This is a genomic window from Sorangium sp. So ce362, assembly GCF_051519845.1.
Taxonomy (GTDB): Bacteria; Myxococcota_A; Polyangia; order Polyangiales; family Polyangiaceae; genus Sorangium.
Map to the genome: position 1 here is coordinate 11,269,289 of NZ_CP150332.1, position 57,435 is coordinate 11,326,723.

General features: G+C 73.3%; 43 protein-coding genes (2 of these 43 only partly in view). 27 read left to right on the forward strand and 16 right to left on the reverse strand.

Going from position 1 to position 57,435, the window contains the following annotated elements:
- Positions 1 to 579, reverse strand: the start of a protein-coding gene (locus WMF17_RS43185) for an ABC transporter ATP-binding protein (protein WP_437599387.1). Its footprint begins 783 nt before the window's first position; 579 of the gene's 1,362 nt are visible here — the first part of the coding sequence; its start codon is at positions 577 to 579; its stop codon lies beyond the left edge, outside the window.
- Positions 576 to 1,265: a DNRLRE domain-containing protein gene (locus WMF17_RS43190; protein ID WP_437599388.1), complete on the reverse strand. Its 690-nt coding sequence runs from the start codon at positions 1,263 to 1,265 to the stop codon at positions 576 to 578. The genes WMF17_RS43185 and WMF17_RS43190 overlap by 4 nt, the downstream gene beginning before the upstream one ends.
- A gap of 240 nt (positions 1,266 to 1,505) precedes the next feature.
- On the opposite strand from WMF17_RS43190, the gene WMF17_RS43195 reads away from it, so the two are divergent.
- From WMF17_RS43195 to WMF17_RS43205, 3 genes are all read left to right on the forward strand, one after another.
- Positions 1,506 to 1,943, forward strand: a complete 438-nt coding sequence (locus WMF17_RS43195) for a hypothetical protein (RefSeq protein WP_437599389.1) — start codon at positions 1,506 to 1,508, stop codon at positions 1,941 to 1,943.
- A gap of 553 nt (positions 1,944 to 2,496) precedes the next feature.
- Positions 2,497 to 4,176 (forward strand): DUF1592 domain-containing protein, encoded by a 1,680-nt coding sequence (locus WMF17_RS43200; RefSeq protein WP_437599390.1) that lies wholly within the window; start codon positions 2,497 to 2,499, stop codon positions 4,174 to 4,176.
- 46 nt (positions 4,177 to 4,222) lie between these two features.
- On the forward strand, positions 4,223 to 5,569 hold the full coding sequence (locus WMF17_RS43205) for a DUF1552 domain-containing protein (RefSeq protein WP_437599391.1): 1,347 nt from the start codon (positions 4,223 to 4,225) through the stop codon (positions 5,567 to 5,569).
- Positions 5,570 to 5,665: 96 nt separating this feature from the next.
- On the opposite strand, the gene WMF17_RS43210 is transcribed toward WMF17_RS43205, so the two are convergent.
- Positions 5,666 to 6,502 (reverse strand): hypothetical protein, encoded by an 837-nt coding sequence (locus tag WMF17_RS43210; protein WP_437599392.1) that lies wholly within the window; start codon positions 6,500 to 6,502, stop codon positions 5,666 to 5,668.
- A 243-nt stretch (positions 6,503 to 6,745) separates the two neighbouring features.
- On the opposite strand from WMF17_RS43210, the gene WMF17_RS43215 reads away from it, so the two are divergent.
- From WMF17_RS43215 to polA, 6 genes are all read left to right on the forward strand, one after another.
- A complete protein-coding gene (locus tag WMF17_RS43215) occupies positions 6,746 to 7,486 on the forward strand; it encodes an SDR family oxidoreductase (protein WP_437599393.1) in 741 nt (246 codons plus the stop codon).
- 94 nt (positions 7,487 to 7,580) lie between these two features.
- Complete coding sequence (locus WMF17_RS43220; RefSeq protein WP_437599394.1) at positions 7,581 to 9,119, forward strand: aminopeptidase P family protein; 1,539 nt, start codon at positions 7,581 to 7,583, stop codon at positions 9,117 to 9,119.
- Between the two features lie 332 nt (positions 9,120 to 9,451).
- On the forward strand, positions 9,452 to 11,380 hold the full coding sequence (locus tag WMF17_RS43225) for a S8 family peptidase (RefSeq protein ID WP_437599395.1): 1,929 nt from the start codon (positions 9,452 to 9,454) through the stop codon (positions 11,378 to 11,380).
- 85 nt (positions 11,381 to 11,465) lie between these two features.
- Positions 11,466 to 11,669, forward strand: a complete 204-nt coding sequence (locus WMF17_RS43230; RefSeq protein WP_437599396.1) for a hypothetical protein — start codon at positions 11,466 to 11,468, stop codon at positions 11,667 to 11,669.
- An 18-nt stretch (positions 11,670 to 11,687) separates the two neighbouring features.
- On the forward strand, positions 11,688 to 13,025 hold the full coding sequence (locus WMF17_RS43235; protein ID WP_437599397.1) for a carboxypeptidase regulatory-like domain-containing protein: 1,338 nt from the start codon (positions 11,688 to 11,690) through the stop codon (positions 13,023 to 13,025).
- A 33-nt stretch (positions 13,026 to 13,058) separates the two neighbouring features.
- The gene (gene polA / locus WMF17_RS43240; RefSeq protein WP_437646730.1) at positions 13,059 to 15,761 is read left to right on the forward strand and encodes a DNA polymerase I; all 2,703 of its coding nucleotides are present in this window, start codon (positions 13,059 to 13,061) and stop codon (positions 15,759 to 15,761) included.
- A gap of 161 nt (positions 15,762 to 15,922) precedes the next feature.
- Here polA and rpsT read toward each other — a convergent pair whose 3' ends face one another.
- From rpsT to WMF17_RS43260, 4 genes are all read right to left on the reverse strand, one after another.
- Positions 15,923 to 16,207 carry a 30S ribosomal protein S20 gene (gene rpsT, locus WMF17_RS43245; RefSeq protein WP_437484028.1) on the reverse strand — a complete coding sequence of 95 codons (285 nt, stop codon included), beginning with the start codon at positions 16,205 to 16,207 and terminating at the stop codon, positions 15,923 to 15,925.
- Positions 16,208 to 16,220: 13 nt separating this feature from the next.
- Positions 16,221 to 16,409, reverse strand: coding sequence for a hypothetical protein (locus WMF17_RS43250; RefSeq protein WP_437599399.1), 189 nt, complete (start codon positions 16,407 to 16,409; stop codon positions 16,221 to 16,223).
- 61 nt (positions 16,410 to 16,470) lie between these two features.
- A complete protein-coding gene (locus tag WMF17_RS43255; RefSeq protein ID WP_437646731.1) occupies positions 16,471 to 17,994 on the reverse strand; it encodes a hypothetical protein in 1,524 nt (507 codons plus the stop codon).
- On the reverse strand, positions 17,991 to 18,578 hold the full coding sequence (locus WMF17_RS43260; protein ID WP_437599401.1) for an RNA polymerase sigma factor: 588 nt from the start codon (positions 18,576 to 18,578) through the stop codon (positions 17,991 to 17,993). Before WMF17_RS43260 ends, WMF17_RS43255 begins: the two co-directional genes overlap by 4 nt.
- Positions 18,579 to 18,959: 381 nt before the next feature.
- Between WMF17_RS43260 and WMF17_RS43265 the strand changes: the two genes are divergently transcribed.
- Positions 18,960 to 20,288 carry a S41 family peptidase gene (locus WMF17_RS43265; protein ID WP_437599402.1) on the forward strand — a complete coding sequence of 443 codons (1,329 nt, stop codon included), beginning with the start codon at positions 18,960 to 18,962 and terminating at the stop codon, positions 20,286 to 20,288.
- A gap of 49 nt (positions 20,289 to 20,337) precedes the next feature.
- Here the strand turns inward: WMF17_RS43265 and WMF17_RS43270 are convergent, their stop codons facing one another.
- The 4 genes from WMF17_RS43270 to WMF17_RS43285 form a co-directional block, all read right to left on the reverse strand.
- Entirely contained in the window at positions 20,338 to 21,585 is a 1,248-nt protein-coding gene (locus WMF17_RS43270) for an FAD-dependent oxidoreductase (RefSeq protein WP_437646733.1), read from the reverse strand.
- Complete coding sequence (locus tag WMF17_RS43275) at positions 21,564 to 23,348, reverse strand: glycerol-3-phosphate dehydrogenase/oxidase (protein ID WP_437646735.1); 1,785 nt, start codon at positions 23,346 to 23,348, stop codon at positions 21,564 to 21,566. The genes WMF17_RS43270 and WMF17_RS43275 overlap by 22 nt, the downstream gene beginning before the upstream one ends.
- Before the next feature lie 84 nt (positions 23,349 to 23,432).
- Positions 23,433 to 24,176 (reverse strand): glycosyltransferase, encoded by a 744-nt coding sequence (locus tag WMF17_RS43280; protein ID WP_437599405.1) that lies wholly within the window; start codon positions 24,174 to 24,176, stop codon positions 23,433 to 23,435.
- A complete protein-coding gene (locus WMF17_RS43285) occupies positions 24,173 to 25,522 on the reverse strand; it encodes a protoporphyrinogen/coproporphyrinogen oxidase (RefSeq protein ID WP_437646737.1) in 1,350 nt (449 codons plus the stop codon). The genes WMF17_RS43280 and WMF17_RS43285 overlap by 4 nt, the downstream gene beginning before the upstream one ends.
- Before the next feature lie 180 nt (positions 25,523 to 25,702).
- On the opposite strand from WMF17_RS43285, the gene WMF17_RS43290 reads away from it, so the two are divergent.
- The 5 genes from WMF17_RS43290 (at position 25,703) to WMF17_RS43310 (ending at position 30,903) form a co-directional block, all read left to right on the forward strand.
- Positions 25,703 to 27,736, forward strand: a complete 2,034-nt coding sequence (locus tag WMF17_RS43290) for an aconitase family protein (RefSeq protein ID WP_437599407.1) — start codon at positions 25,703 to 25,705, stop codon at positions 27,734 to 27,736.
- A 134-nt stretch (positions 27,737 to 27,870) separates the two neighbouring features.
- Positions 27,871 to 28,101, forward strand: a complete 231-nt coding sequence (locus WMF17_RS43295; protein WP_012241296.1) for a TIGR04563 family protein — start codon at positions 27,871 to 27,873, stop codon at positions 28,099 to 28,101.
- Positions 28,102 to 28,143: 42 nt separating this feature from the next.
- Complete coding sequence (locus tag WMF17_RS43300) at positions 28,144 to 29,064, forward strand: alpha/beta fold hydrolase (RefSeq protein ID WP_437599408.1); 921 nt, start codon at positions 28,144 to 28,146, stop codon at positions 29,062 to 29,064.
- On the forward strand, positions 29,061 to 30,263 hold the full coding sequence (locus WMF17_RS43305) for a hypothetical protein (protein WP_437646739.1): 1,203 nt from the start codon (positions 29,061 to 29,063) through the stop codon (positions 30,261 to 30,263). The genes WMF17_RS43300 and WMF17_RS43305 overlap by 4 nt, the downstream gene beginning before the upstream one ends.
- Positions 30,264 to 30,453: 190 nt before the next feature.
- On the forward strand, positions 30,454 to 30,903 hold the full coding sequence (locus WMF17_RS43310; RefSeq protein ID WP_437599410.1) for a YbjN domain-containing protein: 450 nt from the start codon (positions 30,454 to 30,456) through the stop codon (positions 30,901 to 30,903).
- A 31-nt stretch (positions 30,904 to 30,934) separates the two neighbouring features.
- Here WMF17_RS43310 and WMF17_RS43315 read toward each other — a convergent pair whose 3' ends face one another.
- The gene (locus WMF17_RS43315) at positions 30,935 to 32,230 is read right to left on the reverse strand and encodes a formylglycine-generating enzyme family protein (protein ID WP_437599411.1); all 1,296 of its coding nucleotides are present in this window, start codon (positions 32,228 to 32,230) and stop codon (positions 30,935 to 30,937) included.
- Positions 32,231 to 32,292: 62 nt separating this feature from the next.
- On the opposite strand from WMF17_RS43315, the gene WMF17_RS43320 reads away from it, so the two are divergent.
- From WMF17_RS43320 to WMF17_RS43335, 4 genes are all read left to right on the forward strand, one after another.
- Complete coding sequence (locus WMF17_RS43320; RefSeq protein WP_437646741.1) at positions 32,293 to 32,580, forward strand: hypothetical protein; 288 nt, start codon at positions 32,293 to 32,295, stop codon at positions 32,578 to 32,580.
- A gap of 10 nt (positions 32,581 to 32,590) precedes the next feature.
- On the forward strand, positions 32,591 to 33,553 hold the full coding sequence (locus WMF17_RS43325; protein WP_437604370.1) for a prepilin peptidase: 963 nt from the start codon (positions 32,591 to 32,593) through the stop codon (positions 33,551 to 33,553).
- Entirely contained in the window at positions 33,535 to 33,906 is a 372-nt protein-coding gene (locus WMF17_RS43330) for a YXWGXW repeat-containing protein (protein ID WP_437646742.1), read from the forward strand. The genes WMF17_RS43325 and WMF17_RS43330 overlap by 19 nt, the downstream gene beginning before the upstream one ends.
- Positions 33,907 to 34,044: 138 nt before the next feature.
- Positions 34,045 to 34,740, forward strand: coding sequence for a hypothetical protein (locus WMF17_RS43335; RefSeq protein WP_437646744.1), 696 nt, complete (start codon positions 34,045 to 34,047; stop codon positions 34,738 to 34,740).
- Between the two features lie 14 nt (positions 34,741 to 34,754).
- On the opposite strand, the gene WMF17_RS43340 is transcribed toward WMF17_RS43335, so the two are convergent.
- Positions 34,755 to 36,794, reverse strand: coding sequence for a serine/threonine protein kinase (locus WMF17_RS43340; RefSeq protein WP_437646746.1), 2,040 nt, complete (start codon positions 36,792 to 36,794; stop codon positions 34,755 to 34,757).
- Positions 36,795 to 37,048: 254 nt separating this feature from the next.
- On the opposite strand from WMF17_RS43340, the gene WMF17_RS43345 reads away from it, so the two are divergent.
- The 4 genes from WMF17_RS43345 (at position 37,049) to WMF17_RS43360 (ending at position 40,390) form a co-directional block, all read left to right on the forward strand.
- The gene (locus WMF17_RS43345) at positions 37,049 to 38,827 is read left to right on the forward strand and encodes an AMP-dependent synthetase/ligase (RefSeq protein WP_437646748.1); all 1,779 of its coding nucleotides are present in this window, start codon (positions 37,049 to 37,051) and stop codon (positions 38,825 to 38,827) included.
- A 2-nt stretch (positions 38,828 to 38,829) separates the two neighbouring features.
- Positions 38,830 to 39,543: an HAD family hydrolase gene (locus WMF17_RS43350; protein ID WP_437646750.1), complete on the forward strand. Its 714-nt coding sequence runs from the start codon at positions 38,830 to 38,832 to the stop codon at positions 39,541 to 39,543.
- Positions 39,544 to 39,858: 315 nt separating this feature from the next.
- Entirely contained in the window at positions 39,859 to 40,068 is a 210-nt protein-coding gene (locus WMF17_RS43355) for a hypothetical protein (protein ID WP_437646752.1), read from the forward strand.
- A 10-nt stretch (positions 40,069 to 40,078) separates the two neighbouring features.
- A complete protein-coding gene (locus WMF17_RS43360; protein WP_437576972.1) occupies positions 40,079 to 40,390 on the forward strand; it encodes a hypothetical protein in 312 nt (103 codons plus the stop codon).
- 256 nt (positions 40,391 to 40,646) lie between these two features.
- Here WMF17_RS43360 and WMF17_RS43365 read toward each other — a convergent pair whose 3' ends face one another.
- The 3 genes from WMF17_RS43365 to WMF17_RS43375 all read right to left on the reverse strand — a co-directional run bounded on the left by WMF17_RS43365 (position 40,647) and on the right by WMF17_RS43375 (position 43,011).
- Positions 40,647 to 41,165 (reverse strand): hypothetical protein, encoded by a 519-nt coding sequence (locus WMF17_RS43365; RefSeq protein WP_437646754.1) that lies wholly within the window; start codon positions 41,163 to 41,165, stop codon positions 40,647 to 40,649.
- 192 nt (positions 41,166 to 41,357) lie between these two features.
- Positions 41,358 to 41,681: a YtxH domain-containing protein gene (locus tag WMF17_RS43370; RefSeq protein ID WP_437646756.1), complete on the reverse strand. Its 324-nt coding sequence runs from the start codon at positions 41,679 to 41,681 to the stop codon at positions 41,358 to 41,360.
- Between the two features lie 193 nt (positions 41,682 to 41,874).
- Positions 41,875 to 43,011: a hypothetical protein gene (locus WMF17_RS43375; RefSeq protein ID WP_437599421.1), complete on the reverse strand. Its 1,137-nt coding sequence runs from the start codon at positions 43,009 to 43,011 to the stop codon at positions 41,875 to 41,877.
- Between the two features lie 400 nt (positions 43,012 to 43,411).
- On the opposite strand from WMF17_RS43375, the gene WMF17_RS43380 reads away from it, so the two are divergent.
- The 4 genes from WMF17_RS43380 to WMF17_RS43395 form a co-directional block, all read left to right on the forward strand.
- The gene (locus tag WMF17_RS43380) at positions 43,412 to 45,523 is read left to right on the forward strand and encodes a zinc-ribbon domain-containing protein (protein ID WP_437599422.1); all 2,112 of its coding nucleotides are present in this window, start codon (positions 43,412 to 43,414) and stop codon (positions 45,521 to 45,523) included.
- 58 nt (positions 45,524 to 45,581) lie between these two features.
- Entirely contained in the window at positions 45,582 to 47,375 is a 1,794-nt protein-coding gene (locus WMF17_RS43385; protein ID WP_437646758.1) for a S49 family peptidase, read from the forward strand.
- A gap of 278 nt (positions 47,376 to 47,653) precedes the next feature.
- Entirely contained in the window at positions 47,654 to 55,396 is a 7,743-nt protein-coding gene (locus WMF17_RS43390) for a hypothetical protein (RefSeq protein WP_437646760.1), read from the forward strand.
- Positions 55,397 to 55,962: 566 nt separating this feature from the next.
- Positions 55,963 to 57,435, forward strand: partial view of a carboxypeptidase-like regulatory domain-containing protein gene (locus WMF17_RS43395; protein ID WP_437646762.1) — the 5' portion only. The gene runs 204 nt beyond the window's last position; 1,473 of the gene's 1,677 nt are visible here — the first part of the coding sequence; the start codon lies at positions 55,963 to 55,965; its stop codon lies beyond the right edge, outside the window.

Sequence of the window (57,435 nt, forward strand, 5' to 3'; positions counted from 1 at the left end):
GCGCTCGCTCAGCGCGAGGAGGTCCTGGCCCTCGAGCTCGATCGCGCCGCCGTCGACGGCCGCGTAGGGCGCGGGCAGCAGCCGCAGGATGCTGAGCGCGGTCACCGTCTTGCCGCACCCCGACTCGCCGACGAGCGCGACGCTGCTCCCGCGCGGCACCGTGAACGACACGCCGTCGAGGGCGCGGGTGACGCGGCCGTCGGCGGTGAACGAGACGCGCAGGTCGCTCACCCGGAGCAGCGCGGGCGGCGGGGCCTCCCCGGGCGCCGGCGGCGGCGCGGCGCGGCGGAGCGGGAGTGGGCGCACGCTCGCCGTCGAGCGCTGGGTGACGGCGGGCTCGTCGTCGTCATCGTGGGGGCCGCGCGCGAGGGGCGGCGCGCCGGGGGTGAGCGGCGCGCCGGACGCGGGCGGCGCGCCGGGGGTGAGCGGCGCGCCGGACGCGGGCGGTGCGGCGGGCGGGGTGCTGGGCGTGGAGGGCCTGCGCCAGCCGCCGTCGTGGCGGATGAGGGGAAGGGGGAGCGAGTTCCGCGCGCCGAGGTCGTCGTCCTCGTCGCCCTCGTCGTCCTGGCCGGTGCTCACCGTACGTACACCTCGAGGAGGGGGCCGGCGCCCTGGGAGGTGCCCATCGAGTAGGCCGCCCCGACGGCGTCTTTGCCCGGCGCGAGGATGGCGATGCCGTGGTCGTCCTTGCGCCGCCTGGCCCAGTCGCGCACGAGCGAGGTGACGTCGATCCGCAGCGGCGTCGCCGGGCGGCGCCGCGCGATGGCGGCGGCTTCCGGGATCGACAGGCGCGGCTGCCGGCCCCACGTGGCCGTCTCGGAGCGCCACGGCTCGAGGATGCGCGCCACCTCCAGGGTGACCGCGCGCTCGGCGGGCGGCGCCAGCGGGGCTGGCTCCAGCAGGACGAAGGCGCTCGCGATGTCGGCGTCGACGCCGAAGGTCGGCGTGAACCGGAGCAGCAGCACGATGTCGCCGGTCCCGGCGCGCCCGAGCGCGATCGCGTCGGGGACGCCGGGCGTGGCCGCGGCGTCGCCGTTCTCCGCGATCACGGCCAGGTCTGCCGGCCGGAGCAGCAAGCGGCGCGCATCGATGGGCGAGGGGAGGGCGCTCGGCGGCCGGCAGCGCCCCGCGACGCAGTAGTGGGCGCCGCAGACGCCCGCGCCCGCGCAGACGCCCGCGTCCGTCGCGGGCGCGGCGCCGCAGCCCAGGAGCGGCGCCGCCGCGACGAGCAGGGCCACGGGCGCGAGGGCGGCGAGCAGACGCACGGCGGGGGCGACCATAGCAGAGGGCGGCCCCGCTGACAGGGGCGCGGCTCGCCGGGGGAGGCGAAGGCGCGGGGCGGCGCGGGTGGGGCTGCGGCGTGCCCGGGGCAGCGATCCGAGGCCCGGGAGAGGCTGCGGTGTGCGCCCGGGGCGCTGGGGGCCGGGCGGAGGGGAGGCGATGCCCCTCACGGGCGTTGCGATCCCTGTTGTCGGGCAGCGGCCGCTCTGCTGGGATGCCGTGTCGTGCGCGTTCGAGCCGTTACCTTCCTGAGGGCGCTCGTGATCGTGGCCTCCTTGCCCGCGGCGCTCGCTGCCTGCGGGAAGAATGCGCCGCTCGGGTCTCCGTGCCGCGCTGACGACGACTGCGCCTCCGGCCTCGCCTGCCACCGCGAGCAGTGTCTGCACGAGGGGAGCGCCCGGCGCCTCCGCGAGGAGGAGCAGCGCGCCTCCGCCGACGCCGGCGCGCGGAAGGTCGGCGACCGCATCGAGGTCGAGTGGAAGGGGTCGTACAAGCCGGCGATCGTCACCGGCGTCGTCGCCCGTGGCTCCTACCGGGTCCACTTCGAGGGCTACGACGCGCAGTGGGACGAGGTCGTGACCGAGGCGCGCATCAAGGGAGGCGCGCGATCGGGCCCGGGGCCGAGGACGGCCATCCCGGCGGCGAGCAGCTCGTCGCGCTGAGCGGCGGAAGGCCGGTTTCAGAGCACGCGCAGCTCGCCGGCGGGGACCGGAGACGGTGCCTCGAAAGCAGCTGAGCTGGTGGTGGCCGGATTTGAACATGAAGGCGGGGAGGCGGGAAGAAAAGATCAATGCCCTTCCCGCCTTCATGTGCATCACTCCGGAGCAAATAGGGCCACCACGTGCCGTGGAGCCGACGTCATCGAGTCCTCGCCGAGGCAAGGAGTGATCTTCGATATCGGGTAAGCCAGGTGAGCTGATTTATACAGCGACGGTACGATTCGGTCGCCATGCCGACGTGCTGTTCTCAGCCGGGCTCCCCGTGCTCCGTCGCGCGTCGCTGGCTCGACGCGAGCCAGCGGCGTGGCAGCCAGCGATCCGCGCCATGCGGTGATCAGAAGAGCGTGCTATGGGAATGTAGCCCCTGCCCCGAGCTGACGCCGGGGCGCGCACGTTCCGCCTTGCTTCGAAAGTTCGCCTCAGACCACGACGTGGCGCATCGCCGGAATGCCTCGGCGTGCGTCAGGTGCGCTCCACCTGAATGGCTGGTCACTCCATGAGCAAGACAATGCCGCCCGACACCGATCGATCGGTACCGTTCCACCGGCGTTCCCTCGCGGCGGGCGTGTCCGCGATGGCGCTCTTCTGTCTGACGGCGGTTGCCTGTACCGGGCAGCTCGGCGACGGCAGCTCTGACGACGGCACGCTGATCGACCCCGTCACGGGGCAGCCCACAGCGCAAGACTGCAGTGTCGCTCGAACGAGCCCCAGCGTCCTGCGCCGCCTGTCGCGGCTCGAGTACCAGCTGACGCTCCAGGACCTGTTCGAGCTCGCCGAGCCGCCCGTCGTCGACAGTATCCCGGAAGATACCGGTCAGGGCGGATTCCGGACGATCGCCGCCCTCCAGAACGTGTCGGATCAGCACCTTCGGGCCTACCTGGGGACGGCGGAGGCGCTCGGGCAGGAGCTCATGGCCGACGAGGCGCGCCGGGCCTCGGTGCTCGGCTGCGAGCCGGAGGCCTCCGATTGCCTCGAGCGCTTCGTGCAGCGCTTCGGCAAGCTCGCGTATCGGAGGCCGCTGTCCTCCGAGGAGGTGAGCGATCTGGTCGGGCGGGCGAGCGAGGTCGCGCAGGACAGGGCGGACGCGTTTCGCTTCGTCATCGAGGCGCTGCTCACCTCGCCCAGCTTCCTGTTCCGGATCGAGGTCGGCGCGACCGGCGCGGAGACGTCGCCCCTGTCGCCGCTCGAGCTCGCCTCCCGGCTGTCGTTCACGCTGTGGGGCCGGTCCCCGAGCGCAGCGCTCCTGTCGCGCGCAGAGGCCGGCGAGCTCGACACCCCGAAGGGGCTCCTCGCGGTCGCGGAGGAGATGGTCGAAGACGAGCGGACCCCGCGCTTCTACAACGCCTTCTTCAAGCAGTGGCTGACGTTCGAGCAGCTCCGCCCGCCGGCCAACCCGGACGCGTCGACGCCCGCCCTCCTGGGGGACATGATCACCGAGAGCGAGCTCCTGCTCGACGAGCACGCCTTCACCCCGGACGTCGACTTCTTCGACGCGCTCACCGCGAATCACACGTACATCAGCCCGGCGCTCGCGAAGTTCTATGGCATGGAGGCGCCGGACGACGGAATGACGCGCGTGGAGTTTCCGGACGACCACCACCGGGCGAACACCGGGCTGCTCACGCACGCCAGCCTGATCAGCGCCAAGAACGACGGCGACCTCATCTCCGTGCGCGGCCAGTGGCTCCGGCAGGCCTTTCTCTGCGAGAAGATCCATATCCCCGCCGGGCTCCTCGAGGAGCTGGAGAGCGAGCTCGCCGGGCTGAGCTACCTCGACGTCGTCAAGAAGCGCAACACGCAGGCCGGGTGCGCCGGCTGCCATGCGCGCATCGATCCGATCGGCGTCGGGTTCGCCCAGTACGACAAGCAGGGGCGGTACGACGGGAGCATCGCTATCGACGAGTTCGGGATCGAGCCGCGCCTCCAGGGCGCAGCCAACGAGTCGTTCGACTCGCTCGCCGCCCTGGCGGCGGAGCTCCGGCAGAGCCCGAAGCTGGCCGCGTGCGTCGCGGAGAAGCTGTTCACGTACACCCAGGGACGCGAGCCGGCGGTCGAGGATCGCTGCGCCATCGACGCCGCCGCGGAGAGCTTCGCGCAGGACGGCAACCGGTTCCGCTCCTTCCTGACCGCCATCGTGCAGTCTCCGGCGTTCCGGCTGCGAAGGGCGCCAGAGTGATGTGCTCGCAACCCGTCCGACCGATGATGGAAGAGGAGTGTCGCCAGTGAAGATCTCGAGAAGAGCTCTGCTCCGCGGCGCCGGCGTCGCGGTCGCCTTGCCGTTCCTCGACGCGATGCGACCGCAGCGCGCCAGCGCCGCGCCGGCGGATCCGAAGCGCTTCGTGGCCTTCTTCGTTCCCAACGGCACCGACCCCGGCGCGTGGCACCCGCGCACGGCGGGGCCGCTCTCGGCCGAGGGGCTGACGCCGGCCCTCGTGGACATGAAGGGCTTCGCCGCCGAGCGCGAGTGGCCGGCGGGCGATCCGATCTGGCGCGATGTCACGATGGTGTCCGACGTCGACCACCAGGTCATCTGCTCCGAGATCCACAGCCCGGCGATGGCGCTCTGCGCCCACACCGACGGCGGCGGACAGTCCGTCCCGCGCAAGGCCACGCTCGACCAGTACCTGGCCGATCACATCGCGGCCGAGACCCCTTACCGCAGCATCAACGTGTCGCCCACGGGCGACACGGCGGTCACACAGGGCTTCACCTCGTTCCGGGAGGGCGGTCAGGTCGAGGACGCCTTCCGCGACCCGTCCCGCCTGTTCGACACGCTCTTCAGCAACCTGGGCGAGCCGAGCGAGGGGATGGACGACATCCGGCGGCGCCGCGCCAGCGTCCTCGACTGGGTGAGAGAGGACGCAAGGCGGCTGAACCAGCGCCTCGGCGCGGCGGACCGGGCGCGCGTGGAGCAGCACCTCGAGTCGGTGTTCGAGCTGGAGAAGCAGATCCAGTCCACGACCCAGTCGAGCTGCACCGTCCCCGGCGAGCCCCCGCGGGGGCTCGACCTGCACGGCAAGTTCAAGCAGATGATCGATCTCGGGCTGCTCGCGCTCACCTGCGACCTGACGCGGGTGCTCGTCCTGCAGTACTCGAACAGCTGGGGCCTCGATTTCGCCGGTTACGACCTGCCCGACGGCGTGGGGGACTGGAGCGACCACTTCATCTCGCACAAGCTCGGCGACCGCGATCGCGCGACCGATCTCGACGGCCTGCCGCAAGCGGAGGCGATGCGCATCGCCAACGCCCGCGTCGTCCAGACCTCGCGGTTCAAGGTGCGCCGCTTCGCCTACCTGCTCAACGCGATGAAGGCCGCCACCACGGCGACAGGTAACCTCCTCGACGAGTCGCTCGTGCTCTACACGTCCGAGAACGGCGATGGCGACTCCCACGGTCGGAAGAACATGCCCATCATGCTGGCCGGACACGTGGGGGGCTTCCAGACAGGCCGCGCCGTCCGCGCGAACAACGCGCCTACCGGCGGGCTCCATTGCTCGATCATCAACTACTTCGGCGTCGAGCTGTCGAAGTACGGCGACCCGGCGAGCGGCCCGATCGCCGGTCTGTGAGCCCCGCGGCCGGCCGATCGACGAGGCGAGCGCAGGCTCGGCGCCGCCGCGCGCCTGCGCTCAGGTGATCTCGAATGCTCGTCGTGAATCCGCCCGTCAGTCGATCTGCAGGTGGTAGTGCGCGGGCGTCGTCTCCTCGATGACCAGGACGCCCCCGACCTCCGCGGTGCTCTCGAGGAACGCGCGCTTCTCCTTCGGCGACATGGTCCTGTTGCGCACGTCCACGGCGCCTCGGCGCAGGTGCGCAGAGACGTAGATCCCCCGGTCGATCTGGTCCTGGATGACGGCCTCCATGGCGGCGACCACCTGCTCCGGCGGCTTGCCCGAGCGCGCCTTGTATGCCTTCTTGATCTCCTGGATCGCCGCCTTGTTCCGGTAGAGCTTGAGGAGATCCTCGCCGAGCCTGAGCTTCGTGAACATCGCCCTGGCCTGTCGGTTCGCGTCGCGTGTCCCGCTCGTGATCACGAGGTGCTCGCGCGTGCGCCGCGCGTACTCCCGGTCGATCTGCTCGAGCTTCGCGGCGATCTTCGCGGGGAGCATCACGCCCGGCAGCACCTCGTACGGCGGCGGGGTCCACGGCTCCACGGGCACGGCCTTCCCGAGCGCCGTCAGGGGCGGCAGCTGCGCGCGCCGCTCCTCCTCCTCCGACGGCAGCTCGTCGCAGTCGAGCGACGGCGCGCCCGCCGGGGCGGCGCTTTTGGCGGCGACAGCGCGCGGGGGGCTCTGGGCTCGCGGGGCGGCGCTCGCCGGCGCGGCGGCAGTGCCGGTGTCAGGCCCATGGAGGCCGGGCAGATCGAGGCCGGGCAGATCGATGGAGTCGAGCTTCTCCCTGCATCCCGCGGCGCACAGCAGCGCGGCGGCGAGGGCGCACAGGCGCCACGTCGGCTCCCTGGAGCGCTCCGGGGCGGAGCTTCGGCGTGTCGGGGGGGGCATCGTCAAAGCCGGCGCAGCGTGCCACGGGGCGCGTCACGGGAGAAAAAAACGGCGACAGCGGGCGCGCGCGTCGGAGCACCGAGGCAGGAGCCTGCGAGGCGGGCGGGGCAGGAGGGCGCCATGGACGCCGAGCTCGAGAGACCGCGACGTGACCCTCGCCCTCGGGCCGTCCGCTCGCGGCCCTGACCGCCATCGATGCTGTCCCTTCGACGCACGCGGCGCCACATCGGCTAAACGGCGTCCATGCCCCACGTTCCCTTGACCGGCCGTGTCGCCCTCGTGACCGGCGCCGGTACGCGCCTCGGCGCTGCGACCGCCCGAGCGCTCGCAGCCGCGGGGGCCGACCTGGCCGTCCACTACGCCACGAGCGGCGCCGGCGCGGACGCCGTCGTCGACGAGGCGCGCTCGCTCGGCCGGCGCGCCGTCGCGCTCCAGGCGGACCTCTACGATCGCGAGGCGGTCGCCGCGCTGGCCCGTGCGGTGCTCGACTGGTCGTCCGGTCGGCTCGACCTGCTCGTCCACAACGCGGCGAACTTCGAGCGGGTCCCGCCGGCCGAGCTCTCCGCCGACGCCTGGGACCGCGCCATGGCGCTCAACGCCACCGCGCCGTACCTGCTCACGCTCGAGCTCGCTCCTGCGCTCCGCGCCTGCCACGGAAGCGTCGTCGCGGTCGTCTGTGTGAGCGCCGAGCGCCCGTGGAGGAACTACATCCCTTATTCGGTCTCCAAGGCCGCGCTCGCCCACCTCGTCCGCGGCCTCGCGGTGGGGCTTTCGCCTGACGTGCGCGTCAACGGCATCGCACCCGGGACAGTCCTGCCGCCCTCTTCCTACGACGAGGCCACGCTCGCTCGCCTTCGCGAGCGCATCCCGCTCCGGCGCCTCGGCGAGGCCGAAGACATCGCGCGCGCCGTGGTGTTCCTTGCTGAAAACGACTTCATCACCGGCCAGATCCTCGCGGTCGACGGCGGCGCTTCGGTCGCCTGAGGCGCCGCCGCCCGTAGGGGACGATCCGCGCGGCGGGTCGGGCGCGCGCTTTGGCTTGAACGACCCTGCCCGATCGACCCATAGTTTGAGCCCCATGAGCCATACGCCCGAGACCAGCGCCGCCCCTCTCCAGGCAGAGCCTGCCCCCAGCGCGCCCACCGGCAGCGGCCCGGCCGAGGCGCCCGTCGCTGCGGTCGCCGGTGCCGAGGCCAAGCCGGCCAGCCACGACTCGACGCTGCCGGAGGCCCTGATCGCGTTCATGCTGGACCGCTGGGCGCCGGCTCCCAGCGAGCTCCCCGAGCCGATCGCGCACGCCGAGGTGTTCGCTGCCCGCCGCCGCGCCCTCTCGAAGCTCTTCCCGGCGGAGACGCTCGTCCTCTCGACGGGGCACGAGAAGGTGCGCGCCAACGACACGCACTACCGCTTTCGCCCGGGCTCGGACTTCTTCTATCTGACGGGCAACCTCGAGCCTGACTGCGTGCTCGTCCTGCAGCCGCAGGAGGGGGGCGGGCACCGGGACATCCTCTTCGTCGAGCCGAACCCCGGGCGCAGCGACAAGACGTTCTTCACCGATCGCGCGAAGGGAGAGCTGTGGGTCGGCCCCCGCCTGGGCGTCGAGCAGAGCCGCGCGCGTTTCGGCGTCGACGAGTGCCGCGGGCTCCCCGAGCTGGACGCGTACCTGAGCGGCCTCGTCGGCACGGTGACGCGTCCGCACCGCGTGCTCCGCGGCATGTCCGAGCGCGTCGACAAGCTCCTCGCCCGGCACGATCGCGACAAGCAGCTCGGCGAGGCGCTCTCGGAGATGCGCCTCCTCAAGGACGCCCTCGAGGTCGAGGAGCTCGAGGCGGTCGTCGCGTCGACGAAGCGGGGCTTCGAGGACGTCATCCGTGCGCTCCCGCGGGGGCGGAGCGAGCGAGAGCTCGAGGGCGTCTTCAACCTGCGCGCCCGGGTGGAGGGCAACGACGTCGGCTACGGGACCATCGCCGCGTCGGGCCACCACGCCTGCATCCTGCACTGGACGAGGAACGACGGCGCGCTCGAGCCGGGCAAGCTCCTTCTGCTCGACGCCGGCGTCGAGGGGAACGCGCTCTACACCGCCGACATCACCCGGACGTTGCCGATCAACGGGAAGTTTTCCCCGGAGCAGCGCGAGATCTACGAGCTCGTGCTCGAGGCGCAGGAGGCGGCGATCAACGAGGTGAAGCCGGGCAACGATTTCATGGAGCCGAACCGCGCGGCGATGCGGGCGCTCGCCCGGGGGCTCGAGCGGCTCGGCATCCTGAGCGTCTCGGCCGAGGAGGCGCTCAGGGAAGACAAGCAGTTCTACCGCCGGTACTCGCTCCACAACGTGAGCCACATGCTGGGCCTCGACGTGCACGACTGCGCGCAGGCGCGGCAGCAGGTCTACAAGTTCGGCAAGCTCAAGCCGGGGATGGTGCTCACGGTGGAGCCTGGCCTGTACTTCCAGATCGATGACGAGACGGTCCCGGCCCGCTATCGCGGCATCGGCGTGCGCATCGAGGACGATATCCTCGTCACGGAGACCGGATATCGGAACCTGTCGATCGATATCCCGCGGACCGTGAGCGACGTGGAAGCGTGGATGGCCGGCCTGTGGGCGGCGGCGAGGTGATGTGAGCCGCGGGCCGGACGGCGCCGGGCGGGGATTCCGCTGACGCAGAGAGCCGCAGGGGAGGGCGCTGGAGACAGAGCGCGCGGGCAATCGGGCTCGTCAGAGAGCGTGCGGTACGGCGGCGGTGTGGGAGGTTGTCTGCGGGATGTCCTGAGGTCCAGGAACTCCGCGATCGCGAGGGGCCCTGCACCGCTGGAGACACGGCGGCCGCGTTCCGCAGCGGGCATGCGGGCGCGACGAGCGCGATCCGTCGGCGCCAGGCGCGGTACGTCGACGCCAGAGCGATGGCTGCTCGGGGATAGCGGCGCTACGCTGCCGAAGAGGAGACCCCTATGCACAAGTCTCGCCTTCAGCGTGGGTCAGGGACCGCCATTCACCCAGGCGGACGCGCGCTCGCGACGTCGCTGCTCGCGGCAGCGGCGCTGGTCGCCGTTGCCGGCGCGGCCAGGGCCGACGGAACGGACGGCCGAGGCGCCGGGGTCGCGCTCGCGGCGCGCTCTCCGGGGATGCTCGAGCCCCGTCTCCCTGGGTACGCCAACCCCGCGCTGCCCGTCGATGTCGATCGCTCGAACCGCTTCGATCTCCTGAGCGAGCCGGTCGCGACCGCGGGCGAGCCGCTGCACGGCCTGGCCTCCGAGCTCGACGAGACAAGCTACGACATCCCGGGGCAGATCGTCGTCGACGCGCGCGACGATCTCGACGACAGCGCGCTCGCGGCGCTCGCGCGCGACTTCTCGCTGAGCGTCGTGCCGACCGCGCTCGCCTCGGAGACCCGGATCCAGATCGCCACCGTGGACGGCCCGGTCAGCGCGGCCCTGCAGCGGCTCGCACAGGATCCGCGCGTGGAGGTGGCCGAGCCGCTCGCCTGGGTGCGCGCCTCGTTCGTCGCGAACGATCCGCTGCTGAAGGACCAGTGGCACATGGCGCGCGTGGGCGCCGAGCGCGCATGGGACTTCGCCACCGGCCGCGGGGTCACCGTCGCCGTGGTCGACACCGGCATCGCGTGTGAGACGCACGGGCCGTTCACCAAGGGCACCGACCTGGCCTCGACCGAGTGCGTGGAGGGGTGGAACTTCGTCAACAAGACGACCCACGCGAACGACGACCAGGGCCACGGCACGCACGTGGCGGGCACGATCGCGCAGTCGACCCACAACGGCCTCGGGGCCGTGGGGCTCGCGTTCCACGCGCGGCTCATGCCGGTCAAGGTGCTGAACGAGAGCGGCTGGGGCACGACCGCCGACGTGGCCGACGGCATCCGGTGGGCGGCCGAGCACGGCGCCGACGTCATCAACCTGAGCCTCGGCGGGCCGCGCAACTCCAAGGTCCTCCAGAGCGCGATCGACTACGCGATCTCGCGCGGCACGGTCGTCGTCGCGGCGGCCGGCAACACCGGCGGGCGCGTGCAGTACCCCGGCGCCTCCGACGGCGTCATCGGCGTGAGCGCCACCGACGCGAACGACAAGATCGCGAGGTTCTCCTCGCGCGGCCAGGGCGTCGACGTCGCGGCGCCCGGGGTGAACGTCACCCAGCAGACCATCTGCAACCGCGGGCGCGACAAGTGCGAGGGCTACCCGGTGTACAGCGGCACCTCGATGGCCGCGCCCCACGTGGCCGGCGCGGCGGCGCTGCTCGTGAGCCTCGGCGTGTCGGACCCGCGCGCGGTCGAGGACGCGCTCCGCTCAGGCGCGCGCAGGGTCGACGACTCCGACAGCGGCAGGCTCCTCTACGGGGCCGGCATCCTCGACGCCGCGAGCTCGGTCGTGCGCGTCACGCAGAGCCACATCGTCGTGCGGCTGCTCGCGCTGCTCGTGCTCGCGATGTGGGTCGGCCGCCGCGCCCGCAAGAAGGAGGCGAACGCCACGAGCCCGTGGCAGGCGAGCTTCCTCCTCCCGGCGCTCGCGGCGGGGCCGGGGCTGTTCTTCTTCGCGCCGTGGCTCCTGCCGCGCGTGGACCTCGTCGTCGACGTGCTGGCCCGGCCGATCGCCGACCTCGACCTGCTGATCGGCGCCTCGGTCCACCGCTGGCTGCCGCTCGCCAACGCGCTCATCCCGCTCGGCCTCACCTCGATCTTCTTCGGCGTGAAGAAGCTCCGGCCGGCGATCGCGGGCATCGCCGTCGGTACGGCGGCCTACCTCACGTCGGTCGTCGTGCTCGGTGAGGTCGCCGGCCCCCTCGGCCGGATGGCCCTCGTCGTCTGGTGCGCGGCCAACGCCGCAGCCTGCCTCTGGATCGCCCGGACGAACCTCTCCGCGCGCTGAGCCGGCGCGCGCCGCGCTCGCTCGTGGCCGGGCCAGGAGCCCAGCCGTTATGACCTCCCCGGCAAAACGAGCTAGGATGCCGGCCATGCGGCCCGGCACCTTGCTCCTACCCTTTGCGCTGCTCCTCGGGGCGTGCGGCGGCTCCTCCAGCGAGACGCCGTGGCCCGCCGAGCCGGAAAGCCCCGCGCTCGGCCCCACCGACGAGGCGGCGATCGCGCCGGTCGACGGGCGCGAGCGCCCCGAAGGCGTGGATGAGGGCTCGGCCGGCCAGGCCGACGCCGGCCGCTGAACCGGCGCGGAGGACGGCATGGTGGACAGCCGGACGGCGGGCACGCAGCGAAGGGCCTGGCTCTCCGCGGCCCTGCTGTCCGTGGCGCTGCTGGTCGCGCCGCTCCTCTTCTGGCTGCTCCTGCCGCGCCCCGACCCCGTGATGGCAGCGCGGCGCGAGCCCGCGACCGCGCTGCTCCCTGCGCCGCAGCCGGAGCTCGCGGAGCCGCGCGAGGTCGAGGTCGAGGCGCCGCAGCCGGCGCCGCCGCCGCCGCCGCCGCGCGAGACGACGGCCGCGCGCGCTGAGCCGGTCCGCGGCGTGGTCCTCGATTCGGAGGGCCGCCCCAGCGCAGGCGCCGTGGTCAGCTGCCGCGATGAGCCGGGCGTGTCGGCGAGCGCTGACGCCAGGGGGCGCTTCGAGCTGCCGCCCGAGGCCGACGGCTGCACCGCGACCGCGGCGCAGCCTCCGTTCGGCGAGGCCGAGCCCACGCGCCTCGCCGCGGGCCGCGACAACGTCCTCCACCTGATCGCCGCGGGGGCGATCGCGGGCGAGGTCGTGGATCAATCGGGCAGGCCCATCGAGGCGTACCTGCTGGCGATCGAGTCGTTCCAGCCGGCCGGATCCGGCGCGCGCGGGAGCATCGATGGCCGCGCGCGCAAGGTGTCCGATCCGGGCGGCGCGTTCCGGTTGGACGAGCTCGCGCCGGGCCGCTACGTGCTGACGGTGAGCGCGGCCGGCCGCCCGCCGACGCGGAGCCCGGCCGTCGACGTCGAGGCGGGCCGCGTCGCCGACCGCGTGAGGATCGTGCTGCCGCAGGGCGCGACGCTGAGGGGCAGGGTCGTCGACGCCGCGTCGCGCGCCCCGGTCGTCGAGGCCCAGGTCGAGCTCGACTCCGTGACCTCGTCCGGCGCGAACGCGATCTCGCTCTCGCTCACCGACGCGAACGGCGACTACGAGCTCCAGGGCGTGCCCGCGAGCGGCCCGTTCTCGGTGCGCGTGCGCCACGAGGAGTACATATCCAAGATCGTGTCCAGCCTCGACGCGCGCGGCGCGGGCTCGGTGCGCGCCGACATCGAGCTCCGCATGCTGGACGACGGCGGATCGCGCGAGGAGCTCACGGGCATCGGCGCGATGCTCTCGGCCTCGTCGAGCGGCGTCACGATCGCGGGCCTCATCGAGGGCGGGCCCGCGGTGTCTGCCGGGCTCGCGCAAGGCGACGTCATCGTCCGCATCGACGGCGAGAACGCGAGGGAGCTCCCGCTCGCCGACTGCATCCAGCGCCTCCGCGGCCCGGTGGGGACGCGCGTCACCGTCGGCGTCGAGCGCGAGGGGCGCGTCCTCGAGGTGACAATGCAGCGCGACGTCGTGGTTCGATGAACGGCCGCGCGCCGAGGTGCTAAGGGTCGATCCATGTCCATGCGCCCTACCGCGCTTCCCCCGGCCGGAGCTCCGGACGTCCTCTACCTGATCGACCTCTCGGGCTACGTCTTCCGCGCCTACCACGCGATCAGCCCGCTCTCGAGCCCGAGCGGCGAACCGACGCATGCGACGTACGGCACCGTCGCGATGCTCTCGAAGCTCGTGGACGAGCGCAAGCCCGCGTACCTCGGCGTGGCGATGGACTCCCCGGGCAAGACGTTCCGCGACGATCTCGACCCCCGCTACAAGGCCCACCGGCCCCCGCCGCCGCCCGATCTCGGGGTGCAGATGAGCCGGTGCCGGGAGATCGTCGAGGCGTACCGCATCCCGATCTTCATCCAGGAGGGGCTCGAGGCGGACGATCTCGTGGCCGTCACCGTTGCGCGGGCCAAGGAGCGGGGGCTGCGCGTGGTCATCGCGTCGAGCGACAAGGATCTCATGCAGCTCGTCGACGACGAGCGGGTGATGCTCTGGGACGCGATGCGCGACAAGGTCTACGGCCACCCCGAGGTCGTCGCGAAGTTCGGGGTGCCGCCGGAGCAGGTGCGCGACCTGCTCGCCCTCGTCGGCGACAGCTCGGACAACGTCCCCGGCGTCCCCGGCGTGGGCCTGAAGACGGCGGCCGAGCTGCTCGCGCAGTTCGGCTCGCTCTCGTCGATTTACGCCCGCCTGGACGAGGTGAAGAAGCCTCGCATCCGCGAGTCGCTCAAGCAGCACGAGGCCGACGCGCTCCTGTCGCAGAAGCTCGTGACGCTCGACGGCAGCGCGCCCGTCTCGCTCGATCTGGAGACGCTGCGCTACGGCGGCGCGGACACCGGCAGGCTCAGGGAGCTCTTCACCGAGCTCGGCTTCTCGCGCTTCCTGAAGGCCGTCCGCGCGCCCGAGCCCGCCGCGCGCGCGGCGACCTACCGGGTCATCGCGACGCGCGAGGAGCTCGAGGGCTTCGCGAGGTCCGCGCGCGCGGCCGGGCGCCTCGCCATCGACGTGCTCGCCACGAGCCGCGAGCCGATGAGCGCCCACGTCTGCGGCGTCGCGCTCGCCTGCGAGCCGGGGCAGGCCGTCTACGTCCCGCTGGGCCATCGCTACCTCGGCGCGCCGGCCCAGCTCGCGATGAGCGACATCGACGCGGTGCTCGGCCCGCTGCTCGCCGACCCGGAGCTCCCGAAGGTGGGCCACGACGTCAAGTACTGCGAGGTGATCCTGCTGCGGCACCGCATCGGGCTTCTGGGGGTCGCCTTCGACACGATGCTGGCGAGCTACCTGCTCGATCCCGAGGGGAAGAACCAGCTCCACGAGCTCGCCGAGCGCGAGCTCGGCGCCAAGATGCAGACCCTCGACGAGGTGGTCCCGAAGCGCCGCGGGCAGGCGCAGCGCGCCCTCGACGAGATCGAGCTCGGCGAGGCCTCGACCTACGGGGCGGCGTTCGCCGACGTCGCGCTCTCGCTCACCGACCGGCTGCGCCCGCGGCTCCGCGCCGAGCGGCTCGAGGATCTGCTCATGCAGATCGAGCTGCCCCTCTCCGCGGTGCTCGCAGAGATGGAGCTCACGGGCGTCCTGGTCGACCCGCAGGCGCTCGCGCAGCTCGGCGCGAAGATGACGACCGAGCTCGCGGCGCTGGAGCAGAAGGCGCGCGAGATGGTGGGGCACGACATCAACCTGGCGTCGCCGAAGCAGCTCGAGGCGGTGCTGTTCGACGAGCTCAAGCTGCGCTCCCAGCGCAAGACGAAGACCGGCCGCTCGACCGACGCCGACGTGCTCGAGGCGCTCTCGGAGGACCACCCGTTCCCCGGCGTGGTGCTCGAGCACCGCGTCATCGCGAAGCTCAAGGGCACGTACGTCGACGCGCTGCCGCGCCTCGTGCACCCGAGCACGGGCCGGATCCACACGCGCTGGAGCCAGGCCGTGGCCGCGACCGGGAGGCTCTCGTCGCAGGATCCGAACCTGCAGAACATCCCGATCCGCACGGAGCTCGGGCGGATGATCCGGCGCGCGTTCATCGCGCCGCCGGGCAGCGTGATCGTGAGCGCCGACTACTCCCAGATCGAGCTGCGCGTGCTCGCGCACCTGTCGAAGGATCCGGTGCTCGTCGACGCGTTCCGCACCGGGCAGGACGTGCACGTGCGCACCGCGATGGAGATCTTCGGCGTGGACGAGGCGGGGGTCACGGACGAGATGCGCCGCCGGAGCAAGACCATCAACTTCGGCGTGATCTACGGGATGGGCGAGTCGGCGCTCGCGAAGCGCCTCGACATCTCGCGCGCGGAGGCGGCGCGCTTCATCGACGCCTACTTTGCGCGCTACCGCGGCGTGCACGAGTTCATGGAGCGGACGATGGCCGAGGCGAAGCGCTCCGAGTCGGTGCGCACGCTGCTCGGCCGGCGCCGGTTGCTCCCGGATCTGCGCAGCAGCGACCGCATGCGCCGCGCCCAGGCCGAGCGCATCGCGCAGAACACCCCCATCCAGGGGACGGCGGCGGATCTCTTGAAGCTCGCGATGGTGCGCGTCCCGCGCCCCGTGGTCCCCGGCGCGCGCATGGTGCTCACGGTGCACGACGAGCTCGCGTTCGAGGTGCCGGCCGAGTCGGTGGACGAGGCGAAGGCCAGGGTGCGGGAGGCCATGGAGTCGGTCTTCCCGCTCGACGTGCCGCTCGTCGTCGACATCGGCCACGGCCCGACCTGGGCCGACGCCCACTGACGCTCGCGGACGCTGGGCCGACGCCACGGTGCGCCGCGATGACCAGGCCTGCGGCGGCACAAGGGCGCCGGCCGCGGCATCACGGCGATGAGTGGAGACAAAACGACGACGCCCGCTTCACCTTGCGGTGGAGCGGGGCGTACGTGCGGAGAGGTTGCCGCTCAGCTCGCGGCGGTCTTGGCGGCGACGCTCGCCTTGTGAAGGGCGAGGGCCAGGCGGCTCTTCACGCGCGACGCGCGCTTGGCGGGGATCGCCCCCTTCGACGCGGCGCGATCGAGCGCGCTCTCCGCGGCGGTGACCGGCGCGGTGGACTCCTGCGAGACGCCCTTCAGCGCGGTGCGCGCCTTCTTGACGACCGTGCGGAGCTCCGACTTGATGGCGCGGTTGCGCGCGGTCCTGGTGATGCGCTGGCGATTGCGCTTTTCGGCGGATGCGTGATTGGCCATGAGAAAAGCTCTCCTACTTCTTCGCCTGCGCCTCGGTGGGCGTGGCAGCGCGCAGGGCGTCCGGCGCGTTCTGATCGTAACCCGCCGGATGGATCGGGAACTTGGGGGTGCCGTGCGCGCGTTCGAAGCGCTTGCGGACGGTGCCCGCAGAGCGCGCCTTGCGTTGACGGATGCGCTGGGTTTGCTGGGTCGCGGAAACCATGGGGGCGCGCATTCTACCTGCGGGCCCCCTCATGTCAACCTGGAGGTTGAGCCTCCCTGGGCTAGGGCCGGATCGTGGCGCTCACCGCGAACGACGGCTTCGAGAACGGGCCGACGTTCGCGCCCTTGAGCGCCGCCTGCACGCAGCTCGACTGGCCGTTCGCCGCCGCCCAGCCGCTGACGCTGACCTTGCTCACCTGGCCTGTCGACGAGAACGTGATCTGCGCGCGCGACACGTCGTCCGCGCCCGCCACGCACGCCCTCGCGTTGCCCATGACCGAGCCGAGCGCGGCCTGCACCGAGCCCTGCGACGGCTGCTCGGGGATGTTCTGCTGCCGGAGCGAGCCCGAGGCCGGCACCGGCGCCTCCGACACCACCGACGGCTGCTTCTCGCCGCCATCGCCCACGGCGGCCTGCATGGCAGAAGGCAAATCCCCCGGCTTGCCAGGCGCTGCCGGCGCCGCCGCCACCTTTCCCTGCTCCGGCTTCGGCGCGGCGGCGGGCGAGGCAGGCGCCGCGGGCGCCGCCGCGCCGGCGCCGACCGGTGCCGCTGGCGCCTTGGGCGCCGCCGCCAGCTTCTCCGCCGCTTCCACGGGCTGCGGCTCGGGCTGCGCGTGTTCTACCGGCGCGGCGGGCGCGGCGGCGACCGGGGCAGCAGGCTGTGCCGGCCGCTCCTCGCGCGGCGCGGCGGGCGCCAGGACGGCGGGTGGCGCTGCCGCCGTCGCGGCCGCCGTCTCCTGCGGCGAAGGCGCCTTCGTCTTCACCACGACCGTCACCGCCGCGGCCAAGCCGAGGGCCGCGAGGGCCGCGCCGGCGATCATCCCGCCGGACCGCTGCTTCGCAGGAGCCTCGGCAACGGGCGCGGACGGGGCGCGCGGCCTCCTCACCGACACCGCCGCGACCGCGGCCGGCTTCTCGTCCTCGTCGAGCAGGTCGGCCGTGCCGGGCTGCGCCTTCTCGGCGGACTCCACCTGCTCCGGGGGCACCGACGCGCTGAGCCGGTTGAGATCGATGACGCCGGAGTCCTCGGTCACCCCCTCGGCCGGCCGCAACGAAGGCGACGACGCGCGCAGGGCGCCGGAGAGCGAGCCGCGCGCCGGCGGCATCGAGCCACGTCCCGAGGACGGCAGCGGCGTGGACAGCGGGCCGCGCCCGGACGGCAGCGGCGTCGAGAGCGCCGGGTTGCTCCCGGAAGCGCCGCTCATGCGACCCGGGGCCTGGCTGGCGCGCTCGGCGATCTCCTTCAGCGACGGACGTTTCTTCTCCGGGGGCCGTGAAGCGCTGCCGCCCGACAGGCGCGCTTCAGCCTTCGAGGCCCTGCCTGTTTCTGATCCGTCCGCCATGGTACTGCGTTCTCCTGCTGCGCGTACTTCGCGCAGAACGTCCCCCGTCTGCTCCTCGCCTGGCTCTGCGGCGAGGTCCGGGGCCGCGAGGAGGTCGGCCACCGCCGCGGTGTCCTCCGATCGCCGGGATAGGGCGACCTCGATGATGCGAGCTGCCCGCGTCTCCCACGCCGCCTCGTCGACGGCGGGGGCAGGCCAATCGTTGAGCATCCGATCGAGGTCGAGCTTGCTGGTGACGTTCATTCGGCGTCCCCTCCGAAACCGCGCTCCGCGAGGTAGACGCGGAGTTTGCGGCGCGCCTCGTGGACGCGCCAGGCAACTGTTCCCTCCGGACAGCCCAGGATTCTGGACGCGTCCTCGTGGGGCACGCCGTCGATGCACACGAGGATGAGCGTCGTCCGCAGCGTGTCCGAGAGCGTATCGATGCCGTCGCAGAGCGCGGCCGCGAGCTCGCGCCGCTGGGTCGTCGCGGCCGGATCGACGCCGTGGCTCGGGCGCGTCTCGAGCAGCAGCGCCTCGATCCGCGGATCGTCCGCGGGGGTCGAGTTTCTGCTCGGCTTGCGGGCCCGGATCATGTTGAGCGAGAGGTTCACGGCGATCCGGTAGAGCCAGGTGAAGGGCTCGCTCCGCCCGTCGAACCGATCGAGCGCCTGGTAGGCCCGGACGAAGGTTTCCTGGGTCACGTCCTCTGCCTCCGCGCCCGAGCGGACGAGGTGGAACGCCAGCCGGAAGATGCGCTTCTGATGTCGACGCACCAGCGCCCCGAACGCCTGGGCATCCCCGCCCCGGGCTTGATCGACGAGCTCACGATCGCTGGTCTTGGCCATCCTAGCCGCCTCGGGATGCGAATTGTCTCCCGCGCACGGACCACAGCGCTGCCGCGGACAGCTCTTCGCGACGGCCACTGACCGTCTCGACGAGAGAAGCCCCTCGCGGCGAGCCCTGCTTCGTGGAGGCGAAGCTGGACGATGAGGAGGCAAGTTCCACGTTCAGGCGCGCGAAGATAGCCGAACACTCCTCTTAGGACAAACCATGCGCCCCGGACCTTGGGCATCACGGCGCGACTTCGACGGGCCGGGCGATACGCCCGCGCCGGCGCGCCCCGAGCCGGCTGCGGCGTCCTGGCCGACGGGGCGCCGGGGCAGGCGCCGAGCCGAGCGCGGTCGCGCGCTGGCCGCGGCCGCCCGCGTCGCTGCTATGGTCGGCGGATGCGACGCTTCTCGAGCTGGATGCGCACCCTGGGGCTCATCGCTGCGGCCTTCGCGGGGGGGGCGGCGACTTCCCACCTCGCGGGCGCGAGCACACAGGCGCAGAGCCCCTACGCCCCGCTCGAGCAGCTCGCGCGCGTGCTCGTGCTCGTCGAGAACCATTACGTCGAGCCGGCACAGCGCAACAAGATCATCGACGGCGCCATCAAGGGAATGGTCGCGGAGCTCGACCCGCACTCCGCGTACATGAGCGCCTCCGAGTTCGCCCAGTTCCAGGAAGAGACAGGGGGGACGTTCGGCGGCGTCGGCATCGAGGTCGATGCCAAGGACGATCACATCACCGTGATCGCGCCGATCGAGGGCTCGCCGGCGGCGCGGGCGGGCATCCGCTCCGGCGACCAGATCATCGCGATCGACGGCCGCCCCGTGCGCGGCGAGCGCCTCGACAAGCTCGTCAAGATCATGCGCGGGCCCCCCGGCTCCCGGGTGAAGCTCACGATCCGCCGGCAGGGCGCGGCCGAGCCGCTCACGTTCGATCTCGCGCGGGAGCAGATCCACGTCACGAGCATCGCCGCGAAGCGCCTCGATCGGGACGTCGCGTACGTCCGCGTGAAGCAGTTCCAGGACGGCACCCACGAGGAGATGCTGCGCGCCGCGGCGAGGCTGCGCGCCGCGTCGAAGACGCCGCTGGCCGGGGTGATCCTCGATATGCGCAACAACCCCGGCGGCCTCGTCCACGAGGCGGAGGCCCTGGCCGACGAGTTCCTCTCGTCGGGGACGATCTACTCGACGCGCCAGCGCAACCAGGTCGTCGACGAGGCGAAGGCGCACGACGGCGGCGCGTTCGCCTCGCTGCCCGTCGTCGCGCTGGTGAACGAGTACTCCGCGAGCGCCGCCGAGCTCGTCGCGGGCGCCCTGCAGGACAGCGGGCGCGCCACGGTCGTCGGCGCGACGACCTTCGGCAAGGGGTCGGTGCAGACCATCTACGAGCTGCCCGGCGGCGCCGGGGTGAGGCTGACGACGATGCGCTACTACACGCCGAAGGGGCGCTCGATCCAGGCCCAGGGCATCCGGCCGGACATCGTGATCGAGAGCGCGCAGCAACAGGTCCCGGCCGCCATCCTCCGCGAGCAGGATCTCGAGGGGCACCTCCCCGCCGAGGGGTCGATCCGCGACGGCTCGCCGAGGGCCGTGCTCGTGGAGAAACGCGCGGAGGCCGCGGCGCGCGGCGTCGCGGGCGACGTGCCCGCCGATCCCAGCCGCGGGAGCGATTTCGCGCTCGCCGTCGGCTACCAGCAGCTCCTCCGCGCGATCCCGGCGGGCCGCTAGCGCAAGATCGCGCGCGGGGCGAGCTGCGCCGGCGCCCTCGCGTCGCGCGTCAGGCCTCGGCCCCGGCGCGGAGCCCGGTCGCCACCGCGTCGAGCACGGTGCGCGCCCTCCCGGCGAGGGTCGCCCCGGCCGCCAGGATCCCGGGGGCGGCGCGGACGCCCTCGCACCTCACGCCCACCGCCTCCAGCGCGCCCGGCCGCTCGCCGCGGGGCCACGCGATGACATCGAGCTCCGGGCCCTGCATGGAGCTCATCACGCCGAACGCGCCACGAGCGTCGCCCATCGTGACGGGCGCCTCGATCGAGAGCGTGAACGGCGCGGCGCCGCGGGCCGGGAGGTCGGGGCCGGCGCCGCGCTCGGGCGGGGTGTACGCGATGCCTCCACCGGCGAGACCGCCGACCGCCAGGATCACCGCGTCCGCGGCGAGGGGCACGTCCTCGCCCTCGATGTGGACCGCGACGCCTTCGCCCGGTTCCCCCGGTCCCCCGTGGCCACGACCCACCGCGCGCACGCGGCCGTGGCGCCGCTGCGCCCCGATCGCGACGAGCAGCGCGTCGCGCGCCGCCTCGAAGCGGAGCCCCGCCGGCGAGCCGGCGCCGATCAGCGCCTCGCCCACGGGGACGCCGAGGCGCGCCGCGAGCGCCTCGGCCCGCGGCGCGCGCGCGCCGAGCCAGGGGCCGAGCAGGATCGCCCCCGCGCCGCCCGCGCCCTCGAGCGCCTGCCGGAGCCGATCGAGGAGCCAGGAGAGCCGCGCCGGATCGTCGTGCCGGGCCGCGAGATCGCCGTCGGCGATCCGCCGCTCGTCGTCGAAGCGCAGCACCGGCGCGTCGACCGGCAGGAAGCGGAGCCCCCGCGCCCGGGCGAACGGCTCGTCCGTGAGCGCCTCCGCGAGCGCGTCGGCGTCCCACGCCGCGCGCGCCGCGCGCGGGATGAGGACGCGCGTGCGGCGGAGCGGGGCCAGATCGAGCAGCGCGCGATCCCTGCCGCGGGCGTGGCGGATCCGCCCGGCGACGGTCGCGAGGCGCACGCCGGTCGCCTGCGGCACGTCCCACAGGCCGAGCTCCGCCGCGAACTGCCTCATCGCCGGCGTGAGGTCGCCCGCGGGCAGGTCGCTGCCGAGCAGCCGCGCGGCCCGCTCGAGCTGCTCCCACGGGACGTCGTCCACCGCGCCGCCGGCGAGCGCCGTCTCACCGACGCCCGCCGAGATCACGGTGACCCGGGCCCCGCGCCGCGCCGCGCTCCACGCGGCGGCGAGCCCGGCGACGCCGGCGCCGATCACGAGGATCGATCGCGCCACGCTCTCTCCTCCGGCTCCCGCGCGGGGCGCGTCGACCGGCGATCGCTGTCCTCGCACGCCGCCGCGGTCATCTCGTCGTCCGCGGGCGCGCCGAGCTCCGACCGCACGCTGGCGATCGCGAGCGCCTCCTGCCTGGCCTGCTCCGGGCCGAGCGCGACGGCGCGCGTCATCGCCTGCCGCGAGAGGAACTCCATCGCCTGCCGCATCCCGTCGCGCGGCGGGAGCGAGAGCTCCTGCGCCACGATCTGCCCGCACCTCGCCGCGCAGCGCATGCCCCCGCACGCGCCGAGGCCGAGCCGGGTGCGGCGCGCGACGTCGGCCACGCTCCGGGCGAGCTCGTGCCGGAGGACGTAGCGCACCTCGGCCTCGATGACGGGCTCGCAGGGGCACACCGTCGCCGCCTCGCGCGGCCGCTCGCGCACCCGCTCCGCGATCCGGAGCGCGCGCGAGCCGTGCCGGTACACGAGCCGCCGCGCGGCCACCGCGTCGATCTCCAACCGCCGCGAGAGCGCGAGCGCGTCCACGGCGCGATCGCCGCCGGGCAGCGCGGTCGTGTGCGTCACGCAGCGGGCGCCGAGGTTGAAGCGCCGCGCCAGGACGTCGGTCATCTCCTCGGCGAAGAGCCGGAAGCTGGCCAGCTTGCCGCCGATCATCGAGTAGATGCCCGGCGCGCCGTGCGCCGCGTGATCGATGACCTGGTGCTCGCGCGAGAGCGCGCCCTCGGTCGGTCCGTACGCGTAGAGCGTGGGCCGCACGCCCGCAAACGTGCCGATGGCGCGCGCCTCGTGGATCTGTGGGAACACGCGGGCGATGCCCTGGATCAGGTACCTGACCTCCTCGCTCGTCGCGCGGACCTGATCGAGATCGCCGTAGAAGTCGTCGTCGGTCGTGCCGACGACGCTCATGTTTTCCCAGGGCTCGACGAAGATCTGACGGCCGTCGATCGTCTTCGACATGATCGCGTAGTTCGTGAGGCGCCGGTCGAACACGACGTGCACGCCCTTGCCGGGCCGCACCCGCGAGCTCGCGGCGGGGAGGCCCGCGAGCGACGCGGTGATCGGCGACCACGCCCCGGTCGCGTTCACGACCGTGCTCGTGCGGAGCCGCCCGCCCTCCCCGGTCACGCGGTCCCGGTAGCGGACGGCGACGACCTCGCCGGTGTCCTCGCGGCGCTCGATCCGCTCGACCGTGTGCCCCACGTACACCCTGGCCCCGCGCTCGATCGCGTCGACGGCGTTGGCGATGCAGAGCCGCGCTCCGTCGATCCCCCACTCGTCGAAGCTGAAGCCGCCCACGAGGTCTCCATGCAGCCCCGGCTCGAGCCTCCGGAGCTCGTCGGGCGACAGGCGCGCGTGCGGCTTGCCGCGCTTGAGCGGCTGGTACTTGTCGTACGCCTCGAAGAAGCCGTCGGCGAGCGTGTAGAGGACGCGCCCGTGCATCGCGTTCTCGAACGGAACGAGGAAGGGGATCCGGAAGAGCAGGTGCGGCGCGATCGCCTGGATGTGCCCCGAGTCGCGGCACGAGTTCTCGGTCACGTGCGGATCGCTGGTCAGGTACCTGAGCCCGCCGTGGATCATGCCGCTCGAGTTGCCGCTGGCGCCGAACGCGAGATCGTTGCGCTCGAAGAGGGCGACCTTCAGCCCCCGCTGCGATGCGTCACGCGCGACCCCCACGCCGTTCACACCGCCGCCGATGACCACGACGTCCACGTCGGTCTCGGCGCGGCGGGCTGGTCTTGTGGCGCTCGAAGGGAGGATCGTCACCTGCGGCGTATAGCATGCCAGAACTTTTCCACGAGCGGACCCAGCCTCGCGCGTGGCGCTACAGATACCGGACGAGATCGGCCGTCAGCCGCGGATCCGGATCGCCCAGGTCAGCTTCGCGAGGCTGCGGAGCACGTTCGGGACGCGGCGCGTGAGGTTGATCGAGGGGCGCCGCTTCTCCAGCACGCGGACGGGGATCTCCTCGATCCGCAGGCCGGCCCGGTAGGCGCGGATGACGAACTCGCTGGCGAAGACGTCCTTGTCCACGACGCACTCGCGCGCGATCCCGAGGAGCGGCTCGCGCAGGAACGCCTTGAGCCCATGCGTGTCCGTCCCGCGGAAGCCGAGCGTGGCGCGGAGGAGCCCGTTGTACATCTGGCTCGCCGCGTGCCGCGCCCACGGGCGGTCGTCGCGCGCCCCCTGGATGAGCTTGGACCCGATCACCATGTCGACGCCCCCCGCCCCCAGCATCGCGATCGCATGGCGGTGAAAATCCACGTCGCAGAGGTCGATCTCGTCGCAGAGGACGAAGCGCCCGCGCGCCCGCTCGATGCCCGCGCGGAGCGCGGCCCCATAGTTCGGCTCGCCGATCGAGAAGTGCCGCACCTCTGCGTACTTGCGCTCGAGCTCACCGGCGATGGCGAGGGTCCCGTCGCGCGAGCCGTTCTCGGCGAGCAAGAGCTCCCACCGCCAGCCGAACGGCAACAGCCGCTCGCGCAGGTCCACGACGGCGGCGTGGAGGATCGCCTCTTCGTTGTAAACGGGGATGATGATGGAGATCTCCGGCGCTTCACCCGCGCCGCCGTGGCCGGGAGCCGCGGCGCTCACGGCGCGCCTCCGAGGAGCGCCTGCGCCCGGTGCGCCGCGTCGCGCCCGAAGTGGAGCGCGTCCTCCATCGAGGAGTAGTTCCACCCGCCGTAGCGCCCGCACGAGAGGATGCGCTGGCCATCGAGGAACGGCCGCACGGCCTCCAGCGCCCCGAAGTAGCTGTGATCGAACACGACGTACGCGTGGTCGATGCGGCGCAGCCGGGCGAAGCGGATGGCGCTCGGGGCGGGGATGAGGCCCATCTCGACGAGGCCCTCCGCGACGCGCGGGAGCAGCGCCGCGAGATCGGGCTCGGCGCGATCGGCGAGCTCGACGTAGAGGCCGGCCTTGCCCGGCGGGGCCATGTCGGCGGAGAAGTTCGAGTAGCAGCCCACGCGGTAAAACGGGTACTTCGCCTCCGGGACGTAGACCCAGTGCAGCGGCTTCCCGCACGGCGTGTCGAGCGCCACGTCGAGGTAGTGGAGGTGCGTGCAGCGCAGCCGGGAGGCCGCCTCGGCGACGGCTCGAGGGGCGTCCGAGAGGCGCCTCACGAGGGCGGGCAGCGGCGCGGACGACACGAGCACGTCGTACCGGACGATCTCGTCGTCGAACACGAGCTCGCGCGCGCGCCAGTCGATCGTCACGGGCGCGCGGCCGAGCTCGATCGCCGGCGTGCCCGCGTCCCGCGGCCGCTGCTCGGCGAGCGCCCGCGCGAGCCCGTGCGTCAGCTGCCCGATGCCGAGCCGTGGGTAGAGGAACTTCGCATTGTAGCCGAGCTCGCGGCCGTTCAGCCCGACCGCTCCGGCGAGCACGTCCTCGAGCTTCGGCAACGGGACGAAGCGGGAGCACCAGTCGGCGGTGATCTCGCTCGGGTGGACCCCCCAGAGGCGGCTGTTGTAGGGGATCATGAAGTGGCGGCTGATCCCCTCGCCGAAATGCGCCAGGCAGAACTCCTCGAAGTTCCTCGGCTGGGGCCGGTCCTGCGCGAAGCGCGCCTCGATGAAGCCACGGAGGCACTCGTAGGCGACGGCGGGCGGCAGGCCGAAGGTGTTCGCCTGGAACGGATACCGGGTGTACGTCCCGTTCGACCAGATCATCGAGCGCCGCTCGATCTCGAGAGGGTCAGGGCCCAGCCAGCCGAGCGCGAGCTCCCGGGTCGCGGGGTCGCGCAGGTGGAGGAGGTGCCCTGTCCGATCGAAGCGGAAGCCGTCGTCCTCGAGCGTGATCGCGTGGCCGCCCGGGCGCGGCAGGCGCTCGAACACCCGGTGCGGCACGCCGGCTCGCCCGAGGTGGTACGCGGCCGCCATGCCGGTCAAGCCGGCGCCGAGGATCGCGACGGGAACGCTGGAAATCGTGGGTCGGGTCATCGCTCGCGGCCCGGCCGCGGCCGCGAAGACACCACCTCCCCGGTGCGCCGTCAAGGCGCGGTGGCCCGCCCGGCGAGGCTCGCCCATGCTGGATTTCCCGCCCTCGGCGTGAGGCGGGCGGAGCTCCGCGCACGGCGGCGAAGAGCGCCGTTGGCGCCTCCGCTCAGAGGGACTAGGTGTGTGTCTTGTCCCGACGCGCGTGCCCTGCGCACCGGGGCGTCCGAGGTGCAGATGCCCATCCCCCGCCGCGAGTCGGTTCAAGTCACCGGGAGGATCCTCTACCTGACCGAGGACCCGGAGCTCCTGAAGCAGCAGCTGGCGGGCGGCGAGCTTCGCTTCGAGCCCGAGCAGCACAGGCTGATCGACAACATCTCGACCGACGAGCTCACGCCGGGGTGGGTCTGTTACTACTACGACGAGACGCTCGCCCGGTACTGCCTGGTCGGCCTGCGCGGTGGGCTCATCGAGCGCGACGCCATCAAGAACGGCGGCTTCGGCGTCATCGTCAGCGGGCGCTCGAAGGGGTGCGGCAGCTCGCGCGAGACGGCGCCGTACTCGGAGCGCGAGGCCGGGATCCAGCTCGTCGTCGCGCGCAGCATCGAGAAGATCTACGGCCAGAACTGCCAGAACATCGGGCTGCTCACGACGACCGACCTCTCGCTGCTCGACCGGCTCGCGCGGGGCGACGAGATCCCGATCGGCGAGTTCACCCGCGGGCTCGACCCGATCAGCGCCGACGTCGTCGAGTACGGCGGCCTCTTCGCCTACAACAAGGCGCGGATGGCCGGCGAGGTCTCGCCGCCGACGCTCGACACGCCGCCGCGGCCGATGACGCTGTGCGAGAAGATCATCGCGGCGCACGCGATCATGGACGTCATGGCGGGCAAGATCGGGGTCGCGGCGGTGAAGCCGGGGGACGCGCTCTTCGTCCGCACCGACGTGCGCTTCTCGCACGAGTACGTCACGCCGATGGCCGAGTCGCTCTTCCGGGCGGGCTTCGGGCCGGACGCGGTCGTCACCGGGCCGGAGAGCGTCTTCGCCTTCCGGGATCACCTCACGTTCCTCGACCGCGTGATGCCGGAGGCGCACCTGAAGCTCGGCCTGCGGGAGCAGGCGGCCTCGCTCGCGACGGTGCAGGAGGCCTTCACCGAGCGGCACGGGATCCAGCTGTACGGCGAGGTCGAGCGCGACGGCAGGACCGTGGGCTCGGAGGCCATCTGCCACAACAAGGTGATCGAGGAGCTCGCGCTGCCGGGGCAGGTCGTGGCCGGGACCGACTCGCACACCTGCATGGCGGGGGCGCTCGGGTGCTTCGCGTTCGGCGTCGGCTCGACCGACATGGCCAACGCGTGGCTCACGCGCGATGTCCGCGTCGCGGTGCCGCAGTCGGTGCGCTTCAACCTGACCGGGCGGCTCGGCGCGGGGGTCACCGCGAAGGACGTGATGCTGTTCCTGCTCTCGCAGCCGTTCTGGAAGACGGGCCAGGGCATCGGCAAGGTGCTCGAGTTCGCGGGCGACGGCGTCCGCGCGATGGGCCTCGACGAGCGGGCGACGCTCACCAACATGGCGGTCGAGGCGGGCGGCTTCACCGGCATCATCGAGGCCGACGAGGAGATCGTGCGCTACCTCGTCGAGCAGCGCGGGCTCGCCGCGGAGGACGTGCGCGCGCGCATCGTGCGCGCGGATCCCGGCGCGGAGTACATGGCCACGTTCGACATCGATCTCGCCGCGGTCGAGCCGATGGTCGCGACGCCTGGCGATCCGCGGAACGGCGTGCCGCTGCGGTCGCTCCACGAGGTCTCGGGCGGCGAGGTGAAGATCGACATCGCCTACGGAGGCTCGTGCACGGGCGGCAAGAAGGCCGACATGGACATGTACGCGTCGGTGCTGCGCCGTGCGGTGGAGCAGGGCAAGCGCGTCGCCGAGGGCGTGCACCTCTACATCCAGTTCGGCTCGCAGGACATCCGCCGCTACGCGGAGGCGAAGGGCTACCTCGAGATCTTCGAGAAGGCGGGCGCCGAGCTCGTCGACCCCTCCTGCGGGGCGTGCATCAAGGCCGGGCCCGGTGTATCCGACCGCAAGGAGCAGATCACGGTCTCGGCCATCAACCGGAATTTCCCGGGCCGAAGCGGCCCCGGCCAGGTCTACCTGGCCAGTCCCCTGGTCGTCGCGGCGAGCGCGATCGCGGGCAAAATCGCTTTCCCGCAGTCATGACGCAGAGCGCCTATCGCGGAGTTACATACATAGTGCCCGCAATCGGCATCATGGAAAAACGAATGCTTTCCACGGAAGTGCGCCGTACGGTAAGGTGATCTTCTGTGGCGGATCGGGAGGAGCCCCAAGAGCGTATGACCGACAAGGACACGCTGGCGAAAAACAACGAAGCCTCGAAGACGGACAAGCGGAAGCAAAGCCTCTACTTTCCGGAGTCGATGCTGCAGGAAATCAAGGAGGAAGCGGCGCGGCTCGATCGCTCGCTTTCTTGGGTTGTGCAGCGCGCGTGGAAGCTGGCGCGGATAGACATCAAAAAGCTTCCCAGTGTCAATGACGTGGCTGACGACGAGGACAGCGGCGACTAACATCGCCGCGAGCCTCGCGTAAGACGCGTCGCTCGGGGATCGATGGGTCGAGAGCTCTTCGCCGCCGGGAAGGACGGTACGCGGATCTATGTCCGCTACCGGGAAGGTCCCGGCGGCATCGGAAGCTTGGCCAGCGGGGTCGGGGCGGGCTCGGAACGCCTCACCGCGGTGCTCTGCGACGGGATCGCGTGCGACGGCTTCATCTGGAAGTACCTGTGGGACGACCTGGCCCGTACGGTCAACGTCGCCCACTGGAACTATCGCGGCCACGGGCGGAGCAGCCTGCCTGTCGATCCGAAAGCGGTCGAGCTCCGCGACCACGCGAGCGATCTCGCTGCGGTGCGCGCGGCGATCGGCGACGGCCCTGTGGTGCTGTTCGGGCACTCGATGGGTTGTCAGGTCATCCTGGAGCACCTGCGGACCCACCGCGAGGGGGTGCGCGGGCTCGTGTTGATCTGCGGCTCGTCCGGCAGGATCACGCACCACTTCAAAGGCACGGATGTGCTCGCACAGCTCTTGCCGCGGGTGATCGAGCAGGTTGACGCGTACCCGCACATCGCGCGCGCAATATGGAGCCGTGTGCCGGCGCCGATGGCGCTCCGGATCGCGCTGCTCGCCCGCGAGGTCGACGCGAGCGCGGTCACCCCGGCGGATCTGCTGCCGTACATGCGGCACATGGTCGACATCGACTTCTCGATGTTCCTCCACATGCTGCGCAGCGCCGGCGAGCACTCGACGCTCGATCTGCTCCCGCAGATCGATCTGCCCGCGCTCGTGATCGCCGGCGATCGCGACACGTTCACCCCGCCTCGCCTGGCCGAGGAGATGGCGGCGGCGCTGCCTCGCGGCGAGCTGATGATGGTGAGCGGCGGCACGCACGTCGTCCCGCTGGAGCGCAAGAAGATGGTCATCGAACGCGTGGAGCAGTTCCTGCTCGAGCGCGTCATCGCGAAGGACGGATGACCCGCCGCGCGCGAGGCGGGCGCGCGCCCGGACCGGCGCGCGGGCTGCTGCGACGCCTCGGCGGCGCGGCGTCGCGGGGCCTGCTCGTCGCGGGGGCGATGATCGCGGCCTCGTGCGCGCGGCCGTCGTCCGAACGCAGCGGCGTGGCCGCCGGCGCGCTCGCCGCGCTGGCCGAGAACGAGGTCGCGCCCGGCGCGCCCGCTGCGCGCTCGTCGGGCGAGCCGCCCGCGCCTCCAGCGCCGGGCGCTGGAGCCACGGGGGACGCGCAGCTCGCGCGCGCTGCGGGGGACGCGCACGTCGCGCGCGCTGCGGGGGACGCGCACGTCGCGCGCGCGCTCCAGCGCTCGCCGCTGCGCGCGCTGCGGCTCACGGGCAAGCTGGCCGACGGTCGGTTCGAGGCGATCCTGGCGCTCGGCGCAGGCGCCGAAGGAGCGGCGCCGCGCGAGGTGAAGGTGAAGCTCGCGCCGGTGCAGAAGAAGGCCCCGCTCGCGTTCCGGCGCCCGGTCGCGTTCTATCGCCTCGCGAGGGCGCTCGGCGCGCACGTCGTGCCCGTCGCCGCAGCGCGCCGGATCGGCATCGGCGAGCTCGCGGCGCTCATCGGTCGCGAGCCGGACGCGCGCAAGCTCCTGCGTCGCTTCGCGGTCATGAACGACGGGACCGTCGACGCGCTGCTCCTCGCGCCCGCTCCGGGTCCACCCGGCCCGCGCTGGGCGTCGTCTCGCCGGCGATCGGTCCCGTTCGATGACGCGCCCGAGCTCGACGTCTGGGCGCGCTGGGCCCGCTCTCCGTCGCCAGCGCGCGGCGAGCGCACCTCGATCCTCCGCGATTACCTGGAGGTGCTCGCGCTCGACTACCTGGCCGGCAACGGGCTCCGGAAGGAGATCGTCCTCGACGTGGGCGCGGGGGCCCTCAGCCTGGAGGCCAACGCCAGCGCCTTCCCGCCGCACGTGAAGGCGCGCGAGCTGGATCGGCAGCTGGAGCGCCTGGTGGAGGCGGCGCGCTTCCCACGGGCGCTGCGCGACGCGCTCGCGCGGTTCGGACCCGAGGAGGCCGCCGCGGCGCTGCGCCCCGGCGGGTTCGAGGACGAGCTGGTGCCGCCGCGCGCCCTCGTCGAGCTCGAGGAGCGGAGGCAAGCGCTGCTCAGCCTGATCGAGGTGAAGATCGCCCACGGCGGAGAGGACGCCGTCCTCAGCCTCTAGCGCGGGTCCCTGCCGGAGCTCTGCCGCCGCGGCGCGCGATCGCCCGAGGCGCCGGCGTCGTTGCACCGAGCTCGGCTGCGCGGTCGCGCCGGCGCCGGACGCGCCTCGCGCGCCCCAGGGCGACCCGCACGAGCGCCTCGCCGCGCGCGCACCTTGATCTCCGGCGCCAGCGGGGCGATCACGTTGAACCGTGATCGACGTGGCGACCCTGCAGCGCTGGACGGAGGACATCGGCTACAGCGCCGAGCTGGCGAAGCCGTCGACCCTGCGCATCCGTCCGCGCGAGGAAGGGGTCGTCGAGCTCCCGCCGTTCTTCGTCCAGTGCACCGAGAACTGGGTCGTGCTCTCGATGTTCGGCGTGCTCGATCCGGTCGACACGGAGGGCCGTGACGAGGACGGAGCGAGGCTCACGCCCCTGGCCGAGGAGCTCGGCCAGATGCTCGGCGTGCTCCGTCACCTGCTCGAGGCCAACCGCGACATGCGCGTCGCCAAGTTCGCCCTCGACGAGCGGAACCAGATCCTGCTGTGCGCCGAGCTGCCCACCGAGTCGCTCGACCGCTCCGAGTTCGTCGATGCGGTCGAGCGGCTCATCGAGTACGCCACGACGTACCGGCACGCGTTGCTCGGCACCGACGCCTGACAGGTCGGGCACGGCCGGCGCCCTCACGCGATCACCGCTGCGTGATCACCACGCGGTGGTCGTCCCGGTAGGAGATGTTGCCCGACTCACCGCGGCAATCCCAGCAGGTCGCCCACGTGAGCCGCCGCCGCACGTAGCCGTTGAAGCCGAGCGCGATCGGCCCCGGCTCGCCCTTCAGCAGGAGCGACGACGCGATCCGGTAGCGATCTCCGGGGAGCTTCAGGAACGCGACGATGAACGTGTCGTCGTCGGACTTCCCCGTCACCACGAGCACCTCCTCGCCCGGCACCGGGTTCCAGAGCATCGGCGAGGTGGTGAGCGTCGTGTTCGGGGGCGGGCCCGCCCCGGGCTGGAGCGCCGGCGTGCCGCTCGGCGAGAGCCGCGTCCGGCCCCGGTTGAGCACGACGTTCACGTCGTCAGGCTCCTTGAAGAAGGAGACCTCCCCGCCGAGATCGCGGAGCTGCGGCACCGACGCGAGCAGCTCGGCGACCTGCTGCGGCCCGATCTCCGCGCGCCGGAACGTCTGCTGCCACTGCGGCGACGGGATCGACGCCGCGTTCGGCGCGCCGTGGCAGCACCGGAAGCCGATGTCGTCGCCCGACGCGCTCGGATCGACCGCCGCGCGGCGCGCGCACCGGTGATCCACGCCGCTCGCGCTCGCCGTGGCCCCTCGCACGGCGGCGGCCTTGGGCTGGAGGTTCTCGATCGGCGCGACGTCGCTCGCGGTCCACTCGCGCAGCGCGGCCCCCATGCCGACGACGCCGAACCCGGACGCGCACGACGCCGGCGCCTTGGCGCACGCCGGGTCCCACGCGGCCCCACCCGCGTAGGGCGTCCCCTCGGGGCCCTTGCACGCGCGCTCCCACTCGAGCTCGGCGCACAGCCGCCCGCCGGCCTGCTGGCAGAGCTCCGAGGCGCGCGCCCGCGTCACGCCGGTGAGCGGAGCCTGCGCGGGATCGTTCGGGTACAGGTAGCGATCGATGGTGAAGCCGCCCAGCTCGATGTCGAGCAACGCCGGCTCGAGCGTCGGATCGCGCCCCTTGTCCCCGGGCGTGCTCCCCGCGACGAGCTTCCCGGCGGGGATCTCGATGCGCGCCGGCCCCGCCGCCGCGGCGCCGGCCTGCGGCCTCGCGCTCGCGGCGGGCGACTCGTTCTCGGCCGCCTCGAGCACCTTCCCCGGCGGCGCGGGCGTCACCGGCGGGCCTCCGTCCGCGCGCTTCTCCCCGGCCTGCTGCTGCTGCTGCTCCGCGCGGCCGCAGCCGGACCCTCCGGCGATGCCGGTGGTGACGAGCAGGATCAGGGCAGCGGCGGGCGTCCTCGTCGGCACGGTTCCTCGAAAGCGCTCCGCCTTATGTCGCAGGACCCCTCGCCCGTCAAAGTGCCCGCGCTATGCTGGCCGGGATGGGGCAGGGCGTGAGCGGCGCACCGGATCCGATGGCCTCGCAGATGGCGCAGCTCCTCGCCTGCAGCGATCTCGACGAGCTGCGCGAGATCGTGAGGCGGTGGGTCGCCGAGGCGCCGACCGAGGGCGTGCGCCGGCACTACCAGGAGCTCGGCGGGCGCCTCATCGATCTCAAGGCGGCGCTCTCCGAGAACCCCGTGCAACCCACGGTCGCGGAGCTCGAGCAGGCGCTCACGATGATGCTCCGGCTCGCGGCCTCGAGCCCGAGGACATGAGCCGCCGGTGATGCTCGCCGACTTCCCTCCGTGGTTCCTGCGCGCCTTCGCGCTCTGCTTCGGCCTGCTCTGGGGGAGCTTCCTCAACGTCGTCATCCACCGCGTCCCGCGCGAGCTCAGCGTCGTCCGGCCGGGCTCGCGCTGCCCCGCGTGCGGCACGCCGATCCGCGCCTTCGACAACATCCCCGTCCTCAGCTACCTCCTGCTGCGCGGCCGCGCCCGCTGCTGCGGCGCGCCGGTGTCGCCGCGGTATCCGCTCGTCGAGGCGGCGGGCGGCGTCCTGTCGCTCGCGATCGTCGAGCTCATCATCCTCCAGCTCCCCTGGTCGACGCCGATCCTCCACGCGCTCGCCACCTACACCGCCGATCTCGCGCTCGCGCTCGGGCTGCTCGCGGCGACGTTCATCGACCTCGAGCACATGTACATCCCCGACGCGATCACGATCGGCGGCGCGGTGCTCGGCGTCGCCACCGCGTCGCTGCGCTCGATGGGCTTCACCGACGCGCTCCTCGGCGCGGCCATCGGCTTCGCCGTCGTCTGGCTCCCGTTCGTCGTGCTCTACCCGCGGATCCGCGGCGGCCGCGTCGGCATGGGGCTCGGCGACGCGAAGCTCCTCATGCTGGCGGGCGCCTGGTTCGGCTGGGGGGGCGCCCTGTTCGTGCTCGGCGCCGGCGCCGTCCAGGGCTCGATCGTGGCGATCGGCATGCTGCTCGTGCGCGGGAGCATCGAGGAGCCCGAGGCGGTGCGCCTCGAGCGGGAGCAGATCCGCGCCGAGCTCGCGGCGATGTCCCCCGAGGAGCGCGCGGCCGCCGAGAAGGAGATCGCGCAGGATCCGCTCGCGGAGGCGCCCGGCGAGGGGTTCGGCCAGGCCCGCATCGCGTTCGGCCCGTTCCTCGCGCTCGCGACGCTGGAATGCCTGCTCGTCGGCCGCGACGTGCTCGACGCGTATTTCTCATGGATCGACGCTGGATGAAGGCCCAGCTCCGCCGCGCGCTCGCCCCGACCGCGCTGCTCCTCGCCCTCGCGGGCTGCGGCAGCTCGCTCCCGCTGCCTCCGACCGGCCCCCACCTGCCGAGCGAGCCCGCGGTGGTCGTGCCCTACCCGCCGCCGCCGGCGCGGGTCGAGATCATCTCGCCGCCCGAGGCGCCGGGCCTCGTCTGGATCGACGGCGAGTGGCAGTGGCGGAGCCGCCGCTGGGCGTGGCAGCCGGGGCGATGGGAGGCCGTCCCGCCGGGCGGGTATTTCGCTCCCACCGCCACCGTGCGCCGCTCCGACGGATCGCTGGTGTGGTTCGCCGGGGTATGGCACGTGCCCGGCAAGAAGTGATCGACACCGCGGCCGTGCGATGGAAAGTCACCCCGTGCCGAGGTGCTCGACGCCGGCGCCCGCCGCCGCCCGGCGCCGGCGAGCCAGCTCGGCGCGCCGTCCCTTGCACGGATTGCACGGATCCATGAGCTCAGCCCCATGATGCTTGCCTGGTCGTTCGCAGCGCGCACACCCGACGAAATCGCCCGACTCCTCCGCGCTCTCGGCAAGCACCGGTACGTGCGCGAGGTCGATCATCGGCTCCACTGGTCCGTCGATCACGCCCTCGCCGAGCTGCCGGAGTTCGCGCCGCCCGCCGCCGCGTTCCAGGCGCGCCTGAAGAAAGAGCGCGGGATCGAGCTCGGCTCGCGCGATCCTTCGCTGTGGCGAGAGGCGAAGACCGAGGAAGTGATCGCGGCGCTCACGGCCTTCTGGGCCCCCGACGAGGCGGCGGAGCGCTACCGGGGCCGTCTGCTCGAGGTGCTCGCGCGGACGGGCCTCCCCGAGGCCCCCCACGCCCCCTTCGCGTCGGCCCCGAACGACCCTCCGCACCCGGAGCTCGTACTGCTCGACTGGGAGCTCTACCCCGTGGACGAGCTCGATGCGGACCGGCACGCCGGGGCGCTGACCGCCATGGAGGAAGCCGAGGAAGCGGTGAACGCATCGGCGTCGATCTACAACGAAGGCCCCGTCCTCGCGGCGCCCGAGCTCTGCGGGGGTGCGCCGAACGGGCTGCTCGAGGACGACTTTCTCGTGTGGTCGGACGGCCCCTACAGCTACTCGGATTACGTGTTCCGCGGGGTCGCGAAGGCGGCCAAGCTCGTCGAGCCGCCCACGGGCTACAGGGATCTGTAAGCGCGTCCGTCGCGTCAGTACGGATCGGGCTTCGGCGGCGGGAGGGTCGGAGCCTCCTCGGCGGGTGAGGCGAGGGTCGGAGCCACCTTGGCCGGGGGCGCGCCGGGCTGCGCGGTCGCGGTGGCCCTGGCCGTGGGGGAGGGGGCCGGCCCCCGCTGCGTCTGGTGGAGCGTCACCTCGAGCTCGATGTCCCTGTCGAACACGAGCATCCGTCGCTGCGCGACGTGGCCTGGAGCGGAGATCTCGATCCGATGCGCCGCGCCGTCCTTGATGAGCTTGCCGTCGAAAGGATTCGAGGGGAGCGCTACCCCGTCGACGAGGATCTGCGCGCTGGTCGGGCTCGCCTTGATCGACGCGCGGAGGAGCGCAGCACCCGCCCCCGCGCGTCGGGCGCTGCTCTCGGCTGCCGGCGGGGAGAGCTCGGCGCTCGGCAGCGCCGGCGCAGACGTCGGCGCAGGCGGTGCGCTCTGGGCCGGCGGCGCGGTCATGCGGACGCTCTGCCGGCCCGGATCGCGCACCTTCAGGTACAGCGTCGCGGCGCCGATCAGCGCGATGACCGCTGCGGACGCGACGAGCGGCAGCCGCGAGCGCCGCGGCGCCGGCGCGGGCTGAGCGGCGGGGGCGGGCTCGGTCCGCACGACGGCGTGGAGCGTCGCCTGCGGCGGGCTCGAGCGGTGGAGCGGACGCGCAGGCGTCGGGGGCGAGGAGGTCGTGATCGCCCCCTCATCCGCGGAAGGATAGGAGTCGAGCGGCTCGCGCATCGGCAGCGAAGGCAGCTTCGACGCGCGGCCGGCGAGCTCCGCGCCTCCCGCGTCGGGGCCGTGCTCCCGCAGCTGCTTGAGCTGGCGATCGATGATCGCCCGGATCTCGGCCCGCTCGTTGGCGAACAGCTCGCCCATGAGCTCGCCGACCTGCTCGGCCGCCACCTGCTCTCTCCGGCGCTCCGCGTAGCGATCGAGCTCCGCGCGCAGATCGGCGGCCGTCGAATAGCGTCGACTGGGCGAGCGGGCGAGCGCCTGGGCGCAGATGCGCGCGAGCTCGAAGGGCACGTCGGGGCGGGCGGACCGCACGTCCGGGATGTCCCGCATCAGGCGCGAGATGATCTGCGGATCCGTCAGGCCGCGCCAGAGGCGGCGGCCGGTGAGCACCTCCCAGAGGATGACGCCGGCCGAGAAGATGTCCGCGCGCCGATCGATCTGGGAAGAGTGCGCGAACGCCTGCTCCGGCGCCATGTACGCGACCTTGCCCTTCAGCGTGCCGGCCTGCGTCTCGACGACACGGTGCGCCGCGAGCGCGATCCCGAAGTCGACGATCTTCACCTGACCGTCGTACGTGATGAAGATGTTGTGGGGGCTGACGTCGCGATGCACGACGTGGAGCGGCGTCCCGTCGTAGTCGACGAGCTCGTGGGCGTAGTGGAGGCCGGCCAGCACCTCGCTGAGGATCCACAGCGAGACGGCCAGCGGGATCGCGCGCTCCTGCTCGCGCGCGCGGGAGATCACCCGGCTGAGCGGCTGCCCGTCGAGGTACTCCATGGCGATGAAGTACTCGCCGTCCGCGAGGCCGACCTCGTTGGTCTGCACCACGTTGCGGTGGTTCAGCCGGGCGGCGAGGCGGGCCTCGTCGAGGAGCATGTCCCGGAACTCGGGCTCGTCGGCGATGTTGGGCCGCAGGCGCTTGATGACCTGCAGCTTGCTGAAGCCTGCCGGCCCCACCGCGACCGCCAGGTGCACGTCCGCCATGCCCCCGTGCCCGAGCGTCGCGATGAACCGATACTTGCCGAGGCTGCGCGGGTCCCGGTCGGGAGGGGACAGCGGCACATCCGGCGGCGCATCCCGGCCGACGGGGGTCGGCGCGTCGCGGTCCGGGCGTCGCATGGGGACCGTCGGCGGAGGCTCGGAGGACGTAGGGACGGGCAGCTGCCTGGACCGCAGGGTCCGCGTGTCGATCGTCGTCTGCACATGCTCCGGCGGGCCAGAGGCGGCGAGCTCGTTGCTGCGAGCGGAGTCCACCGCCCAGTCAGCCTCGTCGTTCGTCCCCTTGGGCTCGCTCACCGCAGAATGGTCCTGATCCAGCGACGTCCAGTCAAGCAGACCGCAGCGCGGGCAAGCGCTTGCATCGCATCGGGCGGGCGCCGATCGCGCTCGCCCATGACGGCGAGCCGGCATCCAGCCCAGAAGCCCTCGGCAACCCGACGCGGCGCCTGCTATTGTGAAAAATGTCACTCGCGGCGAGGTTCCTGTACCTGGGGGGAGGATGTGAGAAGCTCGCCCTGACTTGCGCACCATTTCTTGTGAAGAGGTAGCCGATGCCCTGTGACTCGATTCCGCGGCGCTTGCTGGGTCAGGCGAAGGCGCGGCCCGAGGCTCCAGCCCACTACGTCAAGGAGGAGGGGTTCTGGCGGATGACCAGCTTCCGGGAGTACGCGGGCGAGGTGCGGCGCGCCGGCAAGTCGCTCATCGCGCTCGGCGTCGCGCCGGGCGACAAGCTGAGCCTCCTCGGCTTCAACCGGCCCGAGTGGGTGGTGCTCCACGTGGCCGGCATGGCGATCGGGGGCGCTCCCGCGGGCATCTACACGACGTGCTCGCCCGAGGAGGTGCGCCACGTCGTGCACCATTCGGCCTCGAAGCTGGTGCTGGTCGAGAACAGGGACCAGCTCGAGAAGGTCCTCCGCCAGTGGGATCGGCTGCCGCAGCTCGCGTGGGTGGTGCTGATGCAGGGCGCGGCGCCGGAGGGCGATCCGCGGGTGCTGTCGTGGGACGAGTTCCTCGCCCGGGGCAGCCGGATCTCGGACGAGCTGCTCGAGCAGCGACTCGACGCGCTCGAGCCGCGGGGGCTCGCGACGCTGCTCTACACCTCCGGGACGGTGGGGCCGCCGAAGGGGGTCATGCTGAGCCACGAGAACCTCACGAGCTCGGCCGACCTGGCGGCGCGCATCCTCCCGTTCTCGCCCTGGGACATCGGCCTGTCCTACCTGCCGCTGTCGCACATCGCCGAGCAGATGTTCACGATCCACATCCCGGCCTCGGTCGGCGCGGCCGTATACTTCGCCGAGTCGATGGAGGCGCTCGCGGACAACCTCAGGGAGGTGCGTCCGACCGCCTTCTTCGGGGTCCCGCGCGTCTGGGAGAAGATGAGGGCCGGGATCGAAGCGAAGCTCTCCGGGGCGAAGGGCGTGCAGAAGCTCTCGCTCGAGCAGGCGCGGCGCGTCGGCCTCCAGCACAGCGAGCTCCGCGCGCGGGGCGAGAAGCCGGGGCCGTTGCTCGCGCTGCAGCACCGCCTCTTCGACAAGCTTGTCTACTCGAAGGTGAAGGCGGCCCTGGGGCTCGGCCGGGCGCACGTGTGCAGCAGCGGCGCGGCGCCCATCGCGAAGGAGCTCCTCGAGCTCTTCGCGTCGCTCGATATCCTGATCACCGAGGTCTACGGCCAGTCGGAGGTGACCGGCGCGACGAGCTACAACCTGTCGGGCAGGACGAAGCTCGGCTCCGTCGGCCCCGCGGTGCCGGGCCTGGACGTGAGGATCGCCGACGACGGCGAGATCCTCGTGAAGGGGCCGACCGTGTTCCTCGGCTACTACAAGGACGAGGAGGCGACGGCGCAGGCCCTCGTCGACGGCTGGCTCCACTCGGGGGATCTCGGCAGGTTCGACGAGGAGGGGTTCCTCCACATCACCGGGCGGAAGAAGGAGATCCTCATCACGGCCGGCGGAAAGAACGTCTCTCCCAAGAACATCGAGGAGGCGCTGAAGCGCCACGGCCTCATCGCCGAGGCGGTGGTCGTCGGCGACCGGCGCAGGTTCCTCACGGCCCTGCTCGTGCTGGCGCCCGACGCCGTGAAGCGCTTCGCGGCCGAGCGCGGGCAGAGCGGCGACCTCTCGCACGCGTCGCCGGAGATCCAAGAGGCCGTGCAGCGGGCCGTCGACGAGGTGAACGGCCAGCTCGCGCAGGTCGAGACGATCAAGAAATTCTCGATCCTGCCGCGCGGCTTCACCATCGAGGACGGCGAGCTCACGCCGACGCTGAAGATCAAGCGGCGCAACGTGAGCCAGAACTTTGCGCGCGAGATCGAGGCGATGTACGCCGAGTAATCATGCGCAACGAGCCTGCCACCGCCGTCTCTTTCGACTTTGGCCAGACCCTTGTGGAGCTCGACACCGGGCTGCTCTCCGCCCGCCTCGCGGAGCGGGGTATCGCCGCCTCCCGGGAGCAGCTGGACGGGGCGGTCGACGAGGGATGGCGCGCCTACAACGACGCGATCCTGCGCGGGCTCGGCGGGCACCCGTGGAAGATCATGATGCGCCGCCTGCTCGAGGCGGGCGGCGTGCCGGCCGGCGCGCTCGACGCGGCGGTCGACTGGCTCTGGACGGAGCAGCCCCGGAAGAACCTCTGGCGCCGGCCGATCGCCGGGATGATCGACGTCGTGGTCGAGCTCAGGCGGGCCGGCGTGCCGGTCGCGGTGCTGTCGAACTCGGAGGGTCGGCTCGCCGAGCTGGTCGAAGAGCTCGGCTGGTCTGCGCACTTCGTGGCGATCGCGGATTCGGGGCGGCTCGGGTTCGAGAAGCCGGGCAGGGAGATCTTCGCGTGGACAGCCGAGCGCCTCGGCGCGCCGCTCGCCGCGGTGATCCACGTGGGCGACTCCCTCGCTGCAGATGTCGATGGCGCGCTCGCGGCAGGAATGCAGGCCGTCTGGTTCAAGGGCGATCCGCAGCGGGCGGGGCAGATGCCCCACGCCGAGCGCGTGGCCGTGTGCGACGGCGCGGATGCGCTGCGCGGCGCGCTCAGGACGTTCGGCGTGCGCTTCTAGGACGTTCGGCGTGCGCTTCTAGGCTGTCCACCTTCGTGCGCCAGCGCGAGGCTCCGCGCTCGCGGGCCCGTCAGGTGGGCGGTGGTCCGCAAGCGCGCAGCCGACGCGCAAGGCCACCGCGGGCGGCGCTCCCCCGGCGCCCTCATTTCTGTGAGCACGAACGTCCCGGGAGGCGCCTCCGCCCCGCGCGCGTCGCGCGCGCTTCTCTCCGGGATCTCCCCGGCCTGCTGCCTCACGCCGGTGCGCCGGTCTCCGGATCGTGCAGCCGATGCACGTCTTTCGGGTGGTTCGGGCATTGCTGGAGACCGGCTCACGATGGTCGTCAAGGATGCAAGCATCGAAGAAGAGCCCGTGTTCGGGGAGCGGCAAGCGAACGTTCCCGCCGTCTTCCCTCGCGTCGTCAGCGAGGCCCGCCGCGCGGACGAGCGGCTCGTCTCGCTCGTGCAGGAGCGCCCCGTGGCCACGCTGTGCGTGGTGGCCGCGGTGGGATACCTGATCGGACGGGTCGTTACACGGCTGGGTTGAGGAGGTCACCATGACGGAAAGCGAGGTCGAGGCGACACGGGAGCGCGAGGCGCGGGAGAAGGTGAACGACGCGCTCGGCCGGCTCGACGCAACGGAGGTCACACGGGCGGTCTCGGCGTTCGCGCGGGAGAACCCGCATGTAGCGCTCGCTGCGGCGGCTGGGCTCGGGTTCCTGCTCGGCGGGGGCCTGACGCCGCGCGTGCTCAGCAGGCTCGGGTCCTTCGCGACCCGCAGCTATGTCAAGAGCACCTTCGCTCACGCCGTCGGAACCTTCCTCGACGAGCAGGCGCGATCCCAGGAACAGCTCGGATCGTCGCCCTGACCCCCCAGTACCTGCGGGTGGTGGCCCGTTGGCCCCGGAGTGAATCCCATGAAGGCGGTAATGCAGGAAGATCATTGATCTTTTCTTCCCGCCTTCCCGCCTTCATGTTCAAATCCGGCCACCACCCACCAGCGCGTGCGCCCTCGGCGGCACCTGCGCCGCCCTCTTGCGGGATGCGCACCGCCCCACGTCGCGCCCGGCGTGCGCCGCCCGCGCGAGGCGTCGCCTCGGCCGCTGCGCGCCGGGCGAGCGTCCTTCAGGCTCGGCGGCTGTACGTCTTGCGGATGCGTCGACCGCCGCTCTCGCTCAGCACCTCTTCGACGCTGCGGGACACGTCGGGCAGACACCGGACGGAGAGCACCGCGCCGCCGCCCGCGCTGCCGACCTCGTCGAGCCGCCGCGCCTCGTACTCGGGCAAGCGCGCGCCGAGCACGGCGCCCAGCAGGGTGCCGGCCGCGCCGGCGGCGCCCGCCCCGGCGAGGCACGCGACGATGGGCCCCGCCAGGAACGCATCGAGCCTCGGGATGATCAGCGCGCCTCCCGCCGTCATCGCGGCGAGCGCGCCCCCGACGAGCCCTCCGATCACGGCGCCCAAGGCGGCCCCTTCGGACGCCTTGCTGTGGATCGTCAGCTCGATCTCGTCCAGACGGGAGTGCTGCTTGGGCACCATGCTGATGTCCTCGGCCGCGACGCCCAGGGCGAGCAGGCGGCCAAGCGCGCCCGTGGCTTCCGTGCGGCCTGGGAAGAATGCAGTGAGCGTCCGGTAATACATCATTCGACGAGGGCCCCTGTGACGCGCTTCGCGAGGTGGCTCGTTCAATCCATCTGCTCTCGGAAAAGCATCGCTTGTGCCGCTCGGGCTGCGCAGATGTCGCTCGGCCGCCGGAAAGCGTTCGGGAAATGATGGAAGGCGCCGCGCCGCGCTGGGACGGTGCCGGCGCCTTCGCGCCCTGCTCCGAGGGCTCGCTCAGCGAACGCCGAGGTCGTTGGCGAACGAGCGCTCCCCGGGGGGCGCGCTTGTGCTCTCCTGGATCTCGTCCTGAGCCCGCCGCGCGGCGCCCAGGGCGCGATCCTTGACCTTCTCGGCGCGCTCGCGCAGCCGGCCTGTGCTGTCGCGCAGCCGGCGGCGCGCCTCGTCACCCGAGGTCGGCGCGACCAGGACGCCGACCCCGACGCCGACCGCGACGCCGAGGCCGAGGCCGACCGAAACGGGAACGATCCAGTCGAGTGAGCTCCTTCTCCTGTAGGGGAACATGTCGGCCATGTAATTGACGAGATCGGTTGCCTTCATTGTGGCTCCGTCGGTTCGCACAGCGTTCGGGGCGCGAGCATCGCGTATCCCTCAGCGTGGATTCACGTGGCTGGAACAGTGACCGGCGGGACGTGAGGCAGCGCGCATGCCAAGGGCATATTGCGCACGGAGGGAGCAGGGCGCGCGGGCGCCCTGCCGTGGATACGAGCGCGGTGCGAGGAGCGCCGCGGCGCTAGCGGCAGAAGCCGTCGACGCAGACCCCGCCGTCGCTGCAGGATGTCTCGGGCTCGCACTCGCCGCCGAGGTTCTCGCTCGATCCGCACACCTGATGGACGCCGGAGAACGTCGTCACGGTCCTGCACTCGCTCAGCGAGGGCGACTGGTTGTCGCATGCGTTCGGGTTCGGCTGCTCGCACGAGATGTAGCAGCTGTGGTGCAGGCAGATCGACCCCGGCGCGCAGACGTCCTGCGCGCCATCCTCGCGGCACACGAAGTTGCTCGACTGATTCGGGATGCAGCCGTTCTCGACCCAGACGTCGCCCTCGGGGCAGTCGGCGCCGTCGCTCCTCGGAACGCAGGCGCCGTCGACGCAGACGGCGGCGGGGCCGCCGCAGTCGTCGGTGATGACGCAGGGCTGCGCAGGCTGGGAGCAGGTGCCGAGGGTTGCGTCGCAGCGGTAGCTGCTGGGGCAGTCGGCGTCCTCGCTGCAGGCCGGCGTGCATTTGCCCTCGACGCACTTGTCGTTGACCGGACACTGGGTCTGGTCGAAGCACTGGTCCTGAGGCGCGGTGCAGATGCCGCTCACGCAGAGGTAGTCAGCGCCGAGGCCGGCGCAGTCGGCGTCGGCGCCGCAGGCGGCCGGGGTCGCCGGGACGCAGGTCGCGGCGTCGCCGTTGCCTTCGCAGACATGGCCGTGGATGCACCCGAGGGGCTCGCCGCTCGGGAGGACCTGGTCGCAGCTGCCGGGCTGGCACGTGCCGTCCGGCGCGCAGGTCTCGCCCGCGGCACAGTCGTCGGGGTTGCCGCAGTACACCGCGCCGCCCCCTCCGCCGCCGCCGCTGCCGCCGCCGCCCTCCCCGGAGGAGCCGGTCGCGACGCACGAGGCGGTGCGATCGTCGGCGATCACGCACTCGAAGCCGCCGCTACACCCCCACGCGGTGCAGTCGCCGACGTGGCATTCGTTGTCCCGGCCGCAGGTCTCGTTGACCCCGCAGTCGGCCGGCTCCTCACAGCCGTTCGCGCTCGGGGCGCCGGACCCGCAGTCCTCTGCATCGCAGAAGTAGTCGCTGTCGGCGTCATCGTAGATGGGGCAACCCGCGAGGAGGGGCGCCAGCACGCTCGCGAGACCCAGCAGAGTAAGTCGCTTCATTCACCGTCTCCCGAAGGCATTCGGCCGCCCGGCGTCGAGGGGGGGCGCCCTCGCGCGTGACGGTCGCGACCGGACGAGCGTAGCAAGCGACATGCCCCGAACAAGCCCGGCGAGGCGCGGCGAATTTCGGCCGCTCGCGCGCGCGCCGTGAAGCCGCGTTCACGTCGGGATGTGGCCGCGCGCGGCGCGACCGTGCGCGACCCATGGGCCGCGCCTCGCGGAGGCCGGTTCGCAGCGACCGGGCGGGATGGCGCGGCGCGGCGCGGACCGCCTGGGGCGCGCAGGGGAACCCGTGCTACCGTTCCGCCGAGTTCCGGGCGGCCACCTCCGAGCGAGGGATCCCGGCAGGCTCGCGCCTGTGGGCCAGCCGTTCGCGAGGACACGGGGACCGGTCGAGCCGATGGATGTCACCTGCGAGCGTTGCAGCACCGAATACGAGTTCGACGACGCGCTCGTGTCGGAGCGCGGTACGACGGTCAAGTGCACGAACTGCGGCTACCAGTTCAAGGTGCGCCGCACCGACGGCGCCCTCCCCGAGCGGTGGGTGGTGCGCACCCTCGGCGGCAGGGAGCTCGAGTTCAAGATGCTCCGGGAACTCCAGGCGGCGATCGCCCAGGGCCAGATCACCCGCGATGACGTGATCTCGCGCGGCAACGCGCGGCCGCGTCGGCTCGGGTCGATCGCGGAGCTGGAGCCGTTCTTCAAGGGCCCGGGCAGCGTTGTCATGGCCGGGACCGCGCTGGGCATCGGCGGGCCTTCGCCGCTGGCCGGCCGCTCGAGGTCGCTGACGCCGCAGGGGCTCGGCGGCCCAGCGCCGGCGCAGACCGAGGTCTCGATCGCGATCCCGCTCCCGCGCGCGGAGCCGAGCGAGGAGGCCGGCCCCGAGTCCGTCCACGAGGCCGAGACGGTCGTGCGGGACGTGCGGGAGGTCCAGTCCGCGAAGGAGCGCCCCTCGCCGCGCCGCGCGACGATGCCCGCGGTCTACGAGCCCGATGCCGGCGCTCCGGCGCGGGCGATGCTCAAGCCGAGCGCGCTGCCCGGGGTCGTGGTGCCGCCGGAAGAGGCGCCGCCGCTGCCGGACGCGTACCCCGCGCGCCGGCAGGAGCCGCGGACGCTCCGCGGCGCCGGGGTCGCCGAGGTGCGCCACGGCAGCGTCAAGCCTGGGGCCGCCGACGCCGGCGGCGAAGCGCCGGGGCGGGCTGCCGGGCTCGCTCCGCTGCGGATCCCGAACAGCGTCCCGCCGCCGCGCGTCGAGCGCGCGGCCGCGTCTGCTCCCGCCGACGGCCAGGGAGAAGACGGCTCCGCGGCGAGGCGCGGCGGGGCGCCGCGCGCCGCCACGGAGGATCGCGCAGCGCGGAGGGCTGGGGCGCCGATGCCGCTTGTGTCGTCTGCCGACCCCGACGGGGGACCCTCGTACGCCGACGAAGGGGACGGGGAACCGCAGTTCACCTCGCTGCCCATGAGGAGGACCGGGATCGCGCGGTGGATCGTCGGCCTCATCGTCATCGGCCTCATGGTGGTGAGCGTCGCGACCCTCGGACCGAAGTACCTCAAGCCGGCCGCCCAGGCCCGGCCGGCGACGAGCGACGAGCGCGTCGCGACCCTGCTCGCCGACGGCGAGCGGAGCCTGACGGAGGGGGATCTCGAGACGGCGAGGGACAAGCTCGTCAAGGCGAGCGCGCTGGCCGAGGACGACCCGCGGGTCGCCGTGGCGCTGGCCCGGGTCGAGACGGTGAACGCGGACATGCGGTGGCTGCGGCTGCAGCTGCTCGCCGAGGACGATCCGGATCTGGACACGATGCGCCACGAGCTCCAGAGCGCGATCGACCGCGCTGGCAAGGCGGTCGACCACGCGCGGCGCGTCGCGCCCGAGGACGCCGAGGTGAACCGTGCCGCGATCGATCTGCTCCGCATGCAGGGGGACCTCGCCTCGGCGCGGCGGCTCGTCGGCGCGATCTCGGCCGAGAGCGCGCAGCCGGAGAACGCCCTCACGCTGGCCGCGCTCGATCTCGCGGAGGCCCAGCCGAGCTGGGCCGTGAAGCGGCTCCGGGCGGCGGCGAGCATCGAGCAGATCCCCGGGCGGGCGCGGGCGCTCCTCGTTGTCGCGCTCGCGCGGTCCGGCGATCTCGCGGCCGCGCGCGTCGAGAACGAGCGTTTGCTCGCCATGAGCCGGCCGCACCTGCTCGCGCGCCCGCTCCGGGCCTTCATCGACCGGATCGAGAAGGCGCAGGACGAGCCGAGCGGCGGCGCCGACCCGGTCTCGAGCGCGCGCCCGAAGAGCCCTCCGGCGGTCGCTCCCGAGCCGAGCCCGCCGGCCGCGCCGGCGCCGCCGGGGCGCGTCCGCCGGGTGGCGGAGCCGGACGACGGCCGCGTGCCGGACGACTACGTCGCCCCGGGCGGTACGATCGACACGAGCGACCTCCCCGGCGTGCACCCGCCGCCGACCGCCTCGCCGAGCACGACAGCGCCGGCGATCGACACCTCCGATCTGCCTGGAATCAAGCATGAGTAAGCGCCGAGCTCGACGGATGCGGTGGGCCGGTGCCGGCGTCCTCGCGGTGGCAGCATCGATGGCAGGGTGCACCGGGAGAGAGCGGGCGGCGTCGCTGCCGGCGCCGCCTGCCGGGCGCCTCGACGAGCCGGCGGTCATCGAGATCGATCTCTCGCGCGGGCTCCCCGAGAGCGCATCGGCGTCGCTCTTCGGCCCGCCCAGCGGCAGGACGCACGCGCAGCTCGTGCAGTCGTTGCGGGCGCTCTCCGAGGCCGATGGCGCGAAGGGCTTCCTCGTGCGGCTCGGGAGCGCGCGCCTCGGGTTCGCGCGGGCCCACGAGATCGGCCGGATCCTCGGCGACATCCGCAAGGCGGGGCGGCCGGTCGTGTGTCACGCGGACGAGTACAACAACGCGACGATGCTGCTGGCGGCCGCCGCCTGCAGCAAGCTCTGGCTGAGCCCGGCCGGGCAGGTCGACACGGTGGGGATCGCGGCGCAGCTGGTGTTCGCGAAGGGGCTCCTCGACAAGCTCAACGTGGACGTCGACTTCCTTCAGGTGGGGAAGTTCAAGGGCGCGAGCGAGCCGTTCACGCGCGAAGGGGCGAGCCCCGAGGCGCGCCAGTCGCTCCAGTCGGCGCTCGGCGGGCTGCGGGAGGCGTGGCTCTCGGGCATCGTGGAGGGGCGCGGCAAGCAGGAGCTCCGCGAGGCCGTCGAGGACGGCCCGTTCGCCCCGGAGGACGCGAAGGCGAGGGGGCTCGTGGATGAGCTCGGCGATCTCGAGGCCGCGATCGAGGACGCGAAGAAGCTCTCCGGCACCGAGATCTCCGTGCCGCGGTTCGGCGGCGCCCCGCGCGACCCGAGCCTGTCGCGGAGCCTCGTGGACGTGTTCCGCGCGATCTCCGGGGCGAGCACGCTGGGCACGCCGCACGTGGCGGTGGTCCCGGCGATCGGCGGCATCACCATGACCGCCAGAGGGGTGCCGCTCGGCTCGTCGGACGGGATCGGCGAGCGCGAGCTCGGACGGATCATCACGCGCCTCACGAAGGACACGAGCACGAAGGCGGTCGTGCTGCGGATCGATTCGCCCGGCGGGTCCGCGCTGGCCTCGGATCTGCTCTGGCAGAAGCTGATGCGGCTGCGGGAGGAGAAGCCGCTGGTCGTGTCGATCGGCGGCATGGCGGCGAGCGGCGGCTACTACCTCGCCTGCGCCGGCACCCAGGTCCTCGCCGAGCCGACGAGCATCATCGGCTCGATCGGCGTCGTGAGCGGCAAGTTCGCCGTCGGGAAGGCGCTTGCGCAGATCGGGATCAACGCAGAGACCGTCGCGGCCAACCCGGATCCGGAGCGGGCAGCGCGCGCCGCGTACATGTCGGCGCTCACGCCCTGGGACGAGCCCACCCGCGCCCGCGTGCTCGCCTCCATGGAGGCGGTTTACGACCTGTTCCTGAGGCGCATCACGGCGGGGCGGAACCTCCCGCTGGAGACGATCGCGCCGTCCGCGGAGGGGCGGATCTTCGGCGGGGTCGAGGCCCAGGGGCGCTCGCTCGTCGATGAGCTAGGCGGGCTGGAGCGGGCGGTAGCGCTCGCGCGCGAGCTCGCGAAGCTGCCCGCGGACGCGCCGGTCGAGATCGAGCAGGACGATGGAGGCCTGCTCGAGCTCCTGGCCACCGGCGACGAGGCCGGCGAGAACGCCGCGCGGACCCCGGACCGCGCGGCGCTCAAGGAGCGCGCGCGGGAGGAGATGGCGGGGGCCCTGCTGCCCGAGTGGCTCGGCGTCGCGCCGGAGGTGAGCACCTTCGCTGCCGCGATGGCGCCGCTCCTGGCCGGAGAGAGGGCGCTCACGGTGTTACCGTTCGCGGTGACGCTCCGGTAAGGCGCGAGATCGCACCGGAAGATTGGCCTTGTACCTCGGTCGTTCTGGTAGGCTGAGCGGATTCAGAATACCCGAAGCGGGTCGCCGAAATGAGCTCTTCACCTCCGGAACGGGCAGCATCAGCGTCGGGCGCGCGGAGGACGCTGCATTCGCCGGAGCTGATGGAACCAGCGGGGCCCGCCTCTGCGGGGCAGCTGGTCATCGGGGGCAGTCGATCCGTCGCGCCGGTGTCGCGCCACCGCGGTCCGCGCGCTGAAGAAGCCTACTGGCGCGCGCGCGTGGACGACCGCCGCGCCGCCGGCGACGCCCATGGGGAGCGCGAGGCGGCCCTCGCCCTCGCGAGGATCCTCGCCGCGCGCGGCGTCGAGCTCGACAAGGCGGCGGCGCTCGCGCGCCGAGCGCTCTCGCTGGGCGACGACCTCGCGATGAGGAGCGAGCTGGCCGGCTGGCTGGCGGGGCTGGGCGAGCCGGCCCTGGCCGCGGCGGCGCTGCGCGGCCTCCGCGATGACGCGCAGCCGCCCGGCGCGACGGCGCGGGTGCTGGTGAAGATCGCCGTGCTCCTGGCGCGCGCCAGCGACGTCGCGGGCGCGGTCGATGCGCTCGAAGAGGCGAGCGAGCTCGCCCCGGACGACGCGATGGCGAGCGAGCTGCTCGGCACGATCGCCGCCTGGGCGTCGGAGGAGGTGTTCCCCACGGTCGCGGCGAAGGCGTACCTGGAGGCGGCCAAGCGGCGCGAAGCCGCGCGGGAGCGGGAGGCGGCGTTCGAGGACCGCCTGCGCGCCTTCGAGATCGCCCCTCACGACGACACCGCCGCCAAGGCCATGGCCGCCGCGCTGTTCGTGCGCAGCCGGCACGGCGCCGCCGACGAGGTGCTCCGGGCGCACGCCGAAGCGCTCGCGGAGCGGGCGCCCGGTGGGGAGGCCTCTGCCCCCTCCGCGCTGCAGCGCGCGATGGCGGTCCACGGCCACCGGCTCCAGGGCGCGACGAGCGAGGGCGACTGGGCGCGCGCGGCCGGTTGCGTGCTCGACGCGGGTCTCGACGGCGAGGTCGACGGCGACGCAGCCCCCATGATCGACGAGGTGATCGAGCAGGCGGGGCTCTACGAGCTCGTGGCCGCGCGGCTCGAGATCCGGTCCGAGCAGCGGATGGGGGGGCCGAGGGCCGAGGCGTACACGGCGCTTGCGCGGCTCTATGCCGGCCCGCTCGCGAGCCCGGACCGCGCCGTGGAGGCCTGGATCGAGGCCGCGGTGAGCGACTCCAGCAGCGCGGCGGCGCGCTCCGCGCTGCGCGAGCACGCGGCGACCCTGCACGACATGGCGCCCCTCGTCGAGGCGCTCATCCGCATCGGCGAGGGCTCGGACGCGAGGGCGCGAGAGGACGCGGCGGCGCGGATCGACGCGCTCTCGGAGCTCGCCCGCCTCGCGGAGGAGAAGATCGGCGACCCAGGCCTCGCGCAGTGGGCGTTCGAGACGCTGAAGAACGTCGGCGGCGACCCGGAGCGCTCCGCGGCGGGGCTCCAGCGGATCGCGGAGCGGCTCAAGGCGCAGGACGAGGCGCTCGCCGCGGCGCAGCGAGCGCTCCGCGGCGCGGACGCGGCCGAGGGGCGGATCGACGCGCTCCGCCGGCTCGTCGTGATCTACCGGGGTCGCCCGACCGAGCGCGCCGCCTACGAGGAGGCGCTCGTCGGGCTCTCGCGGGCGCTGCCGACCGACCGCGGCTGCCTCCTGGCGCTCGATCGGCTGAGCCGGCGGACCGGGGGCGGCGCCGCGCTCGACGCCCTGCTGCGCGCGCGGCTGGCCGAGGCGACGCAGCCGCCGTCCTCGGAGGCCGAGGGCGCGCGCTCCGCGAGGTCCGAGGCGATGCGCGTGCCCATGCTGACGCGGGTCGAGCTGGTGCGCGCCCGGCTGCTCCTGTCGGCGATCGCCCGGCGGCAAGGCCAGGACGCCCGCGCGCTCGACGAGGTGTCGCCGCTGCTCGGCGAGGCGCCGGGGCACCGCGGCGCCGCCAGCGCCGCGCTCGTGCTGGCCACGCGGACCGGGCGCCTGCGAGAGCGCGCCGACGCGATCGTGCAGCTCGCGGCGCCCGTCTGGCCGGCGCTGCGCGCGGTGCTGCTCGCGGTCGCCGCGGCGCTCTACGCGCGGGTGCGCGCCGCGCCGCTCTCGCGCGAGATCGCGGCGCTCGCCTGCGAGGCCGATCCGTCGTGCACGCGCGCCGCGGCCACGCTCGCGTCGATCTTCACGGCGGAGCTCGCCGCCGCCGCGGAGGCGGGCGAGGCGGCTCCGTTCGAGGTCGACCGCGCGGTCGTCGCCGCGATCGAGCGCTCGATCACCACGGTGTTCCCGCGCGGCGCGCTCTGCGACGGCCTCGCCAGGGCGCTGGAGGCGCTGGGCGAGCTGCCGCTCGCGCTCGCGTGGACACAGCGCTGGCTCGCGCTCCGGCCCGGGTGCCCTCAGGCGACCACGGAGCTCATCCGTCGCGCCGCGGTCGCCGGCGACGCGGCCCGGCTCTCGGACGCGCTCGCGTGGATCCTGGCGCAGCCCAAGCCGCTCGGCGAGATGGCGGCCCCGCTCGCGAGCGCGCTCCACGCCCTCTACGACCTCGATCCCTCCCGCGGCACGGCGCTCGCGAGGCGCTCGCTCGACGTCTTCGGTCCTCAGAACCCGCTCCTGCGCGAGCGGCTGCTCGAGCTCGCGCGCCACGCCGGCGATCCTCACCTCGCCGTGACCGTGCTCGAGCGGTGGCTGGCCGTCGAGATCACGGCGCCGCACGCCCCCGAGCTGATGTTGATGCTCGCCGACTGCCGCCTCGACGGCGGCGACCCCGACGGCGCGGCGCAGGAGCTCGCGCGCGCCGCCGCGGCGGTGGCCGACCCCCAGGAGGTCCTCGCGCGGGTCCAGCGCCTCGAGTCGTCGCTGCTCGACGCGAAGGGGCTGAGCTCCGACGGCGCCATCGCGCTGGTCGAGGCGAAGGCCCGGGCGTTCACCGCCCAGGGCGGCGACGCCGCGGAGGAGGCGGCGGCCGCGTGGCGCGAGCTCGGGAGCCTGCTCTGGGATCTGGCGGAGGATCATCGCGGCGCCGAGGCGGCGTTCTTCCGGGCGAGCGAGGTGGCGCCGAGCAGCGGGGCCGAGCGCTACGCGCGGGACATGTGCGAGTTCGCGGGTGTCGAGGCCGCGATCGACGCGATCGTCGCCCGCGCCGCCGAGGCGCGGGGCGAAGCGGAAGCGCAGCCCGCAGCGGCGGAGAGCAGGTGGTCGGGCGACGTCGGACCCGAGCGACGCCGGCGCGCCAACCTGCTGATCGAGGCCGCCAACCTCGCGCACGAGCATGGCTTGCCCGAGCGGGCGCTGGCCACGGCGGCGAGCGCGATCGAGCTCGATCCCCTCCGCGCCGACGCCGTCGCGCTCGTCGAGAAATCGGCCGACGCCGACGACGGCGTCGCCGTCCTCGACAAGACCTACCGGCTGCTCGCCGACGCGGCCCTGGGCTGCTACGGCCGCCGCGCGGCCCATTACCGCGCGGCGCGGCAGCTGGAGCGGCGCGGCGCCTTCGAGCTCGCGCTCTCGCACGCGGTGGCCAGCTTCGAGGCGGTGCCCACCGAGGGCACCTCGTACGTGCTGCTCGCGCGGCTGGCCGAGCACGCCGGCGAGCCCTCGGAGGCCGTGCGCGCGCTCGAGCGGGTGGCGGCGACCGCCGATCCGGCGTCGCGCAACGCCTGGCTGAAGCGCGCCGCGGCCCTCACCGGCCGCACGGAGGAGGGCCTCCGGCTGCGCCTCGACATCCTGCTCCGCGCGATGGTCGTGCGCCCGGATCCGGCGATCGTCGAGGACGTCGGCGCGGCCATCCGCGATCTCGTCGCGTGCACCGGGCAGCCGGAGGTCGAGGCCATCCGCTTCGACCGCGCGGTCAAGGCCAGCACCGCGAAGCTCGAGGGGCCCGAGGGGGCTCGCGCGGGGCTCGCGATGGCGCGCATCGCCGTCGAGGTCCTCGACGCGCCCGCGCTCGCGCTCGCCGCGATCGAGCGCGCGATGCTCGCCGACGGCGACATCGACGAGTTCCAGACGCTGCTCGACATCGTCGGCGAGCTCGCGCAGCAGACCGAGCCGGCGTCGCACCTCATCGCGGCGGTGTACGCCGCCGCGATGAGGCCGCACTCGAGCGTCGGTCCTGCCCTGCTCCGGTGGGCGAGCAAGCTCGCCGACGCGCTGAGCGTGCCGCCGGTCGCGGCGGCGCTGCTCGTGGAGGCGGCCCGGCGCGCGCCCGAGGACGACGCGCTCGCCTACGAGGCGGAGGCGGCGGTCGAGGCCACCGGCGACGAGGCGCTGAAGCGGTCTCTGGACGACGCCCTGCCCGTCGCGCGGCGCCTCGAGGCGCTGCTGCACCTCGCCGACAAGCACGAGCGCGAGGGAAAGCGCGCGGAGGCCACGGTCGCCCTGGAGCGGGCGCTCGCCGGCGGCCAGCTCCAGGGCGAGACGCGCGTCGAGGTCGTCACCCGGCTCCGGCGGCTGTACGCGGCCGAAGATCGCGGCGGCGATCTCCAGGCGCTCCTCGAGGCCGAGCTCGCGCGCGTGGACGTCACGGGCGCCGTCCGCCTCGAGATGACGCGCGAGCTCGCCGGCATCCTCGCCGCCGGCGGCGATCTCCACGCCGCGCTGGAGCTCCTCCTGGAGGCCGCGCAGAAGACGCCGTTCGACAAGGCGCACCTCGACGAGCTCATCCGGCTCGCCCGGCGCAGCGACGATCACCGGCAGCTCTTCGACGTGCTCACGCGCCTCCAGGGCGCCGCCGCCAGCGACGAGGAGCGGCTGCTCGTGCTGCGCGAGCTCGCGCCGCTGGCCCAGGAGCTCGGCGATCGCGGCACCGTGGTGGCGCTCTACGAGACGATCGCCCGGCTGGACCTCACCGACATGCACGCCCTCGAGGTCGTCGAGCAGGACGCGAGCGACCGCGGCGATCACGCCGCCGTCGCCGCCCTCCTCGCGCGCCGCATCGAGGCGGCTCCGCTGCCGGACACGCGGCGAGCGCTGCGGCTCCGGCGCGCCGCCCTGCTCGAGCAGCGCCTCGGCCTCCTCGACGAGGCGTGCGGCGAGCTGGAGTCCTTGCTCGCGGCGTCGCCGGACGACGTGAGCGCGCTCCGGTTCCTCGCGGACATCTACGAGCGGCTCGGGACGCCGCTCCGCGCCGCCCCGCTCTGGTGCAGGCTGGGCGATCTCGCGACCACCACCGACGAGCGGGCCGAGTACAACCTCCGCGCGTGCAGCAGCTACCTCGGCGGCGGGGATATCGAGTCCGCGAAGGACACCCTGGAGAGCGTCGCTCGCATCGCCCCGCGCGAGGCCGTGATCGAGCTCCGCGTCGAGATCGCCCGCCGGGAGGGGGACGGTCACGCGCTCGCCGCGGCGCTCGATCAGCTCGCCAGCGCGTCGCGCGACGCCCCCGAGCGGCGCGCGCAGCTGCTCGTCGAGGCGGCGCGCGCCACCTCGATGCTCGGCGACGACGCCACGGCCCTCGAGCGCGCCCGCCGGGCCGTGAAGCTCGCCCCGGACTCTCCCGACGCCGTCCTCGAGGCGCGCCGCATCGAGTATCGCCTGCGCGGGACCGGGACGCCGCGCGACGCGCAGGCCGCGGTGGAGGAGCTCGGGCGCATCGCGCCGCGCCTGCGCCCGGCGCACGTCGACCTTCACGCATTTCTGCTGGCCGAGACGCTCGACGTCATCCAGGGCCACGGCGCGGGCATGCGCGAGCTGACCCGGCGCCACGCCGAGGTCGGCCCGAGCACGCTGGTCGCGCTCGGCATGGCGGAGCGTCTGGCGCTGAAGCGGAACTTCTCCGCCGCCCTTCCGCTGTTCGAGCGCGCGCTCGGCGGCGAGCTCCAGGGCATGCGCGCGCGCGGCCGCGTCGCGCTCGCCGCCGCCGAGACCGCTCAGAACGCCGGCGAGCTCGAGGCGGCCGCGCGGCTCCTCGAGGAGGCCGCGGCGGAGCCGGAGACGCGCGCGCTGGCGCTGCGGCGCCAGCTGGAGCTCACGGCGGCCCGGGGCGAGCCCGAGGCCGCCCGCAAGGCCCTCGAAGAGCTCGTCGCGCAGAGCTCGGGGATCGACCGCGCGCGCGCGCTGATGCAGCTCGCGCGCCTGCACTCGGCGAGCGATCCGGAGCGCGCAGCGCAGATCCTCTCGCAGGCCACGGTGCTGGCGGGCTCGGATCGTTCGCTGGGGCTGAAGATCGCCGAGCTGAACGCCGAGCTGGCCAGCGAGCGGGCGACCTTGCCGCCCGAGGAGGTGCCTCACGCCACGCTGATCCGGGTCGTCGCCGCGGAGCCTGCCCCGGTGGCACCCGAGGCGCCGCCCGGCCTCTCCCCGGCGGCCGGCGGCGTCGCGCCGTCGAGCAGCCGCGCGCCGTCGAGCAGCCGCGCGCCGTCGAGCAGCCGCGCGCCGTCGAGCGACATCGCGCCGTCGAGCGGCGTCGCGCCGTCGAGCAGCCGCGCGCCGTCGAGCAGCCGCGCGCCGTCGAGCGGCAGCGCGCCGGCTTCCGGCAACCCGCACATCGATCTTGTCGAGCTCAACGATCCGCTCGACGAGTCGCTGATCGCCGCCGACGCGTCCCGGGCCAGCTCTCCCGCGCTATCGGACGACGAGCTGCTCGATGGGTCGGCGGTCACCCCGCCGGCCTCGCGGGCGCCGGCCCCCGGCGCTGCGGAGAGCAGCGGTGCGCGCCGCGGCGCCGCCTCGGGCCGCGCCGGCATCGGCGCGCAGCACGCTGCGCCGCCGGTCTCCGCCCCGCCGTCGCTCCAGCCGCCCTCCTCCGCGACGCGTCTCCTGACCACGTGGCCGCCGTCCGCGGCCGAGAGCTTCGAGGAGGCCGCGCTCTTCCGCGAGCTCGCCGCTGGCTCGTACGAGGCTGGCGAGCAGCTCATGGAGAGCTTCGCCCCGCGCGACGATCGCTCGCGCGAGGCGCTGGCGGTCCGCCGGATGCAGGCGCACCTGCGGCTCGGTGATCGGGGCACCCTCGAGCGCCTCCAGGCGGCCGCGATCGCCGACAAGAACATGACCTATGCCCGCGCCATCGAGCACGTGCTGCGCGCCTTCGAGGGCGACGAGCCGTCCGACCGACGCGGCGAGGGCGCCGTCTCGCCGCCGCTCCTCGCCGCGCAGCGCGACGCTCCGGAGCTCGTGAGCGCCCTGCTCTTCCGTGACCTGGACTCTCCGGTCAACGAGGCGCTCGCGCTCGTCTGGGAGACCGGGCTCTATCGCCGCGACGCGGCCCAGTCCGGGCTCGTCGCCTCCGAGCGGGTCCAGCCGACCTCGCCGACCCTGCTCGGTGAGCTCTACGGTGTCGTGGCCGGTCACCTCGGTCTCCTGCGCACCGCGCTCTACCACCAGCGCGCGCCGTCGCCTGCTCCGGCGTCGCCCGAGGGCCAGGTGATCCGGGTCAACCCGCCGGCCGTGCTGCTGCGGGGCGAGATCCGCGAGGACACCCCCGAGCTGCGTTACCTGCTCGGCGCTCACCTGGCCGGCGCCATGCCCGACTATGTCCTCGTGAACACCTGCGCCGAGGACGAGCTCCGCACGCTCCTCTCCGCGATCGTCGCCGCCTTCGGCCCGCTCGAGGACACCGCGTACAGCAGCCGCGGCAACCCGGCTGTGGTGCGGCTCGAGCAGAACCTCTGGCAGCTCATCCCCCCCCGCGCCGAGCGTCGCCTCCGCGAGATCTGCGACAGCGCCAGCAAGATGACCTACGAGGCGGCCGTCAAGATGACCCGCACCGCCATGCGTCGCGCCGGCCTCTTCGCCGCGGGCAACCTCGCCACCGCGGTGCACGCGACCCTCAAGGAGCGCGGCCTGGAGCTGGCTACCCCGCTCTCCGAGCCCGAGGGGCTCGCCGCGGCGTGCGCGGCGTACCCGGAGATCGCCGATCTCGTACGCCTCGCCACGCGGATGGAGTACGCCGAAGCGCGATGGCAGCCCGGTACGGTGCCTTCGCTCCGGCGGCTCGACACGGGCAGCTCGCGCTTCCGTGCAGGCACGTAGGCGTCGAGGCTGCCGCCGCGCTGACGTCAGCGGCGACGAGGCTCCCTGCCCCGGACCGCGCGCCCCGCGGCGCCGGCACGGACCGTGTTGCCCCCCATCCACCCGAGGCCTCCCGTGTGCACGCCCACGTTTCACTCCGCTGCGACGATTGCGGCCTGGCCACCTCCGCGCGTCCGCCTCAACGCGACAGCGCTGTCAGAGCCCCGCCGCCGGTTGCGCGCTGCTCAACCGACAGCAGGCGCGCTTCGCGCTGCCCGGAACGCCGGCGGCGAGCTGGCACGAACATCGCCTTCTCTTTCTAGCGTGATTTTTCCCTGCGCCTGCTCGGGTGCGGACCCGCTCGGGCACCGCGTGTTGCTCTCCTCAGCTCGACCGCTGCCGATCGCCGGCGTCCCGGCGGAGCCGTCGCGCTCCCTCACCGCGCCGGGACGGCGTGGGTGCGCGCTCTGCGCCGAGCGCGTCGCGCTCTCGGCGAGGAGGCCGCTGTGAGCGCGCGACCCGCCGTGCGTGCCTTGCTGCTCGCCTGCCTACCGGCCTCGGTGGCTTGCAGCATTCCCCTCGAGTCCATGGAGTCCGGCCCCACGAACGCCTGCGACTTGTCGGCCGAGTGTGGTCCGGGGGCGACCTGCGCGGATGTCAGCGGGCAGCGCGCGTGCGTCTCGACCAGCGCGCGCCTGGATGGGCTCATCCTGGAGATCCGGCCGCGCGCCTCGCGCGAGGTGGGCGCGGAGGTCTCCCATCTCCTCGACGTCGACGTGGGCAGCCGCTTTTCACCTGACGCTCCCGGCGGACAGGTGCATTCCCTCGATCTCGGGCTCCCCCCGCCTGCGCGCGTGGAGGTCACGCTGCGCCTGGGCGGCTCCTACTGCGACGGCCTCACCACCGGCGGGCAGTTCCCGGTGAAGGCCGAGTTCCGGCGCATCGCGCCCGTCCCGGGCCTGCCCACGCAGAGCTACTCGGCGCTCTCGGAGCCGAACGGCGACAGCCAGAGGTTCCAGCTCGCGATCCCTGCCGGCAGCTACCATCTCTACCTGGTCCCGCAGGCGCGCAGCGGCTGCCGCGACGTCCCCCCGCCGATCTTCCTGCCGAACCAGCTGGTCCCTGAGCAATGGACGCTCGGCATCAACGCCGAGGCTCCCGCCGTGCTCCAAGGCAGCCTGCAGGTGCCGGCGGGCGTGCGCGTCGACGGGTGGAAGCTCGATCTCGTCGAGCCGCTGACCGGCAGCGTCATCTCGCAGGTCGGCATCCTCCATCAGGGCGAGTCGGGCCCGCCGGGGACCGCATCGCGGGTCGAGTTCAGCGTGAAGTTCTACTGGCCCGACAGGGACGAGATCCCGCGCATTCGCCTGCGTCCCAGGGACGGCGAGCCGCGGCCGACGGTTTACTGGGGGCTCGAGGAGGTAGCGCTCCATGGGTCCACGGCGAACCTGGCCCTCTCGCTGCTCCAGCTCGACGCGGCGGCGCGCCGCGTGGAGGGCCGGACGCTCGACACGATGGACAACCCGGTGCCCTCGGCCGTCCGCATCCAGAGCGCGAACATCGACCAGGCCCCGACCGCCGCCTACAAGCTGGACACCGAGACGGACGCGAACGGGCTCTTCCGGGCCGACCTCCCGCCCGGCGAGTACGTCGTCTTCGCGCAGCCGATCAACGACACAACCAAGGCGAAAGCCAGGCAGCCGCTCAAGTTCGCCGCCGGCGACGACTGCTACTGCGGCCAGTCGGTCGTCCTCCCGGAGGCCGGGACGCTGCGCGGCCGCGTCCAGGGGCCCAAGGGCGAGTTGATGGATGGCGCGAGCGTGTTCGCGGTCCCCTCCCTCGGCGAGGGCACGACCTACCTCCATCAGGTGCTGACGCCCGAGCCGCTGCTGCCCCGGCAGGCGTCCGGGGTCCTGCGCGACGGCGCGTTCTCCATCCGCGCCGACCCCGGGGAGTTCGACTTCTCGGTCCGGCCGACGCCGGGCTCTGCCTACCCGTGGCTCGTCCGGCCGCGCCTCGTGGTCCCTGCGACGGACGCTGCGGTCACCGACCTCGAGCTC

What these genes read in the sequence shown, in the direction of transcription:
- WMF17_RS43200 (WP_437599390.1), top strand. Translation starts at nt 2,497, where the DNA reads ATGAGCAAGACAATGCCGCCCGACACCGATCGATCGGTACCGTTCCAC.
- WMF17_RS43210 (WP_437599392.1), bottom strand. Translation starts at nt 6,502, where the DNA reads ATGCCCCCCCCGACACGCCGAAGCTCCGCCCCGGAGCGCTCCAGGGAG.
- WMF17_RS43215 (WP_437599393.1), top strand. Translation starts at nt 6,746, where the DNA reads ATGCCCCACGTTCCCTTGACCGGCCGTGTCGCCCTCGTGACCGGCGCC.
- WMF17_RS43220 (WP_437599394.1), top strand. Translation starts at nt 7,581, where the DNA reads ATGAGCCATACGCCCGAGACCAGCGCCGCCCCTCTCCAGGCAGAGCCT.
- WMF17_RS43225 (WP_437599395.1), top strand. Translation starts at nt 9,452, where the DNA reads ATGCACAAGTCTCGCCTTCAGCGTGGGTCAGGGACCGCCATTCACCCA.
- WMF17_RS43230 (WP_437599396.1), top strand. Translation starts at nt 11,466, where the DNA reads ATGCGGCCCGGCACCTTGCTCCTACCCTTTGCGCTGCTCCTCGGGGCG.
- WMF17_RS43235 (WP_437599397.1), top strand. Translation starts at nt 11,688, where the DNA reads ATGGTGGACAGCCGGACGGCGGGCACGCAGCGAAGGGCCTGGCTCTCC.
- polA (WP_437646730.1), top strand. Translation starts at nt 13,059, where the DNA reads ATGTCCATGCGCCCTACCGCGCTTCCCCCGGCCGGAGCTCCGGACGTC.
- rpsT (WP_437484028.1), bottom strand. Translation starts at nt 16,207, where the DNA reads ATGGCCAATCACGCATCCGCCGAAAAGCGCAATCGCCAGCGCATCACC.
- WMF17_RS43250 (WP_437599399.1), bottom strand. Translation starts at nt 16,409, where the DNA reads ATGGTTTCCGCGACCCAGCAAACCCAGCGCATCCGTCAACGCAAGGCG.
- WMF17_RS43255 (WP_437646731.1), bottom strand. Translation starts at nt 17,994, where the DNA reads ATGAACGTCACCAGCAAGCTCGACCTCGATCGGATGCTCAACGATTGG.
- WMF17_RS43260 (WP_437599401.1), bottom strand. Translation starts at nt 18,578, where the DNA reads ATGGCCAAGACCAGCGATCGTGAGCTCGTCGATCAAGCCCGGGGCGGG.
- WMF17_RS43265 (WP_437599402.1), top strand. Translation starts at nt 18,960, where the DNA reads ATGCGACGCTTCTCGAGCTGGATGCGCACCCTGGGGCTCATCGCTGCG.
- WMF17_RS43285 (WP_437646737.1), bottom strand. Translation starts at nt 25,522, where the DNA reads ATGACCCGACCCACGATTTCCAGCGTTCCCGTCGCGATCCTCGGCGCC.
- WMF17_RS43295 (WP_012241296.1), top strand. Translation starts at nt 27,871, where the DNA reads ATGACCGACAAGGACACGCTGGCGAAAAACAACGAAGCCTCGAAGACG.
- WMF17_RS43300 (WP_437599408.1), top strand. Translation starts at nt 28,144, where the DNA reads ATGGGTCGAGAGCTCTTCGCCGCCGGGAAGGACGGTACGCGGATCTAT.
- WMF17_RS43305 (WP_437646739.1), top strand. Translation starts at nt 29,061, where the DNA reads ATGACCCGCCGCGCGCGAGGCGGGCGCGCGCCCGGACCGGCGCGCGGG.
- WMF17_RS43320 (WP_437646741.1), top strand. Translation starts at nt 32,293, where the DNA reads ATGCTGGCCGGGATGGGGCAGGGCGTGAGCGGCGCACCGGATCCGATG.
- WMF17_RS43325 (WP_437604370.1), top strand. Translation starts at nt 32,591, where the DNA reads ATGCTCGCCGACTTCCCTCCGTGGTTCCTGCGCGCCTTCGCGCTCTGC.
- WMF17_RS43330 (WP_437646742.1), top strand. Translation starts at nt 33,535, where the DNA reads ATGGATCGACGCTGGATGAAGGCCCAGCTCCGCCGCGCGCTCGCCCCG.
- WMF17_RS43335 (WP_437646744.1), top strand. Translation starts at nt 34,045, where the DNA reads ATGATGCTTGCCTGGTCGTTCGCAGCGCGCACACCCGACGAAATCGCC.
- WMF17_RS43345 (WP_437646748.1), top strand. Translation starts at nt 37,049, where the DNA reads ATGCCCTGTGACTCGATTCCGCGGCGCTTGCTGGGTCAGGCGAAGGCG.
- WMF17_RS43350 (WP_437646750.1), top strand. Translation starts at nt 38,830, where the DNA reads ATGCGCAACGAGCCTGCCACCGCCGTCTCTTTCGACTTTGGCCAGACC.
- WMF17_RS43355 (WP_437646752.1), top strand. Translation starts at nt 39,859, where the DNA reads ATGGTCGTCAAGGATGCAAGCATCGAAGAAGAGCCCGTGTTCGGGGAG.
- WMF17_RS43360 (WP_437576972.1), top strand. Translation starts at nt 40,079, where the DNA reads ATGACGGAAAGCGAGGTCGAGGCGACACGGGAGCGCGAGGCGCGGGAG.
- WMF17_RS43365 (WP_437646754.1), bottom strand. Translation starts at nt 41,165, where the DNA reads ATGATGTATTACCGGACGCTCACTGCATTCTTCCCAGGCCGCACGGAA.
- WMF17_RS43370 (WP_437646756.1), bottom strand. Translation starts at nt 41,681, where the DNA reads ATGAAGGCAACCGATCTCGTCAATTACATGGCCGACATGTTCCCCTAC.
- WMF17_RS43375 (WP_437599421.1), bottom strand. Translation starts at nt 43,011, where the DNA reads ATGAAGCGACTTACTCTGCTGGGTCTCGCGAGCGTGCTGGCGCCCCTC.
- WMF17_RS43380 (WP_437599422.1), top strand. Translation starts at nt 43,412, where the DNA reads ATGGATGTCACCTGCGAGCGTTGCAGCACCGAATACGAGTTCGACGAC.
- WMF17_RS43385 (WP_437646758.1), top strand. Translation starts at nt 45,582, where the DNA reads ATGGCAGGGTGCACCGGGAGAGAGCGGGCGGCGTCGCTGCCGGCGCCG.